This is a genomic window from Thalassotalea euphylliae (assembly GCF_003390335.1).
Taxonomy (GTDB): domain Bacteria; phylum Pseudomonadota; class Gammaproteobacteria; order Enterobacterales; family Alteromonadaceae; genus Thalassotalea_F; species Thalassotalea_F euphylliae_B.
This window is the reverse complement of record NZ_QUOU01000001.1, coordinates 4,728,198-4,773,423: the sequence shown is the minus strand read 5'-3', so window position 1 is coordinate 4,773,423 and position 45,226 is coordinate 4,728,198. Positions and strand designations below refer to the sequence as shown.

The 45,226-nt window shown below is 44.9% G+C and carries 45 protein-coding genes (1 of these 45 running past the window's edge); 35 read left to right on the top strand and 10 right to left on the bottom strand.

What is annotated here, in order from left to right:
- Positions 1-435 (bottom strand): DnaA N-terminal domain-containing protein (locus DXX93_RS20690; RefSeq protein ID WP_258872739.1); only part of this gene is annotated, 435 nt, incomplete at its 3' end.
- A 480-nt stretch (positions 436-915) separates the two neighbouring features.
- Between DXX93_RS20690 and rpmH the strand changes: the two genes are divergently transcribed.
- From rpmH to mnmE, 5 genes are all read left to right on the top strand, one after another.
- Positions 916-1,050 carry a 50S ribosomal protein L34 gene (gene rpmH / locus DXX93_RS20685; protein WP_116002236.1) on the top strand — a complete coding sequence of 45 codons (135 nt, stop codon included), beginning with the start codon at positions 916-918 and terminating at the stop codon, positions 1,048-1,050.
- A 73-nt stretch (positions 1,051-1,123) separates the two neighbouring features.
- A complete protein-coding gene (gene rnpA / locus DXX93_RS20680; protein WP_116010081.1) occupies positions 1,124-1,480 on the top strand; it encodes a ribonuclease P protein component in 357 nt (118 codons plus the stop codon).
- Positions 1,447-1,695, top strand: a complete 249-nt coding sequence (gene yidD / locus DXX93_RS20675; protein WP_116002235.1) for a membrane protein insertion efficiency factor YidD — start codon at positions 1,447-1,449, stop codon at positions 1,693-1,695. Before rnpA ends, yidD begins: the two co-directional genes overlap by 34 nt.
- A 6-nt stretch (positions 1,696-1,701) precedes the next feature.
- Positions 1,702-3,339: a membrane protein insertase YidC gene (gene yidC, locus DXX93_RS20670; RefSeq protein ID WP_116009772.1), complete on the top strand. Its 1,638-nt coding sequence runs from the start codon at positions 1,702-1,704 to the stop codon at positions 3,337-3,339.
- A 149-nt stretch (positions 3,340-3,488) separates the two neighbouring features.
- A complete protein-coding gene (gene mnmE / locus DXX93_RS20665; RefSeq protein WP_116009771.1) occupies positions 3,489-4,868 on the top strand; it encodes a tRNA uridine-5-carboxymethylaminomethyl(34) synthesis GTPase MnmE in 1,380 nt (459 codons plus the stop codon).
- Between the two features lie 115 nt (positions 4,869-4,983).
- On the opposite strand, the gene DXX93_RS20660 is transcribed toward mnmE, so the two are convergent.
- Together DXX93_RS20660 and DXX93_RS20655 are read right to left on the bottom strand one after the other, a co-directional pair.
- Positions 4,984-5,424, bottom strand: a complete 441-nt coding sequence (locus DXX93_RS20660; RefSeq protein ID WP_116009770.1) for a hypothetical protein — start codon at positions 5,422-5,424, stop codon at positions 4,984-4,986.
- On the bottom strand, positions 5,421-8,393 hold the full coding sequence (locus tag DXX93_RS20655) for an Ig-like domain-containing protein (RefSeq protein ID WP_181902292.1): 2,973 nt from the start codon (positions 8,391-8,393) through the stop codon (positions 5,421-5,423). The genes DXX93_RS20660 and DXX93_RS20655 overlap by 4 nt, the downstream gene beginning before the upstream one ends.
- Before the next feature lie 136 nt (positions 8,394-8,529).
- On the opposite strand from DXX93_RS20655, the gene mioC reads away from it, so the two are divergent.
- From mioC to glmU, 18 genes are all read left to right on the top strand, one after another.
- Complete coding sequence (gene mioC, locus DXX93_RS20650) at positions 8,530-8,976, top strand: FMN-binding protein MioC (RefSeq protein WP_116009768.1); 447 nt, start codon at positions 8,530-8,532, stop codon at positions 8,974-8,976.
- Between the two features lie 416 nt (positions 8,977-9,392).
- Positions 9,393-11,282, top strand: a complete 1,890-nt coding sequence (mnmG, locus tag DXX93_RS20645; protein ID WP_116009767.1) for a tRNA uridine-5-carboxymethylaminomethyl(34) synthesis enzyme MnmG — start codon at positions 9,393-9,395, stop codon at positions 11,280-11,282.
- A gap of 67 nt (positions 11,283-11,349) precedes the next feature.
- The gene (rsmG, locus tag DXX93_RS20640; RefSeq protein WP_116009766.1) at positions 11,350-11,976 is read left to right on the top strand and encodes a 16S rRNA (guanine(527)-N(7))-methyltransferase RsmG; all 627 of its coding nucleotides are present in this window, start codon (positions 11,350-11,352) and stop codon (positions 11,974-11,976) included.
- A 14-nt stretch (positions 11,977-11,990) separates the two neighbouring features.
- Complete coding sequence (locus tag DXX93_RS20635) at positions 11,991-12,791, top strand: ParA family protein (protein ID WP_116009765.1); 801 nt, start codon at positions 11,991-11,993, stop codon at positions 12,789-12,791.
- 37 nt (positions 12,792-12,828) lie between these two features.
- Complete coding sequence (locus tag DXX93_RS20630) at positions 12,829-13,719, top strand: ParB/RepB/Spo0J family partition protein (protein ID WP_116009764.1); 891 nt, start codon at positions 12,829-12,831, stop codon at positions 13,717-13,719.
- 480 nt (positions 13,720-14,199) lie between these two features.
- Positions 14,200-14,583: an ATP synthase subunit I gene (locus DXX93_RS20625; RefSeq protein WP_258872737.1), complete on the top strand. Its 384-nt coding sequence runs from the start codon at positions 14,200-14,202 to the stop codon at positions 14,581-14,583.
- Positions 14,584-14,599: 16 nt separating this feature from the next.
- A complete protein-coding gene (gene atpB, locus DXX93_RS20620) occupies positions 14,600-15,415 on the top strand; it encodes a F0F1 ATP synthase subunit A (protein ID WP_116009763.1) in 816 nt (271 codons plus the stop codon).
- 108 nt (positions 15,416-15,523) lie between these two features.
- The gene (gene atpE / locus DXX93_RS20615; protein WP_074496250.1) at positions 15,524-15,760 is read left to right on the top strand and encodes a F0F1 ATP synthase subunit C; all 237 of its coding nucleotides are present in this window, start codon (positions 15,524-15,526) and stop codon (positions 15,758-15,760) included.
- Between the two features lie 49 nt (positions 15,761-15,809).
- On the top strand, positions 15,810-16,280 hold the full coding sequence (atpF, locus tag DXX93_RS20610) for a F0F1 ATP synthase subunit B (protein WP_116009762.1): 471 nt from the start codon (positions 15,810-15,812) through the stop codon (positions 16,278-16,280).
- A gap of 12 nt (positions 16,281-16,292) precedes the next feature.
- Positions 16,293-16,826, top strand: coding sequence for a F0F1 ATP synthase subunit delta (gene atpH, locus DXX93_RS20605; protein WP_116009761.1), 534 nt, complete (start codon positions 16,293-16,295; stop codon positions 16,824-16,826).
- Between the two features lie 13 nt (positions 16,827-16,839).
- A complete protein-coding gene (gene atpA / locus DXX93_RS20600; protein WP_116002221.1) occupies positions 16,840-18,381 on the top strand; it encodes a F0F1 ATP synthase subunit alpha in 1,542 nt (513 codons plus the stop codon).
- A gap of 28 nt (positions 18,382-18,409) precedes the next feature.
- Positions 18,410-19,270 (top strand): F0F1 ATP synthase subunit gamma, encoded by an 861-nt coding sequence (atpG, locus tag DXX93_RS20595; RefSeq protein WP_116009760.1) that lies wholly within the window; start codon positions 18,410-18,412, stop codon positions 19,268-19,270.
- Positions 19,271-19,328: 58 nt separating this feature from the next.
- Complete coding sequence (atpD, locus tag DXX93_RS20590; protein WP_116009759.1) at positions 19,329-20,714, top strand: F0F1 ATP synthase subunit beta; 1,386 nt, start codon at positions 19,329-19,331, stop codon at positions 20,712-20,714.
- Between the two features lie 55 nt (positions 20,715-20,769).
- Positions 20,770-21,192 (top strand): F0F1 ATP synthase subunit epsilon, encoded by a 423-nt coding sequence (locus DXX93_RS20585; RefSeq protein ID WP_116009758.1) that lies wholly within the window; start codon positions 20,770-20,772, stop codon positions 21,190-21,192.
- 200 nt (positions 21,193-21,392) lie between these two features.
- Positions 21,393-22,013, top strand: coding sequence for a chemotaxis protein (locus DXX93_RS20580; RefSeq protein ID WP_116009757.1), 621 nt, complete (start codon positions 21,393-21,395; stop codon positions 22,011-22,013).
- Positions 22,000-22,743 (top strand): MBL fold metallo-hydrolase, encoded by a 744-nt coding sequence (locus tag DXX93_RS20575; RefSeq protein ID WP_116009756.1) that lies wholly within the window; start codon positions 22,000-22,002, stop codon positions 22,741-22,743. Before DXX93_RS20580 ends, DXX93_RS20575 begins: the two co-directional genes overlap by 14 nt.
- 148 nt (positions 22,744-22,891) lie before the next feature.
- Positions 22,892-23,473: a hypothetical protein gene (locus tag DXX93_RS20570; RefSeq protein ID WP_147302738.1), complete on the top strand. Its 582-nt coding sequence runs from the start codon at positions 22,892-22,894 to the stop codon at positions 23,471-23,473.
- A 131-nt stretch (positions 23,474-23,604) separates the two neighbouring features.
- Positions 23,605-24,978 (top strand): bifunctional UDP-N-acetylglucosamine diphosphorylase/glucosamine-1-phosphate N-acetyltransferase GlmU, encoded by a 1,374-nt coding sequence (gene glmU / locus DXX93_RS20565; protein ID WP_116009754.1) that lies wholly within the window; start codon positions 23,605-23,607, stop codon positions 24,976-24,978.
- A 79-nt stretch (positions 24,979-25,057) separates the two neighbouring features.
- On the opposite strand, the gene DXX93_RS20560 is transcribed toward glmU, so the two are convergent.
- Entirely contained in the window at positions 25,058-26,383 is a 1,326-nt protein-coding gene (locus DXX93_RS20560) for an alpha/beta hydrolase family protein (RefSeq protein WP_258872736.1), read from the bottom strand.
- Between the two features lie 154 nt (positions 26,384-26,537).
- Positions 26,538-27,692, bottom strand: a complete 1,155-nt coding sequence (locus DXX93_RS20555; protein WP_116009752.1) for a murein transglycosylase domain-containing protein — start codon at positions 27,690-27,692, stop codon at positions 26,538-26,540.
- 220 nt (positions 27,693-27,912) lie between these two features.
- Here DXX93_RS20555 and DXX93_RS20550 point away from each other — a divergent pair, with 220 nt between their 5' ends.
- Both DXX93_RS20550 and glmS read left to right on the top strand, forming a co-directional pair.
- The gene (locus DXX93_RS20550) at positions 27,913-28,680 is read left to right on the top strand and encodes a DeoR/GlpR family DNA-binding transcription regulator (RefSeq protein WP_116009751.1); all 768 of its coding nucleotides are present in this window, start codon (positions 27,913-27,915) and stop codon (positions 28,678-28,680) included.
- A gap of 11 nt (positions 28,681-28,691) precedes the next feature.
- The gene (glmS, locus tag DXX93_RS20545) at positions 28,692-30,524 is read left to right on the top strand and encodes a glutamine--fructose-6-phosphate transaminase (isomerizing) (RefSeq protein WP_116009750.1); all 1,833 of its coding nucleotides are present in this window, start codon (positions 28,692-28,694) and stop codon (positions 30,522-30,524) included.
- Positions 30,525-31,484: 960 nt separating this feature from the next.
- On the opposite strand, the gene DXX93_RS20530 is transcribed toward glmS, so the two are convergent.
- Entirely contained in the window at positions 31,485-32,321 is an 837-nt protein-coding gene (locus DXX93_RS20530) for an HAD family hydrolase (RefSeq protein WP_181902291.1), read from the bottom strand.
- A 15-nt stretch (positions 32,322-32,336) separates the two neighbouring features.
- On the bottom strand, positions 32,337-32,657 hold the full coding sequence (locus DXX93_RS20525) for a DUF6482 family protein (RefSeq protein WP_116009746.1): 321 nt from the start codon (positions 32,655-32,657) through the stop codon (positions 32,337-32,339).
- Between the two features lie 171 nt (positions 32,658-32,828).
- Between DXX93_RS20525 and DXX93_RS20520 the strand changes: the two genes are divergently transcribed.
- The 3 genes from DXX93_RS20520 to pgi all read left to right on the top strand — a co-directional run bounded on the left by DXX93_RS20520 (position 32,829) and on the right by pgi (position 35,531).
- Positions 32,829-33,248 (top strand): flavodoxin family protein, encoded by a 420-nt coding sequence (locus DXX93_RS20520; protein ID WP_116009745.1) that lies wholly within the window; start codon positions 32,829-32,831, stop codon positions 33,246-33,248.
- 270 nt (positions 33,249-33,518) lie between these two features.
- Positions 33,519-33,656: a hypothetical protein gene (locus DXX93_RS20860; protein ID WP_181902290.1), complete on the top strand. Its 138-nt coding sequence runs from the start codon at positions 33,519-33,521 to the stop codon at positions 33,654-33,656.
- A 243-nt stretch (positions 33,657-33,899) separates the two neighbouring features.
- Positions 33,900-35,531: a glucose-6-phosphate isomerase gene (gene pgi / locus DXX93_RS20515; protein WP_116009744.1), complete on the top strand. Its 1,632-nt coding sequence runs from the start codon at positions 33,900-33,902 to the stop codon at positions 35,529-35,531.
- Positions 35,532-35,588: 57 nt separating this feature from the next.
- On the opposite strand, the gene DXX93_RS20730 is transcribed toward pgi, so the two are convergent.
- On the bottom strand, positions 35,589-35,930 hold the full coding sequence (locus DXX93_RS20730; RefSeq protein WP_147302737.1) for a hypothetical protein: 342 nt from the start codon (positions 35,928-35,930) through the stop codon (positions 35,589-35,591).
- A complete protein-coding gene (locus tag DXX93_RS20510; RefSeq protein WP_116009743.1) occupies positions 35,917-36,813 on the bottom strand; it encodes an EamA family transporter in 897 nt (298 codons plus the stop codon). The genes DXX93_RS20730 and DXX93_RS20510 overlap by 14 nt, the downstream gene beginning before the upstream one ends.
- A gap of 260 nt (positions 36,814-37,073) precedes the next feature.
- Here DXX93_RS20510 and DXX93_RS20505 point away from each other — a divergent pair, with 260 nt between their 5' ends.
- From DXX93_RS20505 to DXX93_RS20490, 4 genes are all read left to right on the top strand, one after another.
- Positions 37,074-37,823, top strand: coding sequence for a SapC family protein (locus DXX93_RS20505; RefSeq protein WP_116009742.1), 750 nt, complete (start codon positions 37,074-37,076; stop codon positions 37,821-37,823).
- Between the two features lie 209 nt (positions 37,824-38,032).
- Positions 38,033-39,667, top strand: a complete 1,635-nt coding sequence (locus DXX93_RS20500) for a hypothetical protein (RefSeq protein WP_116009741.1) — start codon at positions 38,033-38,035, stop codon at positions 39,665-39,667.
- 94 nt (positions 39,668-39,761) lie between these two features.
- On the top strand, positions 39,762-40,361 hold the full coding sequence (locus tag DXX93_RS20495) for a YjaG family protein (protein ID WP_116010079.1): 600 nt from the start codon (positions 39,762-39,764) through the stop codon (positions 40,359-40,361).
- 59 nt (positions 40,362-40,420) lie between these two features.
- Positions 40,421-41,164, top strand: a complete 744-nt coding sequence (locus tag DXX93_RS20490; protein ID WP_181902289.1) for a CPBP family intramembrane glutamic endopeptidase — start codon at positions 40,421-40,423, stop codon at positions 41,162-41,164.
- Between the two features lie 53 nt (positions 41,165-41,217).
- Here the strand turns inward: DXX93_RS20490 and rsmD are convergent, their stop codons facing one another.
- Entirely contained in the window at positions 41,218-41,817 is a 600-nt protein-coding gene (gene rsmD, locus DXX93_RS20485; protein WP_116009739.1) for a 16S rRNA (guanine(966)-N(2))-methyltransferase RsmD, read from the bottom strand.
- A 250-nt stretch (positions 41,818-42,067) separates the two neighbouring features.
- On the opposite strand from rsmD, the gene ftsY reads away from it, so the two are divergent.
- The 3 genes from ftsY to ftsX all read left to right on the top strand — a co-directional run.
- Complete coding sequence (gene ftsY, locus DXX93_RS20480; RefSeq protein ID WP_116009738.1) at positions 42,068-43,576, top strand: signal recognition particle-docking protein FtsY; 1,509 nt, start codon at positions 42,068-42,070, stop codon at positions 43,574-43,576.
- A gap of 129 nt (positions 43,577-43,705) precedes the next feature.
- Positions 43,706-44,422: a cell division ATP-binding protein FtsE gene (gene ftsE, locus DXX93_RS20475; protein ID WP_116009737.1), complete on the top strand. Its 717-nt coding sequence runs from the start codon at positions 43,706-43,708 to the stop codon at positions 44,420-44,422.
- Positions 44,415-45,226 carry the 5' portion of a permease-like cell division protein FtsX gene (gene ftsX, locus DXX93_RS20470; RefSeq protein WP_116009736.1) on the top strand. It continues 163 nt past the right edge of the window, so the window shows 812 of its 975 coding nt (coding positions 1-812); its start codon is at positions 44,415-44,417; its stop codon lies off the right edge, out of view. Before ftsE ends, ftsX begins: the two co-directional genes overlap by 8 nt.

The following is a 45,226-nucleotide window of genomic DNA, read 5'->3' as shown; positions in this document are numbered from 1 at the left end:
TTGTGATGCGGCCGCGCGTGCTAGTTGGTTTGATTTACCTTCAACAAAATTATCAAACGTGTACTTATTCCGAACATTGGTGGTTTTAGGTAAGTTAGTTTCAGGCTCTTTTGCTGGCGTTTCAGCTAAGCCATTGCCGTTATTGAGATCTACTTTACTCGCTTGCGTACTGACTGGTGCCTGTTGAACTGGCTTAGTGCCGACATCAAAGCGCAATAATGGTGGGTTACTGGTTTCAGCCAAAGACACGATCGTTGTGATCCGCTCAACGTATTTATCACGCACCCAATCAAGCACGAAGCGATTTGGCGCGTACAAAGTCATAATATTATCTTCAACGACACATTGCAGTGGGCGGATCCACATGCTGAATTGTTGAGCGGGTAATTCTTCCTGCAATACTGAAAGGCAACGCTGCCAAAGCGAATGATCCAACGGAGGCTCCTGGAAATACTTCCTTCTACGATCTTGCGAGGGTAAGACGATCTTATCTGCGCTTGAGAGGGATAGGAAACTAAAATTATTATACGAATTGATCAATTATCCCTACAGTTATCCACAGATGCAACTGGAAAACCGTTAAAAATACAGTTGAAAAAACACGACAAAAATAAGCTGTTGTTAAATAAAGATTATATTTTTTATTAGAATAATTTAATTGATCCGTATTGCAGCTAATAATATTTTTTTATGAGCTAAAAATTAGCGAATTTTTCGCAATTAACACAATTGCATGTGATTAAATTGTGGATAGATGTCAGATCCAAACGATCCTGCGATTGATCGCTATTTATTAAATCTGACTAATATATTGACAATTGTTCGTACACTATTTAAAATTCGGCCTCTTTTTTAGACCTGTGTGCTCACAACGGCTGTTTTGCCAGGGCAACAACAACCGAACGGAAAAGCGTAATGAAAAGAACATTTCAACCTTCTGTATTAAAGCGTAAGCGCAACCACGGCTTCCGTGCACGTATGGCTACTAAAAACGGTCGTGCCGTTTTAGCACGTCGTCGTGCAAAAGGTCGTGCTAAGTTAAGCGCTTAATTTCGTAAGAAACTACATCTTGCGAAATTATAGGTAACCGCAGTACTTCAGTGACATAACTTCAATGAACGATATGGTTACTTATGAATTTAGCCGGGAGTCAAGAATATTGACTCCCGGACAATTCCAACAAGTCTTCTCAAAATCTTCTCGTTTTGGCTCTAGCCATTTCACTATCTTAATCACCAAAAACACGTTAGACAAACCACGTCTAGGTTTTGCTGTCGCGAAAAAACGCGTCAAATTAGCTGTTCAACGTAATCGCATAAAGCGCCTGACACGCGAAAGCTTTCGATTAGCACAACACAATTTACCCAATATCGATATTGTGGTCATGGTGAAATCTGGTATTGATAATCTCGATAACGCCACCATTAATAAACAATTGGTAAAGACATGGCGAAAAATCATTCAGCGCCACAAGCCTTAGCCATCGGCTTAATAAAACTCTACCAAAAGTTTATCAGCCCTTTACTGGGTAATAATTGTCGCTTTCAACCCACCTGCTCTAGTTACGCCATTGAAGCAATTAATCGCTTCGGAGCAGTAAAAGGGAGTTGGTTAGCGCTTAAACGTATACTAAAATGCCACCCACTCAATGCGGGTGGAGAAGATCCCGTACCACCAACCAACAAAGAGAAATAACATATTATGGAATCCCTACGCAGTATGCTTTTTATTGGCTTATTGGTAGTCACCTATATGCTCTATCAGCAGTGGCAGCTTGACTATGCCCCTGCACCAGTGCAACAACCGACTGCTAGCCAAACAAGCGAAGATACGCCTGCTTCCGATGATTTTGTTCCGGCTTCCTCTGAAAATATTAAAGAGATTGCCGCACCAACCGCTGCCAATAGCCGTTTAATTGAAATCACCACAGATGTCTTAAAGTTGAAAATCAATACCCAAGGTGGTGACATTGTTGAAGCAACCTTACTTGCTTATGAAACTGAGCAAGGTAGTGGTGTTCCATTTACCATTATGCAGAATGGCCAAATGAAGTACATTGCGCAAAGTGGCTTAACGGGTGCCAACGGTATTGATCGCACAGTTCCGGGTCGCCCTATTTACCAAGTTGCACAGTCGAACTTCACCATGGTTGACGGCCAGCCACTAACCGTGGCGTTAAATTATGTTAGCGACACAGGGTTAGCGGTGACTAAAACTTATACGTTTACGCCTAACAGCTACAAAGTAAACGTTGATTACCAAATTCAAAACAACATGGCAACGCCAGCAAGCGTACAAATGTATGGTCAACTCAAGCAGTCTAGCTATGTCGATAGTTCATCAGGCTTAATTCCAACATACCGCGGCGCAGCCTACTCAACGACCGAAGAGCGTTACGAGAAATACGACTTTGAAGACATTGCCGATGCCAACCTAAACAAAACCACGCAAGGTGGCTGGGTTGCAATGCTACAGCATTACTTCGTGTCAGCTTGGGTACCTGCACAAGATGCCGCTAATCAGCTTTACACAAGCTACAGCAGCGCAGGTGATGCCGTCATTGGCTTTAAAGCACCTACGCTAAATATTGATGCCAATACCACAGCAACCACAGGTGCGGTTTTCTACGTTGGTCCAAAAGACCAAGACGCGTTAGAGCAAATCGCCGATGCTTTAGACTTAACCGTTGATTACGGTTTCTTATTTATGATCAGCCAACCGCTATTCTGGTTACTACAGCAAATTCAAGCACTAGTGAGCAACTGGGGCATCGCGATCATTATCATCACGATTATCGTAAAAGGTGCTATGTACCCGCTTACGAAAGCGCAATACACCTCAATGGCGAAAATGCGTGAGTTGCAACCGAAAATGGCGCAACTCAAAGAGCGCTTTGGTGATGACCGTCAGAAGATGTCACAAGCGATGATGGAGCTATACCGCAAGGAAAAAGTAAACCCAGCCGGTGGTTGTTTACCGATCCTTATTCAAATGCCAATTCTCCTAGCACTTTACTGGGTATTCCTGGAAAGTGTTGAGCTTCGTCACGCAGAGTTTGGCTTATGGTTAACTGACTTATCATCAAAAGACCCTTACTTTGTACTGCCAGTTCTGATGGGGATCAGTATGTTCATCATGCAGAAGATGACGCCAATGACAGTACAAGATCCAATGCAGCAAAAAATGATGCAATACATGCCGCTGATCTTTACGATTTTCTTCTTCTGGTTCCCATCTGGCCTAGTACTTTACTGGTTTATCAGTAACGTGATTTCAATCATTCAAATGAAGATTATTTTCGCGGGGCTAGACAAGCAAAAGGCGCAAGCGAAAGCATAAGCCTAATCGCGATAACTGAAATACACTCAGTTTTAGTTAAGCGAACTGAGTAATGTGAAAAGGTGGCACTAGCCACCTTTTTTGTTTATCCCTCACCAAGTTATAATAGTTTGGTATTTATCCAACATTAATCACTACAGAGCACCATTATGTCGGCAACTTTATCTAGCAACACAGAAACCATCGCAGCCCAAGCGACCGCCCCCGGTCGAGGTGGTGTCGGCATCATTCGTGTCTCAGGTCCTAAAGCAAGCGAAGTTGCCGAGCAACTACTAGGGAAATGCCCTAAGGTGCGATACGCCGATTACTTAAATTTTAATGATTTAAATGGCAACACCTTAGACCAAGGGATTGCCCTGTTTTTCAAAGGCCCTAATTCATTTACCGGCGAAGATGTGCTTGAGCTGCAAGGACACGGTGGCCCCGTAATTCTCGACATGCTGCTCAAAGAGATACTGCAAATCAATGGCGTGCGTATGGCCAAGCCAGGTGAATTTAGTGAACAAGCGTTCTTAAACGACAAGCTCGATTTAACCCAAGCCGAAGCCATTGCCGACTTAATTAACTCAAATTCAGAGCAAGCTGCGCGCAGTGCTCTACACTCACTGCAAGGTGACTTTTCCAAACTCGTTCATCAGCTTGTCGAAGACGTTATTCACCTGCGCATGTACGTTGAAGCGGCGATAGACTTTCCCGAAGAAGAAATTGATTTTCTCGCCGACGAAAAAGTCCTTAATAGCCTCAAAGGCATAATCACTCGTGTTGAAGAGGTGCAGCAGCAAGCGAAACAAGGCAGTATTATTCGCGAAGGGATGCGAGTAGTCATCGCAGGACGCCCTAACGCGGGTAAATCAAGTTTACTTAATGCCCTGAGCGGTAAAGAAACCGCGATTGTTACCGATATTGAGGGGACGACTCGTGATGTTTTATCTGAGCAAATTCATATCGACGGCATGCCACTGCATATCATTGATACCGCTGGCCTGCGTGAAAGCCCTGACAAAGTCGAACAAATCGGTATTGAACGCGCGTGGGCGGAAATCGCCAAGGCTGATCGCGTTATCCTAATGGTGGACTCTGCCACCAGTGAACAAGAGAACCCCCGTGACTTTTGGCCTGAGTTTTTTGAACAGCTACCCGAAAAAATGGGCGTCACCATTGTTCGTAACAAAGCAGATTTAAGTGGCGCAACAACTGGCCTGAGTGGTGATATTGAGCACCCGAGCATTACCATTTCAGCGAAAAGCGGTGACGGTATTAACGATCTTAAAGAGCACCTAAAAACCATCATGGGTTATCAAGGCAGCACCGAAGGTGGCTTTATGGCAAGACGCCGCCATTTGGTGGCGTTGGCAGTCGCGCACAATCACCTGCAAACGGGGTTAGATCAATTAGAGTCCTATGTCGCCGGTGAGATATTGGCTGAAGAGTTACGTATTTGTCAGCAAGCGCTGAATGAAATTACCGGTGAATTTACCAGTGATGATCTACTGGGTAAGATCTTCTCGTCTTTCTGTATTGGTAAATAATTCATTACTCAAACTGCGCCATAATTAACATTTAAATCTTGCTTGCTCTTCATCACAGTCGAGCAAGCACTATTATTACCGCGAATACTTAAAGCTCGCTTAGTGAGCGAAACTTTTACGCTCCATCGTGATGATGATTCAAACAGGCCTCTAGCATCAGCAGGTTATACTCAGCCATATATTGTTTAACTTGTTGACGGTTGCCTGAGTTATCCCCTTGCAGCTTCACATCCCCCATATTTGGTAAGAAATTAGCGCCGCAAAGCGCTTTATACTCGTGATAACGGGATTGATCCGTCCCTGGAAATTGCGGCATTCGCGTCGATGTCGACAGCAAGCGAAAGTCTTGATTAACAATCGCACTAGCGACTGCATCGTTAGCGGTTGTGCCTTGGTAGCGGGCATCAAGCTTTTCTGCTTCTTGCTTTGACGCAGGTGCTAATGTGGGATCAACAATTGATTCTGAAGTTGAACTTGCAGCCTCACTCGCCTGATCACTTTTTTGGCAAGCCACAAGAGAAAATGCTAAAAGTGCTATTATCGAATAAACTTTCACTTGCGCTCTCCTCGCTGATAAAAGCCAACGACACGGAAACTACCAGCAACGAACAACAAGACCATTAACCAATAAAGGCTACCACCACCAGAGCCGCCAGAGTTATTGGGTTCGGGCTCGACTGGTGCAGGTGTTGGCGGTTGAGGGGCAGCATTCACGGTGATATTCAATAGCCCTGTGGCCGATAACCCAGCGCTATCGCTTACGGTATAACCAATGCTTTCTTGGCCACTAAAGGTGGCCGCAGGTGTATAGCTGATCTGATTATTGGAAATGCTAGCTTGGCCATTACCTGAATAGTCAATGCTAGTCAGGGTTAAGGTATCACCTGCATCAGGATCTGAATCGTTCGCCACCACATCAATTAACTGGTTACCAGCTCCTTGCGTTAACGTGATTGAGTCATTGTTAGTTGCCGGCGGATTATTCACAGCAATTTCACTAACCGTAATGATCAAATTGGCGGTATCGGTTGCACCGCTGTTATCACTAACCGTATAGCTAATCGTCTCTTCACCGGTAAAACTGGTTGCTGGCGTATAACTGATCTGGTTATTTACAATACTCGCTTGACCATCACCCGTATAAACCAATCGTGATAACGTCAAGCTATCTTGAGCATCAACATCTGCATCATTGCTAAGTACATTAATTTGTTGCGTATTTGCGCCTTGTGCTAGCGTAAGCTCATCATCAGTTGCTACTGGTGCATCATTAACGGCTGCGACAGCCACTTGAGTGCTAAACACAGGAGTTTGCTCGCTACCTGCAACAGCACGTACTTCAATAGACAAACTGCCGTTAAAGTTGGTATCAGGAATGACAGTCGAACCGTCAACAGAGTAGTTATCACCCTCTGAAATTACCAAGCTATCAGCAACTTGCCCTTGAATCGTAAAATTAGCCACAGAGAGTGTTAATTGCTGATCTTCATCAACCGACAACGAGCCATTCACACCAGTAATTTCAAATGGTAGCGCTTGTGAATTATTGACGCTAAACCGCCCTGCGTTTACGGCAAAAAATGCATTGTCAGCACAGGCGACTTTAAGCCTTGCATTGTTGCTGCTCACGGCGGGTAAATTCACGGTAAAACTCCCGTTATTAGGAGCATTGTTAGCAAGCTCTACGGTAAAACTATTGCCACCATCTACCGATAAACTAATGTTTACCGCCGAGCAGCTAATCGGCGTTTGATTGGTATTGGCAACTTCCCATTGCACAATTTGCTCGGCACTCGTCCAGCTGTCATTAAAAGACGGCTCCGTCACCGCAAACGCTTGTCCGGTATCAACAACATTAACCACAGTATTATCAAAAGCCACGCCCCCTTTGTTATCACGTACGATCAAACGAAAATTCAAATCGCGATTGGTCGTCGCAAATGTCTCGCCAAGTGTTAAATTGCCAGTCAACACATCGCTAAGTCTGGGAAACGTGCGGCTCGGTTCAGTTTGCGGTGCGAAAACTCGAAACAGCGGGCGCTGCCCGTCATCAACCTGTTCGCTTGGCCCATTACTGCCAGGGCCCAAGTCAAACTGTTGCCAATCATAAGTTAGTTCATCACCATCTTCATCAGATGCCGTGCCCGTTAAAGTAAATGGTGTATTCGCGGGAATGGTGACATCACGACCCGCGTTGGCCACAGGCGTTCTGTTGACCTGCGCAGTGTTAACACCACAACTGGGGAACCTAGCCAAGTGCGCCGCCACTTGATCCATAGAATGGCCGTGGAAGAAAGGATCTGCGCGAGACTGCAGGTTTTGACTGCCACAGATCCCCGCATAGGCCATGATAGTAGAGCCACTGCCCACTTCGTAGCTGCTGTTTGCTGCACGGTTGCCACCACCGCAAGATTGAGTTAAGCCATTAAACGTATGACTGGCACCAAATTGATGACCGAGTTCATGAGCAACCAAATCGACGTAAAACGAGTCTCCCGTCGGTCGAAAAGACCCGGTTGCCCCGCCGCCTTTAATGCTATTAATACAGGTAGCGCCAAGAAATGCCAAGCCACCACCATCGGTGCCTAGCACATGACCAATATCATAATTACTAGTGCCGATGATGTTAGAAATCACCCGTGTTGCTTCATCGCTGTCGTTATCAAGTTCATTAAGAAAAGGATCGCTGGCGGCATTAGTAAAAATAAGCTGATCATTATTAGCGACTAAGATCATCCTAACCGCCAGTTCTTGCTCATAGATCATATTGATACGGTTGACGAGTGTCGCTAGCTCCGCCATGACATTACTGACACTCCCTTGAAAAAATGACGTGTATTCACCTGTTGTGGTAATTGCCAATCGATACTCTTTAAGTTGCACAGGCGTGCGAGCTGCTTTTGCTGGACTTTCTGCTCGCGCTTGTTTGAGCTGTTCATAAAACGCTGTGCTCAGTTTTGGTTGATGGCGGGTAAGCGTAGTACCAGTTGAAGATAATGCATCTCGTTGGAAATAACTGGTATAAATTCTTTTACTATCAAGATACTTAGGATCGAGATAAACCAGCTGCCCTTGATAATAAAACATGCCACGAAAGCCCACAGACGTTAATTCAAATTTGCCCGTACTTTCCGGCTGATCAATCGCAAAACCATCATATGTGGTGATATCTGAAAACTTTTCAGCTAACTGGCTTTCCATTACCCGGCTTTTGGTCAACACAAAATCAACCAGCTCCCCGTTAGGTAAGGGCACGCTGATCGCAAATGCTCGCTGACTGTGCGGGTCATCCAGTGCATGAATATCACTGGCAAGCTGTTCAATATTCAGTTGAGTTAAGTACTCGCGCGATGCCAAACTTCGCATATTACTGGCCAAGTGATTATCGGCTTCCTCGTTGAGTGACTTGCTGGCAATGGCAGGCCAATTAACGGAGATACGTGCTACTTGAGACAAGGTATTGCTGTAACTGTGCACCGAAACAACAAACAGAAACCAAGAAGCCAAGGATATTTTTTTTATCATGCGAACCGCCTGCATAATGTCATGGGTAAATTAATGTTAGTCGCAAATTGTCATGCGCTTTGAACAATAGACCTGTTGGACGGCAAAAAAGTGCTAAGATGCGACTAATTTTTTAACAACAACTAAGCACGCAAACATGTCATCTTTCCAAATCATTATTGGCAGCATGCTTGGCGGCACAGAATATGTCGCCGAAGCTTGCCAAGAAACGCTTGAGGCACTTGGCCACCAAGTAACACTACATTACACGCCTGAATTTTCCGCGATCGCGCAAAAAGATCAAACGTGGTTGATCTGCACCTCCACTCATGGTGCAGGAGATTACCCAGATAACATTCAAGCTTTTGTTAACGACCTAGCCCAATGTGAACAGGATCTCATCCACACCAAGTATGCGGTGATCGGTATCGGTGATACTAACTATGACACCTTCTGTTTTGCCGCTAAAAACATAGATAAGTTATTAAATTCAATATCTTGCAACAAGGTTCTTGACGTCAAAACCATCGACATTACAGCTGTTGACGATCCAGAACTCGCTGCCCAAGAGTGGCTTGAAATAAACAAAGATCGCTTATCCTGATCTTATTAAGCTGTTATCCACATTTAGATCTAGGGAAAACATCAAATGTGGATAAAAAGCGTATAACCCCGTTAATTTCCCTTTATTATTCAGTTAACAAAATAAATAAGAATGTGAGTTGTGGATAAACAGCCTTGTTGATCATAGCTTTTACCGCACTAGATCAAACTTTGATCACAAGATCATGATCAATTAAAGATCATGATTTATAACTGGTTTTCTTGCTTATCCACAAAAAACCGCAAGCCTAATAAGAAATAATAATAAGATCTTTATATAGATCTAAATATTTATCTCGTGATCCATCCCTTCATTTTACGCCGATCTTTTTACAAAAATGATCATTCCCCTGAGTTCAAAAACAATGCTAAAATACGCCTCTTTTTTCCCGTGTAAATTGTTAGGTGAAATTGTTCATGTGGTATCAAGATACATTTGATGTAATCGTTGTTGGTGGCGGTCATGCTGGCACAGAAGCTTGTTTAGCTGCGGCTAGAATGGGCTGTAAAACCCTATTGTTAACGCACAATATTGATACCCTGGGACAAATGTCTTGTAACCCTGCGATCGGTGGGATCGGCAAAGGTCACCTAGTGAAAGAGATCGATGCCTTAGGCGGTTTGATGGCAACAGCGATCGATCACGCTGCGATCCAGTTTCGCACCTTAAACGCAAGTAAAGGGCCAGCGGTAAGAGCAACTCGTGCTCAAGCGGATCGCGCGTTATATCGCTCATTTGTACGCCATACATTGGAAAACCAACCGAACCTAACGATCTTCCAACAACCTTGTGATGACTTGATCTTAGAAAACGATCGAGTCGTCGGGGTGTCCACGCAAATGGGATTAAAGTTCAAAGGTCATGCTGTGGTATTAACCGTAGGTACTTTCCTTGCGGGCCAAATCCACATTGGCTTGAACAATTATCAAGGTGGTCGCGCAGGCGATCCCGCTTCAGTTAACTTGGCGAAAAGTTTACGTGATATGCCATTTCGAATGGATCGCTTAAAAACTGGTACGCCACCGCGCTTGGATGCCAGAACACTCGACTTTTCTGTGATGCAAGAGCAGCCTGGTGATACACCAAGACCGATTTTCTCATTTATGGGATCCCATGATGATCACCCACAGCAGATCTCGTGTTATATCACCCATACCAATGAAAAAACCCACGACATTATTCGCGCTGGTTTAGATCGTTCGCCAATGTATACGGGGGTGATTGAAGGGGTTGGTCCGCGTTACTGCCCATCGATTGAAGATAAGATCACCCGTTTTGCTGATAAAGATACGCATCAGATCTTTGTTGAGCCGGAAGGTTTAACAACACATGAAGTTTACCCTAACGGGATTTCAACCAGCTTGCCATTTGATGTCCAAATGAACTTAGTGCGCTCAATTAAAGGCTTTGAAAACGCCCATATTACGCGCCCGGGTTATGCGATTGAGTACGACTTCTTCGATCCACGCGATCTGAAACAAACCTTAGAAAGCAAATTTGTCAATAACTTATACTTTGCTGGCCAGATCAACGGCACAACCGGTTATGAAGAAGCTGGGGCGCAAGGTTTAGTGGCAGCAACGAATGCGGCACTGCGCGTGCAGGGCAAAGAGGAATGGATCTTAGGTCGCGATCAAGCTTATATGGGCGTATTAATTGACGATCTGGCAACACTCGGTACCAAAGAGCCATACCGCATGTTTACCTCGCGCGCGGAATACCGTTTATTACTGCGTGAAGACAATGCCGATATTCGCTTAACGGAAAAAGGCCGTGAACTTGGTTTAGTGGATGATGCACGTTGGGCGCGCTTTAACGAGAAAATGGACAATATCGAACAAGAGCGTCAACGCTTAAAGTCGGTGTGGGTGCAAAAAGATCATCCTGCAGCTGAGCAGTTAAATCCGCAGTTAAAGAATCCGATCAGCAAAGAAGCGACACTCGAAGATATTTTACGTCGCCCTGAAACTAACTATGCTGATGTGATGGCGATTGAAGCGTTTGGTCCAGCCATTGCAGATCAACAAGCGGCAGAGCAAGTTGAAATTCAAATTAAGTATCAAGGTTACATTGATCGCCAAATGGATGAAATTGAAAAGAAAAAGCGTCACGAAAATACTTCGATCCCAGCGGATTTTGATTACAGCCAGATTTCAGGGCTATCTAACGAAGTGGTCGCTAAACTTTCCGATGCGCGCCCTGAAACCTTGGGTAAGGCATCGCGTATTTCGGGCATTACCCCTGCGGCGATTTCGCTATTGCTGGTATACTTGAAAAAACACGGTTTATTACGTAAAACCGCGTAACATAACGAGGCGATAAGTTGAGACACTTGTCGCCTATCTTGCCTAACAACAGCACAGATAAAATTAGATGTTAGCAGACAAATTACGCGCGCTGGTCGCGCAAACCGATATTTCCTTAACCGATCTTCAATTTACACAATTAATTCAATACGTCGAATTACTTGACAAGTGGAATAAAACTTACAACCTAACGTCCGTTCGCAACCCAGAAGAAATGTTGGTAAAGCATATTCTTGATAGTTTAGTGGTTGGCAAACTGCTCACAGGTAAACGTTTTATTGATGTGGGTACGGGGCCTGGCTTACCTGGCATTCCACTTGCCATATTGTATCCTGAGCGGAATTTTGTATTATTAGATAGCTTAGGAAAACGTATTACGTTTTTACGCCAAGTTGTCTACCAATTGCAATTAACCAATGTTGAGCCTGTGCAATCACGGGTTGAAGCACATACTCCCACGCAAGCATTTGATGGAGTGTTGAGCCGCGCATTTTCTTCATTGCAAGACATGGTGTCTTGGTGTCATCACTTGATCGAAAGTGAAACTGGCCGCTTTTACGCGCTAAAAGGACAATACCCAGAAGATGAGCTGGATGCTCTACCTGAGAATGTCGCGTTAGTGGCAAGTCATGAATTACATGTTCCTGAATTAACCGGTGAACGACACTTAATCGAATTGAAAAAGAATAACTAGACTTCGAGGCACTTGTGGGCAGAATTATTGCGGTAGCAAATCAAAAAGGTGGCGTGGGCAAAACCACGACATCCGTCAATTTAGCTGCTTCGTTAGCAGCAACGAAACGAAAAGTATTGCTGATCGATCTCGATCCTCAAGGCAATGCCACTATGGGTAGTGGTATTGATAAATACGAAGACCTGATCACTAGCTATGAATTATTGGTTGAACAAAAGCCGTTTGACGAAGTGGTCTATCGTGAAACATCTGGCTTGTATGATCTGATCGCAGGTAATGCGGATGTGACCGCCGCAGAGATCAAATTAATGGAAGTCTTTGCGCGTGAGCTTAGACTGCGCAATGCGTTGGCGCCAGTGAAAGATGAATACGACTTCATTATTATTGATTGTCCGCCATCACTTAACATGCTAACGGTCAATGCCATGGCCGCGGCCGATTCGGTATTAGTGCCGATGCAGTGTGAATATTATGCGCTTGAAGGGCTAACGGCGTTGATGGAAACTATCTCTCAGCTAACGTCAGTGGTGAACAGCGAATTAAAGATTGAGGGAATCCTACGAACCATGTACGATCCGCGCAATCGCTTAGCCAATGACGTGTCCGAGCAATTAAAGCGTCATTTCGGTGATAAAGTCTACCGTACTGTCATCCCTCGAAATGTTCGCCTTGCTGAAGCGCCAAGCTTCGGTGCACCTGTGATGTATTACGATAAATCATCGACAGGGGCAAAAGCCTACTTAGCGCTAGCGGGTGAAATACTGCGACGCGAAGAGCTTGCTAAGCACCCCAAAACAGAAGAAGTCACAGACTAGTACGCATACGTAAAATAAGAATATTTGAAGGATTGATATGAGCCCTGCAAAACGTCGCGGTTTAGGCCGAGGTTTAGATGCTTTGTTAACGCAAGCCCCTAAGGCTGAAGACAATGTCGACAACGACAGTCAAGACGTTGCGGCAGCGCCAGAAAAAGGCGAATTGCGCAAACTACCGATTGAGCAACTGCAGCCGGGCAAATATCAACCGCGTAAAGATATGTCACCGGATGCCTTAGAAGAGCTATCGAGCTCAATCAAGGCACAAGGTATTATCCAGCCTATCGTTGTGCGCAGTATTGGCGACCATCAATACGAAATCATTGCCGGTGAGCGCCGTTGGCGTGCGGCACAATTAGCAGAACTTGCAGAAGTCCCGTGTTTAGTGAAAGACGTTGCTGATGAAGCGGCTGTGGCTATTGCGTTGATTGAAAACATTCAACGTGAAGATCTTAATGCCATGGAAGAAGCGATTGCCTTAGAGCGCTTATTGACTGAGTTTGAATTAACGCACCAAGAAGTCGCGGAAGCTGTGGGTAAATCGCGTACTACTGTCACTAACTTACTGCGTTTAAACAACCTGAATGATGAAGTAAAAACCTTACTTGAGCACGGTGATATTGAAATGGGCCACGCTCGCGCCTTATTGGCACTGGAAGGTGATGTGCAAAATACCACTGCGCGCACGGTTGTGGCAAAAGAGCTGACGGTGCGTGAAACGGAAGCTTTAATTAAGAAAGTGCAAGAGCCACCAATCGAAAAAGCACCAAAGCAGCCTGATCCCAACACAGTGTCGTTGGAACAACAGCTGGCAGAGCGTCTAGGATCGCAAGTCTCTATTAGCCACAACAAAAAAGGCAAAGGCAAGTTGGTGATTTCTTATACCAATCTGGAAGAACTTGACGGCATTCTGGCGAAAATTCACTAATTTACTTTGATAAATGAGCTTGCCTGTTAGGCTAGCGTGTAAATCGTCTTGCTTGCAACCGGTAAGACGATAGTTAGTTTTCACTTAGGCGTTATCTTTATCTATCGCTTCACCTAAACCTTTTATACCTTTGCCTAGCTATTCACGGCTGACTAATGCGGTAATTACCCTACTAACCGTATGGAATTAACGCCCTTAAAACCTTAGTGTTAACTATAAAAGTTATTGATAGCTATAGCTTTTGTTTTTTCACGGTGCACTTGATATGCGAGTAGCACAATTTGAACTCTTGAGTATCAATTTCCTCAATGTTACACATTTTTCACATATTCGCTTTTTTCGTACAAAATACCAGCGTTCGCAGCCCTATTTGGTTGCAATAAAAACGTAATTAAGTATACTTGCGAGGATTTTTTGAGTTGAAATTTTCTCACTCAAAAAGTGTAGGTTTTACGAAGGTTTTCGTTAGGGGTAAACAGTGTGAATCAGTTGGTTAAGCCGGGCCGAAAATTATCGCGGCAACAATTGATTTGTGCAACGACGCTAACCTTAGTTGCTGCCGTAATGATTTATTTCAATTGGGGGTTAAGTCATGCCCTGTCAGCCTTAGCTGGTGGTTGTATTGGCATAATCCCTAATTTTGTATTTGCGCTCTACGCCTTTAGGTATGCGGGAGCTAGCGCCAATCGCAAAGTAATGGATGCATTCTTTCGCGGCGCAAAAATAAAATTGGGTTTAACCGCGATTCTGTTTGCACTAGCCTTCAAGTTTTTAGTGATTATACCGGTACCCTTTTTTGGCGCATTTTGTTTAGCAGTGTTTAGCTCACTGTTAACGCCCATGTTTTTAAAATTTAAACTTTAACCATTAGGACAAAAATATGGCTTCCAGTGCTGAAATTACCAGCCAAGAATATATTAGCCACCATTTAACTAATGCGAAAATGTGTATGACCGATGACGGTATTGGCTTCAACTACAGTTGTGCCGATGCAGGTTTCTGGACACTTCACATTGATACATTAGGTTGGTCGGTATTCTTAGGTTTGGTGTTCTTATACATCTTCCGTTCTGTTGCGAAAAAAGCTGAGGCTGGCGTGCCAGGTAAGCTGCAATGTGCAGTTGAGATGATCGTTGAATTCGTTGAAGACAGCGTAAAAAGCTCGTTTCACGGTAAAAACCCGGTAATTGCCCCATTAGCATTAACAATATTCGTTTGGGTATTATTAATGAACGCGATGGACTGGGTGCCAGTCGATTTAATTCCAACCGTTGCCGGCTTAATTGGTGTTGATTACATCAAGTCAGTACCGACAACTGATATCAATATGACCTTAGCCTTAGCATTAGGCGTATTCTGGCTAATTCTTTACTACTCAGTGAAAGTGAAAGGTATTGGGGGTTTTATCAAAGAGTTGAGTGTTCAACCTTTCGGCCACTGGACACTTTACCCGGTCAACTTTGTACTTGAAGTGGTGACCTTACTGGCGCGTCCGCTGTCATTAGCCTTGCGTTTATTCGGTAACTTATATGCAGGTGAATTGATCTTTATCTTGATCGCCACTATGGGGGTCTGGCAAATCTTTGGTCCGCATTTCTTATGGGCGGCGTTCCACTTATTAGTTATCCCATTACAAGCATTTATATTTATGACGCTAACCATCGTTTACTTGAGTTTAGCGCACGAAGATCACTAGTCTCTTGGTGATTAAAGGAAACGGCTAAGCCAGCCAAGAGACTGCGGGTAGGACGCCCCAAAACAATTTTTTTAATTTTAATTTTTACTTAAATAATCGGAGATAAAAATGGAAAACTTAGGTTTACTATATGTAGCAGCTGCGTTACTTATCGGCTTAGGTGCATTAGGTACAGCGATCGGTTTTGGTCTTTTAGGTGGTAAATTCCTAGAGTCTGCTGCTCGTCAACCTGAACTAGCACCACAGTTACAAGTTAAAATGTTCATCGTTGCTGGTCTAATCGATGCGATTGCAATCATTGGTGTTGCAATGGGTCTATACATCCTATTCGTTAAAATTGGCTAATTAACCTAATTCAGTCTTTTAACAACGAAATAAAATAGGAGGTACACAAATGAACGTTAATGTCACTTTTATCAGTGAAATGATCGCATTTGTCGTATTCGTTCTTTTCTGCATGAAATTCGTATGGCCACCACTGATTGGTGCTATCGAAGCTCGTCAGAAAACTATTGCAGACGGCTTAGCCGCTTCTGACCGTGCAGCGAAAGATCTTGCTCTAGCGCAAGAGAAAGCGACGGCTCAACTTAAAGAAGCGAAAGCGCAAGCTGCTGAAATCATTGAAGCTGCGAAAAAACGCGAAGCGCAAATGATTGATGAAGCAGCGGAAAAAGCACAAGCAGAGCGCGAAAAAATTATCGCGTCTGGTCATGCAGAAATTGAGTCTGAGCGCAATCGTGCAACAGAAGAGCTACGTCAGCAAGTGTCTGCGTTAGCTGTTGCCGGTGCCGAGAAAATTCTCGAGCGTTCAATTGATGCCGCTGCTCACAGCGACATCTTAGATAAATTAGTCGCTGAACTTTAAGGGGTATAGAGCATGTCTGAATTGACAACTATCGCTCGCCCTTACGCTAAAGCAGCGTTCGAATTTGCTGTTGAAGCTAAAGTGGTTGAAAGCTGGTTAGAAATGCTAGTGTTTGCTGCCGAAGTTTCGAAAAATGACACCATCACTGGCTACCTTTCTGGTAACGCGTCAGTCGAACAAGCGAAGGAAATTTTCCTTGGCGTTTGTGGTGAACAGCTAAATGAACAAGGCCAAAACCTAATCAAGGTAATGGCGGAGAACGAACGTCTGTTGGTGCTACCTCAAGTTGCTGAACAATTCGCTGCCCTAAAGGCAGAGTTTGATAAAGAAGTAACTGTCGATGTGTCGTCTGCTGTTGAATTATCAGCTGACCAACAATCAAACATTAGCGCCGCGCTTGAAAAGCGTTTGGCTCGTAAAGTGAAGCTTAATTGTGTTGTTGACGCAACTATCGTGTCTGGCTTGATCATCAAGGCCGACGACATGGTAATTGACGGGTCTATTCGAGGTAAATTAGACCGTTTAGCAACAACAATGCAATCTTAACGGGGAACAGAGCATGCAACTGAATTCCACTGAAATCGCCGAACTGATCAAAAAACGTATTGAACAGTTTGACGTAGTTAGTGAAGCTCGTAACGAAGGTACTATCGTTTCTGTAACTGACGGTATCATTCGCATCCACGGTCTTGCTGATGTAATGCAAGGTGAGATGATCGAACTTCCTGGCAACCGCTACGCAATCGCGCTTAACCTTGAGCGTGATTCAGTAGGTGCGGTTGTGATGGGTCCTTACGCAGACCTAGCAGAAGGCGTAAAAGTTAAAGGTACTGGCCGTATTTTGGAAGTACCAGTAGGTCGTGGTCTTTTAGGCCGCGTAGTTAACACTCTAGGTGAGCCGATTGACGGTAAAGGTCCAATCGACAACGATGGTTTCGCACCAATCGAAGTAGTCGCACCAGGTGTTATCGATCGTAAGTCTGTTGATGAGCCAGTACAAACGGGTATCAAATCAATTGACTCAATGATTCCAATCGGTCGTGGTCAACGTGAGCTTATCATCGGTGACCGTCAGGTAGGTAAATCAGCGATCGCACTAGATGCAATCATTAACCAGAAGAACACGGGTATTAAGTCAATCTACGTAGCTGTTGGTCAAAAAGCATCAACCGTTGCTAACGTAGTACGTGCCTTAGAAGAGCACGGCGCATTAGAAAACACTATCGTAGTTGTTGCCTCTGCGTCAGAAGCTGCTGCACTTCAGTACTTAGCACCATACTCTGGTTGTACTATGGGTGAATACTTCCGTGACCGCGGTGAAGATGCGTTGATCGTCTATGATGATTTGTCTAAGCAAGCTGTTGCTTACCGTCAAATTTCATTGCTACTTCGTCGTCCACCAGGTCGTGAAGCTTACCCAGGTGACGTTTTCTACTTGCACTCACGTCTACTAGAGCGTGCAGCGCGTGTAAACGAAGCTTATGTTGAGCGTTTCACTAACGGTGAAGTTAAGGGCCAAACCGGTTCATTAACTGCACTACCAATTATCGAAACACAAGCGGGTGACGTTTCTGCTTTCGTACCAACCAACGTAATCTCAATTACCGATGGTCAGATCTTCCTAGAGTCGAACTTATTCAACTCAGGTATTCGTCCAGCGGTTAACGCAGGTATCTCGGTATCTCGTGTTGGTGGTGCTGCACAAACTAAGATCATCAAGAAGCTTGGTGGTGGTATCCGTTTAGCATTAGCTCAATACGCAGAATTAGCAGCCTTTGCTCAATTCGCTTCTGATCTTGACGATGCAACTCGTGCCCAATTAGAGCACGGTCAGCGCGTTACTGAATTGATGAAGCAAAAGCAATTCAGCCCGCTATCTGTTGCTGAGACAGCTGTATCACTATTTGCTGCTGAAAAAGGCTACTTAAACGATGTTGCAATCAACAAAGTGGTAGATTTTGAAGCTGCATTGTTGTCTTACGTCAACAACGAGCAAGCTGAGTTGATGGCTACTATCAACGAGAAAGGCGACTATAACAAAGATATTGAAGCAGGTTTGGTTAAAGCACTTGATACATTCAAGTCTACGCAAACTTGGTAATAGTTAACTTTTTCGGAGAGAAATAGTCATGTCCGGCGCTAAAGAGATAAAATCGAAGATTGGAAGCGTACAAAATACGCAGAAGATCACCAGCGCAATGGAAATGGTTGCAGCCAGTAAAATGCGTAAAGCGCAAGATGCTATGGCTGCCTCTCGTCCATACGCTGAAAATATGCGAAATGTGATCGGTCACATCGCGCGAGGTAACTTAGAATACCGCCATCCATATATGGAAGAGCGTGAAGTTAAGCGCGTAGGCTATATCGTTGTCTCCACTGACCGTGGTCTTTGTGGCGGCTTGAACATTAATTTATTCAAGCAAGTACTTGCTGATGCTGGTAAATGGCAATCAGAAGGCGCTGAAGTTGAATTTGCAGTTGTTGGCTCAAAAGCCACGGCGTTCTTCAACAACATGGGCGCTAAAGTATCGGCACAAATTTCTGGTCTAGGTGATCGTCCTTCAGTTACTGACCTAGTGGGTTCAGTACGCGTAATGTTGGACGCATACGACAATGGCGAAATTGACAAGCTGTTCGTGGTTTACAACAAGTTTGTAAACACCATGACGCAGCAGCCGACAATCGATCAACTTTTACCTTTGCCTAAGTCAGATGATGACGAAATTAAACACCGTTGGGATTACGTTTACGAGCCAGACGCTCAAGTATTACTTGATCAGCTATTAGTTCGTTACACGGAATCGCAAGTGTACCAAGGTGTGGTTGAGAACCTAGCATGTGAGCAAGCTGCTCGTATGGTTGCGATGAAAGCCGCAACTGACAATGCTGGTGACTTAATCGGTGAACTTCAATTGGTATACAACAAGGCACGTCAAGCAAGTATCACCCAAGAATTGAGTGAGATTTGTGCCGGTGCGGCCGCGGTTTAATTAAGCAAAGGTTCTTTTATTTAAAAAGTAAATAAGAGCAAAGATTAGAGGATTAAACATGAGTACAGGTAAAGTCGTCCAAATCATTGGCGCAGTTGTGGATGTAGAATTCCCACAAGATGCTGTACCTCAGGTATATGACGCGTTAACAGTAACTGAAGGTGACCTTTCAGGCTTAGTACTAGAAGTACAACAGCAATTAGGCGGTGGCGTAGTACGTGCAATCGCTATGGGTTCATCTGACGGTTTGCGTCGTGGTCTGAACGTAGAAAACACAGGTAATAACATCCAAGTTCCAGTAGGTACTGCAACTTTGGGTCGTATTATGAACGTATTGGGTGAGCCAATTGATGAAGCTGGCCCAATCGGTGAAGAAGAAAGATGGTCTATCCACCGTGAAGCGCCTTCATACGAAGAGCAAGCAGCGGCTAACGAATTGTTAGAGACTGGTATTAAAGTAATCGACTTAGTATGTCCATTCGCTAAGGGTGGTAAAGTTGGTTTATTCGGTGGTGCTGGTGTTGGTAAAACCGTCAACATGATGGAACTTATCCGTAACATCGCGATCGAGCACAGTGGTTACTCAGTATTCGCTGGTGTTGGTGAGCGTACTCGTGAGGGTAACGATTTCTACCATGAAATGAACGATTCAAACGTACTTGATAAAGTATCGCTTGTCTACGGTCAAATGAATGAGCCACCGGGTAACCGTCTTCGTGTTGCGATGACCGGTCTTACCATGGCTGAGAAATTCCGTGACGAAGGTCGTGACGTATTATTCTTCGTTGATAACATCTACCGTTACACACTAGCGGGTACAGAGGTATCAGCACTTCTAGGTCGTATGCCATCAGCGGTAGGTTACCAACCGACACTTGCTGAGGAAATGGGTGTACTGCAAGAGCGTATTACGTCAACTAAGCAAGGTTCAATCACTTCAATCCAAGCGGTATACGTACCTGCGGATGACTTGACTGACCCTAGCCCAGCAACAACGTTCGCTCACTTAGATGCAACAGTTGTACTTTCTCGTGACATCGCTGCCCAAGGTATCTACCCAGCTATCGATCCACTTGACTCTTCATCGCGTCAATTAGATCCATTAGTAGTAGGTAACGAGCACTACGAAATTGCACGTGGCGTTCAAACCACACTACAGCGTTACAAAGAACTTAAAGATATCATCGCAATCTTAGGTATGGACGAGCTTTCTGAAGAAGATAAGCAAACCGTTGACCGTGCTCGTAAGATCCAGCGTTTCTTATCTCAACCGTTCTTCGTTGCTGAGGTATTCACGGGTTCTCCAGGTAAGTACGTATCGCTTAAAGACACAATTGCTGGCTTTAAAGGTATTCTTGCTGGCGAATATGATGAATTACCAGAGCAAGCGTTCTACATGGTTGGTTCAATCGAAGAAGCTGTAGAGAAAGCTAAATCAATGTAAGGTGTTTAGCCGCTAGCTCTTGAGGCAAAGCGGCTAATCGTTAGGAGGTCAAACAATGGCAGCAATGACTGTAAATTTGAATGTAGTAAGTGCCGAAGAAGCGTTATTTTCTGGTCGCATTGAATCATTACAAATCACTGGTAGTGAAGGTGAATTAGGTATTATGCCTGGTCACGCACCTTTACTGACCTCACTAAAACCTGGCATGGCTCGCATCGTGAAACAACACGGTGAAGAAGAAGTGATTTACCTTTCAGGCGGTATGCTAGAGGTTCAACCGAGTAGCGTTACTGTTTTGGCTGACGTGGCAACACGTGCTGATGACTTAGATGAACAAGCAGCTGAAGCTGCAAAACGCGCTGCTGAAGAGCATTTAAATGCAAGCAGTGGTGATGTGAACTACGCAGAAGCAGCTTCTGAGCTAGCGCGCGCAGTAGCACAACTTCGCGTTATTCAAGCGGCCAAGAAAAAGCTATAAATAGCACTAAGTTTTAGTGAACAAAAACGACTTATTACTCTGTAATAGGTCGTTTTTTTTTCTGTAAAAATTGATCTACTACAAGGCGAATTCTCGCGCTTTGTTCTAAAATTTTTAAAAATGCCATTCTTTACATTCACCAATAATAAACTGTTGGAGCTGGTGTTGGGTGTGCTCAAATCTATTAATATTCTGCGTTCATGTCCTCTAAACAGATTAATTACTTTGTCACTACTGCGCTGATAGCTGCAAAGCTCGACAATGCGAATAAGATAGCAAAACAACTATTGCTCACCGCCAGTAATGCGCGAGCTGTTGCATTGCGGGCTGGTGATAGTGCCGCTGGTTTTAAGCCTCTGACTGATTTTATCGATCAACTGGCACGCGTCACGATAGCCTCTTCTAAGCAAATAAATGTGCTCGCTACTCAGCTCAGCCGAGTGTCAGCTAACAAGATGCGCACGGATAACGCTATTTGCCACTTTGAGCGCGCAGATCGCATTGCTACGGATTATGCCTATGTTGAGAGTTTATCTCCTGCTTATGGACGTATTAAGCGCTCAGAACTGGCGTTAAATAACAAATATGTGGGTGAAATATTTCGACTTAATGACGCACTAGATGAGCTTGCGAGAGAACTTCGCACTGCGGTTATCTTAGCAACCTTATCACGTGTTGAAGCGTCGCAAGCAGCATTGTTATATCAAGAATCCTTAAATGGCGTTGCCGACAATGTGGAGTTGTCTGCTCAACAGATAAAAACCTTAATTGAAGAAGCTAAAAAGTTAGCTCAAGAGTTACACCAAGATGCAAACGTATAAAATTTTCGAAAGTAAACACCATCAGTGGCTGGTTTTTGGTCGCGATCCAGAAAAGCCCAATAAAATTATTGATACTAATCAGTATATGGTGGTTACAAAGAATAATGCATTACTGATGGACCCTGGGGGGATCGAGTTGTTCTCGGTGATGTTAGCTGCAATCGTTAAACATGTACCGATTGAAAAAATTACTCATTTATTTGCTTCGCATCAGGATCCTGACATCATTTCATCGCTGGGTTTGTGGGATCAAGCGTTGCCTGATGCAACGCTGCATTCTCCTTGGTTGTGGGAAGGTTTTATCCGCCACTTTGGCATGGACCATATTGAATATAGCCCGATTCCTGATGAAGGCTACCCATTGCGTATTGATGACGCCAACTTAACGTTTATTCCTGCACATTATCTTCATTCCTCAGGTAACTTTAATGTTTACGATGAGGAAGCAAAAATTTTAATGTCTGGTGATATTGGTGCAGCCATTGAAGGCGCTGACGCACCGCTGTATGTTGAAAACTTTGACGAGCATTGCCAGAAAATGACTATGTTCCATCAACGTTGGATGCCATCTAATCGCGCCAAAAACGACTGGGTTGAACGAGTTAGTAAACTTGAAATTGATATGATGTGCCCACAACATGGGCGAATTTTTAAGGGAGACGACGTTAAACGTTTTCTTGATTGGTTCTATAAACTGGAAGTAGGAACAGCACTCGCCAACAAGACTTAACACTGTGTAATATGGCCTTCTTTATTTGAAGCGATTCAATTTAAGCATCGCTTTTTTGTGTTTAAAATTAAACAAAACAAAACAAAGCAAATTGATAGCTGTTTTCTATAATTAACTGCATCTCATCACTTAGCGAGCGAGCAAGGGAATGATGTCGATTAAAACACTAGCAGTTGGCACTGTGCTGATTATCGCTACTTTAACAAGTGATAAAGTCGGTGCTGACGAAATCAAAGAAGCTATCGATAGCGCATTAAATCATTACCAGAAAGGTGAGTATAAAGACGCTATTTCACAGCTTCAGTACGCCACCTCGCTTTTACAGCAGCAAAAAGCCGATAACATCGTTAACATCTTTCCTGAACCTCTTTCCGGCTGGCAAGCAGACCAAGCCGAATCGCAGATTGCTGGTGCTATGATGATGGGCGGTGGCATTTCCGCGAACCGCAGGTATACCAAAGATAATCAGTCAGTCGAGATAGAACTTATGGTGGATTCGCCAATGCTGCAAACCATGTTGGCGATGTTTAACAACCCCGCCATGATCACCATGAGTGGTAAACGCTTAACGAAAATTAATGGTAACAATGCCATGTATGAGCAAAATGGCAATAACATCGAACTTATCTTTGTGGTCAACAATAACGCCTTGTTTACGCTGCGTGGCCGTAACACTTCGAAGCAAGAAGTCGAAGCTTATGCCAAGGCGATAAAAACCGATCAGTTATGATTATTCGTTGGGTGCTCAAGGAATAATACCGCTATCACATTTACTTAACAGTTTATCGCTACCACTTGGAGTAAAACTCAGTACAATAGCGCTAGTCTTATTTAGTTCGCTTTAACATTAATGGATTAATCATGTCTCTTTCTGTTGTAATTTTAGCGGCGGGTAAAGGTACCCGTATGCGCTCTTCTCTACCCAAAGTGTTACACCCCGTTGCTCATAAGCCTATGGTGGGTCATGTTATCGACGCTGCTCGTCGCGTGAATGCCGAAAATATCTATCTGGTTTATGGCTTTGGTGGCGATGTTTTAAAAGCGCAAATTTCTGGTGATGATCTGACCTTTGTTGAACAAAAAGAGCAGTTAGGTACAGGTCATGCGGTCGATATGGCATCGCCTTTCCTCAATGATAATGAAGATGTGTTAGTGCTGTACGGTGATGTGCCGCTAACTAAGGTGTCCACCTTACAAAATCTTATTGCCGCTAAGCCCGTGGAAGGCATGGCTTTGCTGACCGTAAAACTTTCAGATCCTACTGGTTATGGCCGCATTATTCGGGACGGCGAGTCTGGCGTTGGTGAAGTTATAGGTATCGTCGAGCAAAAAGATGCCAGCCCAGAACAATTGACCATTAACGAATGTAATACGGGTATTTTATTGGCTAACGGCGGTGACTTAAAACGTTGGCTGAGCAACCTTTCCAATGACAACGCGCAAGGCGAATACTACCTGACCGATATTATTGCGATGGCACACGGTGAAGGCAAACGAATTGCCACTGCTCACCCAGAAACTGAAATTGAAGTGGAAGGCGCAAACAATCGCGTGCAGTTGGCGGCGCTTGAACGCGCTTATCAGCAACGAAAAGCCGAGCAACTAATGATTGCTGGCGCCAGCTTGCGTGACCCTGCTCGTATTGATGTACGCGGCGAGCTATTGGTGGGGCAAGAAGTTAAAATCGATATTAACTGCATCTTTGAAGGCCAGGTAGAGCTTGCTGACGACGTAACGATCGGTGCTAACTGTATTTTAAAGAACTGTAAAATTGGTAAAGGGGCGGAAATAAAGCCAAATACCATCATCGAAGATGCCATCATTGGTGAGTTTGCCTCTGCTGGCCCATTTGCTCGCATTCGTCCGGGCTCTGAGCTAAAACGCGATGCCCATGTTGGCAACTTTGTTGAAATGAAAAAATCAGTATTGGGTGAAGGTTCAAAAGCAGGTCACTTAACGTATTTAGGGGATGCCGAGGTTGGCAGTAAAGCCAATATTGGTGCCGGCACAATTACCTGTAACTACGATGGCGTAAATAAATCGAAAACCATTATTGGTGATGGTGCTTTTATTGGCTCAAATGCCTCGTTAGTTGCGCCTGTTAGTGTTGGTGAGATGGCTACGACAGCGGCAGGCTCCGTTATCGTCAAAGATGTAGATGCCAATGAGCTGGGTGTTGCTCGCGGTAAGCAGCGCAATATCAAAGGCTGGCAACGACCCACTAAAAAAGACTAGTGCAACGCCTAGTTTAAAAGGCGCAGGCGAACGTTAACAAAGGGAGCTAGATAGCTCCCTTTGTCGTTTAATGGCAGGATTACTGTGCGGGTTGTGCACGATAAAACTCAATACCTGTTGCCCAGCGGTGTGGCATACCTAGCCAAGCCTCAGTGTAGTTTTCTCTATCGAGTTTCTTTTGTGTTGATGACTTGGTAGTGGGTAAGTACTCACATTTTAATGTCTTTAAATAACAGTCTAAAAACGCTAAAACAAAGTGACGATTAAAACGGTTAAGTTGCTCACTGCTCCAGCTAGGCTCAAAGTAATGACCTAAATCAATATCATTTTGATACGCCACTTTAGGGGCTGGGTGCGGTGCGATATTGTGTCTGGCATTCTGGTAGACCAACAAATAGTTATCTTGAGGGCTCGTTTGCTGATAAAGCTTTTGTACGCCGTGCTCAAAACCGGAAATATCATCCTGATCGCCAGCAACGTAAAGGCTTGGTATTGCCAGTTTACCTAAAGCTTCAACATTGTGTAGGTTTAGCTCTTGGCCCCAAGGCGCAAACGCGACCATAGCTTGCCAGCTGGTATCTGCTTTTTCTTCACCGGCATTACAAAAACTAAAGGCTGGTGCTAAGGCTTCGGCTTGTTGCTCATTAAACCCCAATGCCTTTAGACTCGCGGATTTAACGTCATAACAGCCACCCACCGTATTGATCGCGCCATAGCCGCCCATTGAATAACCGATAACACCTGCCTTATTAAAATCAACTAATCTGCTAAGCGCACTTGATTGCTGGCGGTAGTGATTGAGAACAAATTGCTGATCGCGGCTTCGATGGATCAAAGTCGAAACAAAGCCAGCGGTTGGCGCGTTGACTATATCGATTTCCTCTGTCGTCGAATCCGTATGATCAATACTGGCGACAACATAGCCATAGCTGGCCAAATGCTCTGCCAGATAAAACATTATGGTGCGATCGCCGGTGTAGCCGTGCGATATCACGACAAATGGGAACTGACCTTGCGCGACAGGAGCGGCGCCTCGGTAGGCTGTGCCTTGTAACTCAAAAGCTTTATGGGAGCGTGTAACGGCTTTATAGCTTGCTAATGTGCCAGCGGTACTTGGTTTGCCAGTGTCTGCTGGATACCACAACTCGACCGTTAACGGTCGTTCATAAGTGCCCTGAAAGTCGCGGTGATCAAATGCGCTGCGGTTGATAAGCTGCTCGGTGACGACACCTACTTTATAGTTACCTGCTGTGGCGAGCTCAGGCATAACACTGGGCTGGTCGGTGAAAAGCTGCTCTGGCTTGACTGAGCTTAAAAGTTCGCTTTGGGCAGCACTGGCCATGGGGCTAAATGATGTGCTCAGCAAAGTGATGCATGTCGTTAGAATGAGTTTTTTTAGTTTCATTTTTATTTTTCTGCTTGTAGGCGTGAGCGTTGTTTTGGTATTTATATTATTAATACTATTTAACTACGCGATAATTACCTACCCAGATTGATGAAATTTTGACAACGCATCGAATTTGGCGAATCACCACTGATTATTTTGGTATTTGCTTTGCCTATTGATATTTCGACTCTCGACTCGTTACTTTCTTTAAATAGTTACGCGACTCTGCCCTTGGGTGCTTGTTGGTCAGTGCCCAGTAAACTGACTTGCTCTCTAATTGATTAATGCGCGTAAACGCGGTATTGCGATTACTGTGAAAGGTTTTTAACACGTTGCCAGTGCCGCCGTTGTAGGCAGAAATCATGGCGTAGTGTTTACTTTGGCGGTTAGCGACTTTTTGCAGGTATCTGTCGTCTAGAATCGATAAATAAGCGGTACCAATGTCAATATTTTGCGCCGGATCAAACAACACTTGCTTACTCGGTTGACCGGGCTTGCGTTTAATTTTCTGATAGACATCCCGCCCTGCCGTCGCAGGAACCACTTGCATTAACCCGTAGGCATTAGCATGGCTAACCGCGAATGGGTTAAAGCTACTTTCGGTTTCAATAATGGCGTAAATTAGCGAAGGGGCAATTTGATACTTTCTCGATGCGGCAATGACGTGCTCGCTGTATTGGTGTTTACGCAATTTCTGGTGATCGGTAACCAAAGTAAAATTCACTTGGTGTAATGGCTTTTTGCCCAACCGCCCTTTCACCAGTTTTTGTGACACTAAATAGTCTGCAAAGCGTCCTGCCCGCCATTGATAACGAATGGGTTTGCGGTCGGTATCGATCACCTGACGATACAAAAATGGTGTTTCGCCAAGTGTTGGCGCATCGCTGGAAAAAATGTCTGTATTGGCTGGGTCGGCAGGCGTCAGCAAGGTCGTCACAATGGCTTGTTTAAGCATTTGTAACGGCTGCTTGGTGGCGATGGTTTCAACGGTGATTGAGCCTTTGGTAAAGTCGATGATCGCCCGCGCTTGATAGTCATTACTGTACTTTACGTATTTGCGGGTGCTCGGCAGTTCACTATTGCCTTTGCCCCACTGTTTTTCGACAAACTGCTCAAGTTCCGCTAGCGCTTGTTTGATTCTGGCAACATCGTATTTTATGGCCTGTCGACTTTGCTCTGCCTGTTTAGCGATAGCACCAATATTTTCAGGATTGCGCTTTATTTGCTTAACCAGCTTTTCAACATGAGCTGGCGACGATAAATTGGGTGTCGATTGGCAACTGGTCAGTATAAGTATTGAAAATAGGCTAAGAATAAGTCGACGCATACAAAATAAATCGCGAGGCTGAGGTATCAAGCCCCCTTTTACCTTGGCTTCGCGCTAAAAGCTACTAAAAAAGCAAAAACGATGCTCTGCGATGATCATGTGGCGGTAGTGCTTTTGATGTAAACCTTGTCTTTATTTGACAAGGTTTTGTTTGTTACTATAATTCTTTCGAAACGAAACTTTTTGTTTAGCATTGTGCTAACTTTAGTGTCTAAAACTTATGTCTAAGAGAAATACACAGCAACGCCGTCATATCATTATCAATGAGCTTAATAGTCACGGTGAGGTCAGCGTTGATATGTTAGCTAAACGATTTGAAACCTCGGAAGTTACGATTCGAAAGGATTTAGCTGCGCTAGAAAAAAGTGGCTTATTGCTGCGCCGCTATGGTGGTGCAATTGCACTACCGAAAGAAATTGTCGAACCAAACAATGCACATCTCTCAGCGCAAAAATCACAAATAGGTAAAGCTGCTGCCCAGCTGATCAAAGACCATTATCGCATCGTGATTGATAGTGGCCGAACAACATCGACAGTCGTCAATCATTTGAGCGACAAAAAAGGCTTAGTGGTGATGACCAACTCACTGAATGTCGCAGCTAAGCTAAACGAATTGGAGAACGAGCCGACATTATTGATGACCGGTGGCACTTGGGATCCCACCTCGGAATCATTCCAAGGGCAAGTGGCAGAGCAAGTGTTGAAGTCTTACGATTTTGATCAGCTTTTTATCGGTGCTGATGGCATTGATATCGAACGCGGTACGACCACGTTTAACGAATTAGTGGGTTTAAGTAAAACCATGGCATCGGTTGCACGTGAAGTGATTGTTATGGTGGAATCAGAAAAAATAGGCCGCCGCATTCCGAACTTGGAATTGGACTGGCCGCAAGTCAATACATTGATTACTGACAAGGGCTTGTCGGTTGAGATGAAACAAGCATTAACAGCAAAAGGCGTAAAGGTAATTTGCGCCAGCAACGAGTAAGGATATTAACTATGTGTGGCATTGTAGGTGCAGTAGCACAACGAGATGTAGCAGAAATTTTAGTGGAAGGTCTAAAGCGCCTTGAATATCGCGGTTATGACTCCGCAGGCGTCGCGGTCGTTGATGGCAATAATAACCTGCAACGCGTTCGCCGTTTAGGCAAAGTACAAGCTTTAGCGGATGCGATCAATGAAACACCGTTAACTGGTGGTACGGGTATCGCGCATACGCGCTGGGCAACGCATGGCGCACCCAGTGAGAATAATGCCCACCCGCATGTCTCGTCAGACACCATTGCCGTGGTGCACAACGGTATTATTGAAAACCATCAAGAACTGCGCACCGAATTACAAGCAAAAGGCTACGAGTTTGTCACTGAAACGGACACTGAGGTTATCGCCCACTTAGTACACCATGAACTCAAATCTGCCAGTAGCTTACTTTCAGCAGTGCAAACCGCAGTTAAGCAGCTGGACGGCGCTTATGGCACAGTAATTTTGGATACCCGCGATGTAGAGCGCGTTGTGGTGGCTCGCTCAGGCAGTCCATTGGTGATTGGTTATGGCTTAGGTGAGAACTTTATTGCTTCTGACATGATGGCCTTACTGCCAGTAACACGCAAATTTGCCTTCCTTGAAGAAGGCGATGTTGCGGAAGTGACACGTTTTGAAGTGAATGTTTTCGATCTTGATGGCAAGCCCGTCATTCGCGAAGCCAAAGAATCCGAAGTTAGCCATGACGCTGGCGACAAAGGCGAATACCGCCACTACATGCTCAAAGAAATTTACGAACAGCCAACCGCCATTCGCAACTCACTGGAAGGTCGTTTATTGGGTGGGCAGCTTAATATCGACACCTTTGGCGCTGGCGCAGATGAAATCTTCCGCGATATTGAACACGTGCAAATTATTGCCTGTGGCACCAGTTATCACTCTGGCATGGTGGCGCGTTATTGGCTAGAAGCGCATGCGGGCGTGTCGTGTAACGTCGAGATTGCCAGTGAATTCCGCTACCGCAAATCGCATGTGCCGAAAAATGCCTTGTTAGTGACTATTTCGCAGTCGGGTGAGACCGCTGATACGCTGGCGGCACTTCGTTTAGCGAAGGAGCTAGGTTATCGCGCGAGCTTGACGATTTGTAATGTGCAGGGGTCAAGTTTGGTACGTGAGTCTGATCTGGCGTTTATGACCAAAGCGGGCGCAGAAATTGGCGTCGCCTCAACGAAAGCGTTTACCACCCAACTGGTTGGCTTAATGATGATGACACTCGCACTGGGCAAACATCACGGCATGAGTGAAGCCGATCAGCAAGCCATGGCACAAGCTTTGACTACCTTGCCGACTAAGATTGAAGAAACCTTTGCCTTAGCCGATGAAATTGAAGACTTAGCGGAAGATTTTGCCGATAAAAATCACTCATTGTTCCTTGGCCGTGGCGATCAGTACCCTATCGCGATGGAAGGCGCATTAAAGTTAAAAGAAATTTCTTATATTCACGCCGAAGCTTATGCCGCCGGTGAGTTAAAACATGGCCCATTAGCGCTCATTGATGCAGAAATGCCGGTAATTGTGGTCGCACCTAAGAATGATTTAATTGAGAAGTTAAAATCCAATGTTGAAGAGGTGCGCGCGCGTGGTGGCCTAATGTATGTGTTTGCCGACAGCGCCGCTAAGTTTGACAGCGATGATACGATGAAAGTGATTAACGTACCGCATTGTGACGACTTAATCGCACCAATCGTTTACACTTTGCCGCTACAGTTGCTTTCTTACTATGTGGCGATTATTAAAGGTACAGATGTTGACCAACCGCGTAACTTGGCTAAATCAGTGACGGTGGAATAATCTAGTCAGTGCTACAGGGGCTTTTGTAACTTAGGAATATAGTTTCATCCCAAGTATTAAAGTATCATCTTAAGTAATATAGTTTCATACTCTAACAAGATCAAAAAGCCGACGTGTGTCGGCTTCTTAACTTCTTCTCAAAGGTAGTCGAGTAGCATTTGTCTATTCTTGAGTTGAAAATTGTAATGCCTGTTTTTATCCTTGCTTGATTCTTTGTCGGTTTTGTCGATGAGCCACTGACAGCATAGCAGCCAGATTAATGCTCCTCTCTCAGTCAGAAGAACTTCATCTTGATTGTCTGCCATTCCATAGTCACGTCTCACAGACGCTTTTAAATCATCATTTAAGTTTGGGTGCAGTTCTAATAAGAGTGGAAGCATCGTGTTCCACTTTACGTCATGAGCTAACAGTTCATAAGGTTGTGCGTCTTTTTCAGCAACAACATCAAGGTCAATATTACAAGCTCAAAAGTTGAACCGCTCAAGTGGAATTCATCCAGGTCATTTTGTTCTGTCATACGGTCGGGAAACCAGAAACTGGATATTAGCACAGCAAGCGTTAAAGTTTCTTGAGCGTGGTGATGCACAAGCCACTTTTAAAGTACATTACAGAGAGGCTCTAGATAAATATCAGTTTGGTGAAGATGAGTTTGAATTACTTCAAAGGTTAATGTGAGTATGCACTTACAGCTAAGTATTGGTGCACAGAGCGTCGGTGGGCGACAATGAAAATGAAACTTTATTACTTGTTATGAGCACAAATTTAAACCACTTTCTAAATCCATTATGAAACTCTATTTTCTCAGCCTCAAACTTCCAAACCAAAACACAGGGCCTACAGCAGCGCTCAGTATGAAACTATATTACGGGGTGACAGCTTTTTTACGCAGCCCCTAATACGATTGAATGTGAATAACAGCGATGAGCCTTTACGCTCGTCGCTTTTTGCTATTTGGGCGGCTTAAACAGTAAGTTCAAATCGTTCACGTAAAAACTGAGCAACGCCATCATCGTCGTGATGACCAATTACCGCTGTGGAAACGGCTTTGATTTTTGGTACGGCATTTTCGGGGGCATAGCATTCGTCAGCAATGTCGAACATGCTGGTATCGTTATCGCCATCGCCAAAGCAAATCACACTGTCTGCGCCCAATTGATGTTTCAAATTGAGTACCGCAGCGCCTTTGTTGGCAGCAGAATGGTGCACGTCTATCCAGCGGTATTCCTCGGTTAATGCTTTGCCGGAATAAGCAATTAAGTCTGCTTCGTTTTTTATCTTCTGATTTACCTCATGAATTTCGACACTTGGGCCAAGCATACTGATATTGGTAACGTGTAAATTACCACGGCATGCTGCCATTGGTAGTAGGCTAACCTTTTCCGCTTTACTCAAGCGCTGCAACAGGTTTTTTTCCGCTTTGTTTTTCATGGTGCCGTGAAAAATGTATCGTTGTGCCTGCTCATCCAGTGCGCTGACAAAGGGGGTTGATTGTGGTGAAGACATTGTTTCAACCGCCGCTAAGCCTTCTTCAACATTTAGGCAATGATTAAAACTAAAGCGTTTTTCGTTGGGACACCAAGTGAGTACCCCATTGGTATAGATGTGTGGTAGTGGGAACTGATGGGCTTTGAGCACGGGAGCCGCCGATAAATGACTGCGCCCGGTAGCGATCGTGTATCGAATACCGCTTTTGTCGAGTGCTCGCAGTGTGGCTAGCGTGTAGGCTGAGAGTTGCGATTGTTTGTTTAGTAAGGTTTGGTCAAGATCAAAAACGACTAATGGGTTAGTGGCACTCAAAATATTCACACCTCTTTAATGTAAGTGTTTTAGCACGGCATACGGATTTTGTCTGAGCGGTACCTCAAGGCGATTGTTGCCTTGCTTGGTCGGCTGCCCAACCATTTCATCATAAGCGCTTTCATGCCTGAGTACGATTTCTTTTATCTCTAGTTTTTCAAAGTGCTCACGCATTTTGGTGAGGTTTCTGGTGGTGAGCGTTTTGTCCGCTGATAGCCATACCATGTGCTCGGTATCATCAATAACCACGAGGGCTTGGTAGAGCGCTTGTTCAAGCGAGTTAATGATGAGTTTATCAATGCGTTTTGATCGTAAATCTTTGTATAACAATTTCATAAGTTCACCCAATGAGCTTCTATACCGCTAGCTCTGAACATACGGCGTTTAATTGTCTTTTGATCAAGTTCATTAGGTTAACGAACGGTTAATAGTGTCTTGATCTCAACCTTGGTTGAGGTTTTACGCTGATGATTCTATTAAGTTTAATATTGAAATTGAGGAAGTGATATGCGCATCGCAATCGTATTGGGAACGAGTCGACCAACTGGCAACACAGCACAATTGATCAATCACTTTGTTGCTAGCACGAATAATCCCGTATCGGTCTACTCATTGAGCGATTATCAGGTGTTACCTTACGACTATCATTTTGCTAATCAAGATGATGACTTCCCCGCATTAATTAGCGAAGTGATAGCTGCACACGAGATCATCGTTTTAGCAACGCCTATCTATTGGTATGCACCAAGTGCACAAATGAAAGCTTTTATGGATCGCTTAACGGATTTACTCGAAATCAACAAAACGCTGGGAAGGCAACTTAAAGGTGAATATACCCATGCTACTTCAAGATGCTTGATTTCAGCGCTGTCACAGGGACTCAATATCAAGGCGCAGCTTGCCGGAATGGTTACTCCCTTTCAATAAGCTGCAACGCAGAGAGTGAGTTCCTGTGAAGCGCCCTTTCTACCTTAAATAAAGTGGGTTGGTTTAAAAGCGATTTATGCTGCGTTATTGATTTTGACAAGGGAACGACCATTCTCTGTAATCAATGTCTTGCCTAAACCGCTTTTAATTCCAACTGAAACAAGCACTTTGAATTAGCATGGGTATATAGGCGTTATCGCAACGGGGGTTGCCAGTGAAGCGCCGACATGTTTCGAACAAATATTTCGCCTGACCTTCGATTATTTACACATGAAATATATTGGTTTGTTGTATTGCACTTTCCCACCAGAAAATGCGCCTGGTCATGTGATGAATGAGGCGCTAGCTAATGCCGTTGAAACTTCGCCTTTAACTGCATTTATTGGCGAGATAGCCAAGGTAAAATAAGGGCGCTAGTTGGTGTCTTGCACTAAACGTAAAGCGATTCTGGAACCTTTTAGCTATCGCTCCACGGGTTGTAATTCGCTAATATTTTCATCTCCCTGTCAACAACAGTCGATACCTTATGCCTAGTTAGTGTGTTGGTTTCTGTGATGTGTGAACAGATAAAAGATTAACCTTTGCGTTAACTTTACGTAAAATTAAGCAACAACAGGCGCAAATTTAAGAATAATTAATAGGAAATATCATATGCTCACTTCCTCTGCTGAATGGAAAAACCTTCAACAGCATTATCAAGAGATCGAAGCCATTCACATGAAGTCACTGTTTGCGCAAGACAGTGAGCGTTTTAGCAAATATTCGATGACGGCCGCAGGGTTAACCTTAGATTTTTCCAAAAACCATATCACGGAAAAGTCAGTAGCGTTATTGGTTGCCTTAGCCGAGGCAGCACAGGTCGAGCAACAACGTGAACGCATGTTTGCTGGCAGTGAAATTAATGTGACTGAACATCGCGCTGTGTTGCATACGGCACTGCGTAATTTCTCAGGCCAGCCAGTGTATGTCGATGGCAAAGACGTCATGCCAGAAATTGAGCAAACACGTGCGCAAATGAAGCGTTTTGTTGAGGCAGTGTCAACCGGTGAGAAAAAAGGGTATAGCGGCAAAGCCTTTACTGACGTTATCAGTATCGGTATCGGCGGCTCCTTCCTCGGCCCTAAAATTATGTCGGAAGCGCTAAAACCTTATCGCCAAAAGCACATCAATGTGCATTTTGTTGCTAATGTTGATGGTTGCCATTTGCAGGATGTTTTAACGGGGCTAAACCCAGAAACAACGCTTATTATTACCTCGTCAAAAACCCTAACCACGCAAGAAACACTGCGCAACACCCAATCGGCCAAGGAGTGGTTCTTACAAACGGCGACGCAAGCCGACGTGGAATATAACTTTGCCTGTGTGTCGACTAACATCACAGCGGCACAAGAGTTTGGCATTAATCCTGACAATATTTTCCCAATGTGGGATTGGGTTGGTGGCCGTTACTCAGTGTGGTCAGCAATAGGTCTGCCACTGGCGTTAGCGATTGGTTATGACAATTACCACGCGTTTTTAACTGGCGCATACGAGTTAGATCAACACTTTCAGCAAGCACCGCTGGCGCACAATATGCCAGTAATTATGGCCTTACTGGGGATTTGGTATCGCAATTTCCACGGTGCGCAATCTCAAGTGTTACTGCCTTACTACCACTACTTACGAGGTTTACCAGCGTATATTCAGCAGCTTGATATGGAAAGTAATGGTAAGTCAGTGACTTTGGGCAACGAAGAAGCTGATTATGATACTGGCCCAATTATTTGGGGAAGCGAAGGTACCAATGGTCAGCATTCATTCCACCAGTTAATTCACCAGAGTAAAACCCATATTCCGGTCGACTTTATGATGCCGCTTCACCCTGCCAATGAAGTGGCCAATCATCATGATATGCTGGCGGCCAACTGTTTTGGCCAGAGCCAAGCGTTAATGGAAGGACAAAGTGAAGCGCAGGTGATTGCTGCAATGCAAAAGGCGAAATGTAGCACCGAAGAAATTAAAAACCTTTCTAGTCATAAAGTGATGAAAGGTAACAAGCCTAGCAATACCTTGTTGTTCGACCGCTTAGATCCCAAAACACTCGGCAGTTTAATTGCTTTGTACGAGCAAAAAGTATTTGTCCAAGGGGTGATTTGGCAAATTAACTCATTCGATCAATGGGGGGTTGAATTAGGCAAGGCGCTTGGTAATCAGGTATTAAGCAAGCTTACTAACGCCGAGGCAGCGCTAACGATGGATGGCTCTACCAACGGTTTAGTTTCTTTATACCGGGCGCGCAAATAGCACTTCACTACTTTGTCACCCGGTTTAGTTTTTGGCGCGGGTCTTTAAGGTTGTTAGTTAAGGCTTATACCTTTGGTAAGCTGGATGAAATTCAAGGTAATCACACCAAATGCTAAAACTTTTCGCGGTGAAGCGTTTGTCAGTTGCTCGATACCACCGGGAGGCGCCTCTTGGTGGTAAAACAAACCTGATACTGCGCCCATCTATCGCTACGTAACACGCCAACTCTCGGGTGGTTTCATTAGTGACTTTAACGCGCACAAAACCGTCGGCATTGTACCCGTATTCCGTCGCTATCCGTGGTATGGCATAGGCATAAGTACTCACCGCCAATAAGGCTAGTGCAATAAAGCCGTTAGCCATCCTTCTTAACAAAGTGTTGAAATCAACTAGGCTCATTTACTCGCTGCTCTTGGTGTTTGTGTGCATGCTGAACTTTAGTTAACCAATACGCGGACATTAAAATTAAGCCAGTGCCTGCAAGCAAGCGCACCATATCGGCTCGCTCGCCAAATAACGTTAATGCGAATATCACGGCAAACGGAATATATGCGTTGTTCATGATGGCAAGTGTTGGGGCGTCGACTTGTTTAGCCCCATAATTCCACAGCGCAAACCCCACACCAGAGGCGATAATGCCAAGATAAAGTAATACCAGCCATTGGCGAGGAGTGATGGCTGGCACGTCGACATAACTTTGTTCAAACAGGACTATCACCATCATAAATATCGCCGCCCCTGTGTACATGACCGCCATATTGCTGGTGTGAAGGGGTTTTTCTCTTTGACTCAGATGGTGCTCGCTCAAGTGTTTATAGCCGACCTGTCCTATCGCAAACGCTAGGTTAGCGCTCTGTAAAATCACAAAGCCTGTTAACCAATTCGCACTTTCCGGGGCTTTAAATACAATAATGCCCGCGCCAACAACCGAGAGTGCAATAGGCGCTAAGGGCTGCAGGCTGATACGGCGCGATAGTAAACCATCGATAAAAAACACATAAAATGGCGTAAAGATCGTAAATACTGCAACTAAGTATCCCGGTAAATATTGATACGAGGTGATATAGGCCCAATACATCACGCCAAATTGCAAGGCGCCTAAGACGAGTAGTTGAAGGTTAAATTTATTGTCTGCCTTAAAGCGCATAAACGGTAAAAAGACCAAAGCACAAATTAATAGCCTGAGTGCCGCCACGACACTCGGCGCAATACCCGTTAACTCTCCTTTGATCAGGCCAAACGAAAGTGCCCATAACACAGAAACAAAAATGAGTGCTTTCACAATGCAATAGCGAATATTGAGTGGTTGAATTGGTCAGATAGTAGCATAAGCATGGCGGGTTTTTGGTGAGTTTTGCACAACTAAAATCTAACCTGCAAAAAAATTTAAAATTTTGGCTTGAAACCGAATCAATTCGCTACCATGTCTGTTGTAACAAAATGTAGCGGTGCCAGCTGGTCTAGCTGCCCTGCCCAATAAGATAATAATCACATTGATGCCATTGCGGTATTGAGTTGTATTTTGAAGAGAGATGTATTGTTATGGCAAACCTAGTTCCGATTAAAAAAGAGCAACACCAAAACCTTAAAATTGCTGCACAGCGCAGCTTAAAGCATATTGCGGGCTTACACATAGTGCCAATTACCGCACCAGAGTACTCAAAAGGTGCGATGAGCTTCCCTGTCTTTATCGTCAAAGACCCTGACACCAATCGCTACCGCTCTGTTGCCATGCTTGGCCTAGAAACGGGTGAAAACTTGTTTATGAAGGGCGACGATTGGACGGGCCTATACGCGCCACAAAGTGTTGGTATGGTGCCATTTGCACTAGGTTTAGATCCTGAAAAAGAGAAAACACTCACCGCTTGTGTTGATATGGACAGCGAATACGTTGGCGAAGACAAAGATCTTGCGCTATACGACGATAAGGGCGAAGAAACTGAATTGATGAAAAACGTTCAAGACACCCTTGGCCGTTTGTACGAAAGTGAAGTGATGACTGAGCGTTTCATTAAAGAAATGCAAGACGCAGAATTACTTGAAGAAGTAGAGTTGGTGATCACGTTTGCTAACGGCGAGAAAAAGAAAATCGTTGGTATTCATACGATTAAAGAGCCTAAGTTACGTGAATTGTCAGACGAGCAAGTGCTTGATTTCCACAAACGCGGCCTATTTATTCCAATTCACTCAATGTTAGCTTCTATTGGTCAATTAAACCGCCTAGCGCAGTTACGCAACGAACAAAAAGAATTGAAAGTTGCTGGCGTTCAAGTGGTGCCATTAGAGAAATAAAGTTCTCACCAACTATTGTTATAGTTAACAATGAATTAGGGGCTAATGGCCCCTTTTTTATGTCCTCGTTTCAAGGCTTGAAACTGATCAACCAATAACGGTTAACAAGTAGCCAATGCTATGTTAGGTTAAACAATACTGCCAGTGAGGCTGCGCCTACGACACGCTCGCTCGGCACTATTGGTTATGTGGTAAATAACGAGGATTGTATGGCAGATAACAATAAACTTACCAAGGAGCAGGAGGAACAAATACAAAGCCTTGCCAGTGAAGTCTATATTCAAGTTGAAGAGCGCATGGCCAGTATTTTGTCATCGCTAAAGCCACAAGCTATTTCAGACACAGAGGTCGTGGAACACAAGCTTTATCAAGAAGCGTTAGCAAAGCAGCAGCAGCTGGAAAATGAGCTAGCCAGTGCCAACAACAGCGCCCAAATCGAACGCGCCAATTTACAAAAATCCCTTGACGAATTGACCGCTAAACTGGCGGCGAGTGAGTCTGAAATTACCCATATTGGCGAGTTAAATAGTGCGAAGCTCACAGATACCGAACAGGTACTGAAAGAAAAAATCACGGCACTTGCCGAGCAAAATGAACAAGTGGCGGCGCTTAGTGCGGCTCAAGCAACCAATAGCGAGCAAATTACTGAATTAACAAAACAGCTTGACGATATCAAACAAGAAAACCAAGTGTTAGTGGCCAAAGAGCAAAACTTGCTCAAGTCAGACAAAGCCAAAACCGCGACACTAGAGGTTCAAAATCAACAAATCTCAGATCTTAATACCAAGTTAAATGAAGTGAGCAGCGCCCTAGAACACGCGCAATCGCAATTTGGCCAACAAAACGAAAATATGCAGTCAACGCTGGCGAGTGAACAGGCGAAAAATGAGCAGCTAGGTAAGGATGTGTTAACGTTAACCCAACAGTTGGACGAGGCAAACGTGCAGTTGGCGCAAGGCCAAGGTGAACAGCAAGCTCAGCTTGAGCAAGCGCAGCAGCAAAGCAAGTCGCTGGTACAGCAAGTCGCTGACACAAGTGATGCCAAGCAGCAACTGGAAGCACAAGTTAAGCAGTTAAATGAGCAGCTTGCGCAGCGTGAAAATGCACACGAAAAGCAACTTGCCGAAATAAAGCAACAGCAAGATACTTTAACAATAAAATTGACTAGCGCAGAGGACACAGTTCAGCAGCAAGCTGCGCAAATATCAGCGGCCAGCACAGCTCACCAACAAGCGATGGCGGAATCGGTACAGCAACACCAAGTACAAGTTGAACAATACCAAGCCGCAGAGCGAAACTATCAGCAACAACTGGAGCAGCTCACAGCGAAAGTGGCTGAGGCCGAGCAATCGCAAAATCAGTATCAACAGCAAACTACCACAATGAAAGAGCAAGTGGCGACGTTAACTGAGCAGCTGACGATTGCGCAAAAACAGCATGAAGGTGATGATGCCATTATCAGTGAACTCACTGAGAAATTAGCGGCTGGAGAGTCGCAGCTTACAGGGCAAATTGCGGCACTTACAGAACAAGTTAACGCGCTAGAAAAAGCCTTATCAAAAGCGCAGCAAAGCTGTGAAGAGCATGAGCACAGGGTTAACAAGTTGAACGCAGACATAGAGCAAGCGGTGGCGAATGAACAAAAAGCGCAAGCCAAACTTGTCAGTGCCAAAGAAAAGTTTGAACAAGACAACAATAACACGCGCGAAACGATCAAGTATTTACGCGATGAAAACTTCGAGTTAAGCACTAAGCACGAGCAAGAGTTAACCGAATTGGAAGACAAGCTGCGAGAATATCGCCTGCGCTTTGAATACGCGCAGCAGCAGCTTCGACAAAACTGAATGATAACCGCTCACAAAAAAGCGCTGATTTTACAAGCGATCAGCGCGTTATCTTTGTATACTCTCGGCACCCCTAGCAACTGAGATGATCTTCATGGCAATTCGCCTACCTCTAGCCAAATTATCGTTATGGCAACAAACCGCATTTTGTTGTGCGTTACTCGAACGCATGCTGCCTAACTACGCAATGTTCTCGCAAGCAGCTGAGTTTGGCGATGTTAACGTGTTGCGCAATCAACTTGACCTTGTTTGGCAACGCCTTGATAGCAAGCAAAAAGTAAAATTGAACTATGAAGCTCAGCTAGAAAAACTCGAAGCACAAATTCCAGACCCCGAAGCTTTTGACTTTTTTGGCGTTTTTCCCGCGCTCGATGTTTGTATGGCACTGATGTCTTTACTTCAAGCACTGCAAAGTAAAGATGCCCAAGAGTTTGCCAACGTGTCGCGTCTGTCTCACAACAGTGTCAGCTATTATGTTGAGCTACTACTGGTGGAAGAAGCCGAGCAAGTCGATGAAGAGCAAGAGATTACCAACCACGCGATAAACCAGCACCCCTTGATGGCATGGGAGCGCGCAACCCAAAATGAACTGTTCGATTTCCTCAAAGACGCCCCGGAAAGCAAAGCCAGTTGCCAGCAAGCTAAAGCTATGGTGTTGGAAGAAGGCCTATCAAATCTCGGTATTGAAATCTGAGTGCGACTCTCACTAAAGCGAGTATGACGTTCATCAAAAATGGTAAGCAGGAGTCTTTCGTGAAGGAACCACAACCACTCACGACAAATATCAACACTGGTGGCCTTGATACGTCGCCACCGTCTATTATCGCGACCTTATTCTGGGCATTATTTTTATACATAGTGCCGAGCTTGGTCGCAAGTTTTGGGTTTGGCATATACGCAGGAGCATCGGGGATTAGCGACACGCAAGGTTGGCTCATCAAAGTTGAAACCTTGCTCGCGATGACGTTCGCAGTGTATTTGTTTGTTATGCCTTGCGTGTATGCGCTAGCACGGCATAGCGATAGTCATAAATCGGCGCTGAACTTTCTGCAATTAAACAAGCCGACGGTTAAATTGCTGTGGTTTGTGGTTATCGTGAGCGCCGTATTTTGGCTGCTCATGACGATTGCCACGTATCTGCTTGCGCTTGAGGAAGAGCCGTTTATGCAGTTACTTAAAAACTCTTCTTTACCTGTGTGGTTCGTCGTGCTCAATACCTGTATTTTAGCGCCGATTACCGAAGAGCTGGTCTTTCGTGGTTGGCTGTTTAAGCGCTTTGCACTTACTAGGCTCGGACAAACCGGCGCAATTGCCATAACCAGTTTGTTATTTGCGGCTATCCACATTCAATACAGCATGGCTGGCATTGTGTTCGTCTTTTTATTGGGGCTTTACTTCACCTGGATACGGGTAAAATATCAAAGTACCACTTTAGCCATTCTTGCGCATGCGGTCTGCAATAGCATTACCATGGTTGCCTTGTATTTTTACTACTAGCGATGTTACTACTGGGCTGCTTTATTACAGGCAATGGGTTTGTCAGTTGCAGATCAGGTTAGCTGATACAAACGATACGCCACTTGGCCTGCGGTTTTCTCTTTGATGAGCTGCCAATTAGCCGGCACTTGAGGTGCTGGCGATTCAGTTTCCGTTTCAACGTAAACTAACGCGTGCTCAGCTAACCAGCCTTGGGTCAGTAAATCTATCGTTTGTTGAGCAAGTTGTTGACGAAAAGGCGGGTCGACAAACACCACATCAAATGCCGTCTTTGAGGTGGCCAAATAGCTGAGCGTGTTGGTGTTTATGACATCGATATTATCGGCTTTTAACAGTTGTTGGTTCGCTTTTAGCTGCTGGGCCGCTGCTTCGTTAAGCTCAAGCATAGTGACACTTTCCGCGTGACGGGAAACCGCTTCAAAGCCCAAACTGCCGGCACCTGCGAAACAGTCTAAACACTTGCTACCTTGAATATCTGTCATCAACCAATTAAATAAGGTCTCTTTGACGCGATCTGTTGTGGGTCGCAAACCATCAGCAGACAAAACGGGCAATTTTCGACCTCGGTGCTGGCCCGCAATCAAGCGAATTGAGCTTTGGGCTTTGGTAGTGATAGAGGCATTGGGGCGTTTGCGAGCGCGCGCTTTATTCATTTGGTATTACTCGTCGTGCAGATCTTATTGATCTCAAGTCAATTAAAGTCAAGCCTCTGGTTTTTCGAGGCGCTATTCGGTGGTAATATAGCGGCCAATTTTATCTGGTATCCATTGGCATAGCTACCCGGATACTAAACGTGTTGAGTGAACACAGGTGTTGGCTTGGCGCTGGGCTGCTTTTGCAGCCGCGTAATGGCGAAACAAAATGGCTCAATTGAGCGAATTCAAGTAACAGATAGTAAATATTATGGCAAAGAAAAAAGGCTTATTTTCTCGCTTTGGTCGAGGCAAGCAGCAAACTCCTGAGCAAGAAGTCGCCTCAGAAAGCAAGACGGGTAATACGGACACCGAGCAGAAAAAACAAGGCTTTTGGTCGAAGTTAGGCTTTGGTAAAGAAGCGGCATCTGTTGAGGTTCAACCAGAAGCTCACACCCAAGAAGCTCACACCCAAGAAGCTCACGCACAAGAAGCTCACGCACAAGAAGCGCAAATTGAGCCGTCAACCGAGCAGCAAGCAGCGTCACACCATTCCATACAACACGCACCCGTTCAAGTTGAGACTGAGCACCTTGGTGATGAAGGTGAGAAAGGCGAGGAAGAAGCCCTGCTAACAACTCAACCAGAAGAAGCGATACCGTTTCAGCCTGCCGTTGAAAATCAGGCTGAAACGGTCGAAGAAAAAGTGGTTGAAGTCGTTGAGACTGCCACTGAAAATGTCTTGCCAGAGCCAGAGCCAGAGCCAGAGCCAGAGCCAGAGCCAGAGCCAGAGCCAGAGCCAGAGCCAGAGCCAGAGCCAGAGCCAGAGCCAGAGCCAGAGCCAGAGCAGAAAAAACAAGGCTTCTTTGCGCGTTTAAAGCAAAGCCTAACGAAAACTCGCCAGAATCTAGGTGGCGGCATTTTCGATTTATTCCGCGGCAAGAAAATTGATGATGAGTTATTCGAAGAATTAGAAACCCATTTGTTGCTTGCCGATGTTGGTGTCGACACCACCATGAAAATTATCGACTCGCTTACCGAGGCGGCATCGCGCAAACAGCTAAAAGATGCCGAAGCGCTTTACGATTTGTTAAAAATTGAGCTGAAAAACCTCGTTGATCCCGTGGTTGAGCCACTGGAAATTCCTAAAAGCGACACCCCTTTCGTTATTTTAATGGTGGGTGTGAACGGTGTTGGTAAAACCACGACAATCGGTAAACTCACCAAGCAACTGCAAGCGCAGGGTAAGTCAGTCATGTTAGCTGCGGGTGACACTTTCCGCGCCGCTGCGGTTGAGCAGTTGCAAGTATGGGGTGAGCGCAATGATATTCCGGTTATCGCTCAACATACTGGCGCAGACAGTGCTTCGGTTATCTTTGATGCGCTAAATGCCGCTAAAGCACGTGGTGCAGATGTGTTGATTGCTGATACGGCTGGCCGCCTTCAAAACAAAGGCCACTTAATGGAAGAGTTGAAGAAAGTGGTACGTGTCATGAAGAAAATCGACGAAAACGCGCCACATGAAGTGATGTTAACCATAGATGCCGGTACTGGCCAGAATGCGCTAAGCCAAGCACAGCTATTTGATGAGGCGGTTAACCTATCTGGTATCACATTGACTAAGCTCGACGGCACCGCAAAAGGCGGGGTGGTCTTTGCGATTGCAGATAAACACCAGATCCCTATTCGTTATATTGGCGTTGGTGAAGGTATTGACGATTTGCGTCCGTTTAACAGTGATGACTTTATCGAAGCACTGTTTGCTAAAGAGGGCGAATAAGTACCAACCTACTGCTAAGCCTTGCTTTTAAATGTAGAGATGATAACAATAAAGCAGCACTCACGAGTTGGCCACGAGAAATACGGTGGCCAACGTTGTCTCAAATTCGCTGCAAAAAAATAACAATAAATGATCCGCTTTGACCAAGTAAATAAAACATACCCCGGCGGCTTTCTGGCGCTAAAACAGGTAAGCTTTCAAATCGCTTCTGGTGAGATGGCATTCCTAACGGGTCATTCTGGTGCCGGAAAAAGTACCCTACTCAAGCTGATCAGCCTGATGGAAAAACCCAGCTCAGGTACTATTCATATTAACAACCAAGATCTTGCCGGCGTTAGCTATCGCCAAGTGCCGTATATGCGTCGCCAGATCGGCATGATTTTTCAAAATCACAACCTGTTGATGGATCGCACTGTATTTGACAACGTTGCCCTGCCGCTTATTATCGAAGGCTATAGCCAAAAAGAGATCCGTAAACGGGTTGATGCCGCGCTTGACAAGGTGCACCTTGGTAATAAGCAAAAAAGCTTTCCCAACATGCTCTCTGGCGGTGAACAGCAACGTGTGGGTATTGCCCGGGCAATTGTGAATAAGCCCCCTATTTTGCTGGCTGATGAGCCGACCGGCAATTTAGATCCCAAGCTTTCATTGGAAATTATCAAGCTTTTTGAAGAGTTTAACTCGGTTGGCGTGTCAGTGTTAATTGCGACCCACGACCTTGGTCTAATCGCCAGAATGCGCTATCGCACCTTAACGCTACGAGCGGGCAATATGATTAACGATGGCTTAGTCGACGGGTTGCAGCCTGATGATAGTCACTTAGGTGGAGCGATCGATCATGCCTAACAGCTTTCAACCGCAACAACAGGCCAAAGTCAGTGTAACACAGCGAATGATCGCCTTTCCGCTGCGACACTTACAACAAGCCATTGGTAGTTTAGGTGACTTGTGGCGAACACCATTTACCACTTTGATGACCTTGTTAGTGTTAGGGATTAGCTTAACCTTGCCGGCAACATTGCACCTGTTTGTGAAAAACGCCAATACGGTGGTTGCTCAGTGGGATTCTGCCTCAGAAATTACCCTGTTTTTAAAACTTAGTGTTGACGACAAAGCTGCGCAAAACTTCGCAAGTCGTGTTGAGTTATACCCTGAAGTTGCCAATGTTGAATATATCTCCGCCGAGCAAGCGTTAGCAGATTTCAAGGCCAACTCTGGCTATGGTGATGCGCTTGCTTACTTAAACACGAACCCCCTTCCTGCAACCTTATTGGTGGCACCGACACAAAGAGCCAGCCAAGCCCATGCGGTGCGCGATTTACTGGCTAAACTTGAGCAGCAACGGGAAGTAGATCAAGGTAAGTTAGATTTAGAATGGCTGACGCGCTTAGAAGCGATGGCAAAGCTTATTGAAGATGTCGTGTTGGGGGTTGCGTTACTACTGTGTTTGTCTGTGGTGTTAATCATTGGTAATACCATACGTTTGGCAATCCTCAATCAAAAAGATGCTATCGCGGTAATGAAACTGGTCGGGGCAACTGATAGCTTTATTCAGCGGCCCTTTATGTATGCCGGCATGTGGTATGGCATTGCAGGCGGCTTTATTGCCAATCTTACTATTTTTATATTGGCACATTACCTTTCGGGGGC

Excerpts from the sequence above, each read along its gene's own strand:
- atpE (WP_074496250.1), top strand. The coding sequence starts at position 15,524 with ATGGAAAACTTAGGTTTACTATATGTAGCAGCTGCGTTACTTATCGGC.
- DXX93_RS20520 (WP_116009745.1), top strand. The coding sequence starts at position 32,829 with ATGCGCATCGCAATCGTATTGGGAACGAGTCGACCAACTGGCAACACA.
- glmU (WP_116009754.1), top strand. The coding sequence starts at position 23,605 with ATGTCTCTTTCTGTTGTAATTTTAGCGGCGGGTAAAGGTACCCGTATG.
- yidC (WP_116009772.1), top strand. The coding sequence starts at position 1,702 with ATGGAATCCCTACGCAGTATGCTTTTTATTGGCTTATTGGTAGTCACC.
- DXX93_RS20555 (WP_116009752.1), bottom strand. The coding sequence starts at position 27,692 with ATGCGTCGACTTATTCTTAGCCTATTTTCAATACTTATACTGACCAGT.
- atpF (WP_116009762.1), top strand. The coding sequence starts at position 15,810 with ATGAACGTTAATGTCACTTTTATCAGTGAAATGATCGCATTTGTCGTA.
- mnmE (WP_116009771.1), top strand. The coding sequence starts at position 3,489 with ATGTCGGCAACTTTATCTAGCAACACAGAAACCATCGCAGCCCAAGCG.
- atpB (WP_116009763.1), top strand. The coding sequence starts at position 14,600 with ATGGCTTCCAGTGCTGAAATTACCAGCCAAGAATATATTAGCCACCAT.
- DXX93_RS20630 (WP_116009764.1), top strand. The coding sequence starts at position 12,829 with ATGAGCCCTGCAAAACGTCGCGGTTTAGGCCGAGGTTTAGATGCTTTG.
- rnpA (WP_116010081.1), top strand. The coding sequence starts at position 1,124 with ATGGTTACTTATGAATTTAGCCGGGAGTCAAGAATATTGACTCCCGGA.
- DXX93_RS20560 (WP_258872736.1), bottom strand. The coding sequence starts at position 26,383 with ATGAAACTAAAAAAACTCATTCTAACGACATGCATCACTTTGCTGAGC.
- atpH (WP_116009761.1), top strand. The coding sequence starts at position 16,293 with ATGTCTGAATTGACAACTATCGCTCGCCCTTACGCTAAAGCAGCGTTC.
- DXX93_RS20500 (WP_116009741.1), top strand. The coding sequence starts at position 38,033 with ATGGCAGATAACAATAAACTTACCAAGGAGCAGGAGGAACAAATACAA.
- rsmG (WP_116009766.1), top strand. The coding sequence starts at position 11,350 with ATGTTAGCAGACAAATTACGCGCGCTGGTCGCGCAAACCGATATTTCC.
- DXX93_RS20585 (WP_116009758.1), top strand. The coding sequence starts at position 20,770 with ATGGCAGCAATGACTGTAAATTTGAATGTAGTAAGTGCCGAAGAAGCG.
- glmS (WP_116009750.1), top strand. The coding sequence starts at position 28,692 with ATGTGTGGCATTGTAGGTGCAGTAGCACAACGAGATGTAGCAGAAATT.
- pgi (WP_116009744.1), top strand. The coding sequence starts at position 33,900 with ATGCTCACTTCCTCTGCTGAATGGAAAAACCTTCAACAGCATTATCAA.
- DXX93_RS20575 (WP_116009756.1), top strand. The coding sequence starts at position 22,000 with ATGCAAACGTATAAAATTTTCGAAAGTAAACACCATCAGTGGCTGGTT.
- DXX93_RS20580 (WP_116009757.1), top strand. The coding sequence starts at position 21,393 with ATGTCCTCTAAACAGATTAATTACTTTGTCACTACTGCGCTGATAGCT.
- rsmD (WP_116009739.1), bottom strand. The coding sequence starts at position 41,817 with ATGAATAAAGCGCGCGCTCGCAAACGCCCCAATGCCTCTATCACTACC.
- mnmG (WP_116009767.1), top strand. The coding sequence starts at position 9,393 with ATGTGGTATCAAGATACATTTGATGTAATCGTTGTTGGTGGCGGTCAT.
- atpG (WP_116009760.1), top strand. The coding sequence starts at position 18,410 with ATGTCCGGCGCTAAAGAGATAAAATCGAAGATTGGAAGCGTACAAAAT.
- ftsE (WP_116009737.1), top strand. The coding sequence starts at position 43,706 with ATGATCCGCTTTGACCAAGTAAATAAAACATACCCCGGCGGCTTTCTG.
- DXX93_RS20860 (WP_181902290.1), top strand. The coding sequence starts at position 33,519 with ATGAAATATATTGGTTTGTTGTATTGCACTTTCCCACCAGAAAATGCG.
- mioC (WP_116009768.1), top strand. The coding sequence starts at position 8,530 with ATGTCATCTTTCCAAATCATTATTGGCAGCATGCTTGGCGGCACAGAA.
- DXX93_RS20655 (WP_181902292.1), bottom strand. The coding sequence starts at position 8,393 with ATGATAAAAAAAATATCCTTGGCTTCTTGGTTTCTGTTTGTTGTTTCG.
- DXX93_RS20505 (WP_116009742.1), top strand. The coding sequence starts at position 37,074 with ATGGCAAACCTAGTTCCGATTAAAAAAGAGCAACACCAAAACCTTAAA.
- ftsY (WP_116009738.1), top strand. The coding sequence starts at position 42,068 with ATGGCAAAGAAAAAAGGCTTATTTTCTCGCTTTGGTCGAGGCAAGCAG.
- rpmH (WP_116002236.1), top strand. The coding sequence starts at position 916 with ATGAAAAGAACATTTCAACCTTCTGTATTAAAGCGTAAGCGCAACCAC.
- DXX93_RS20570 (WP_147302738.1), top strand. The coding sequence starts at position 22,892 with ATGATGTCGATTAAAACACTAGCAGTTGGCACTGTGCTGATTATCGCT.
- DXX93_RS20730 (WP_147302737.1), bottom strand. The coding sequence starts at position 35,930 with ATGAGCCTAGTTGATTTCAACACTTTGTTAAGAAGGATGGCTAACGGC.
- DXX93_RS20495 (WP_116010079.1), top strand. The coding sequence starts at position 39,762 with ATGGCAATTCGCCTACCTCTAGCCAAATTATCGTTATGGCAACAAACC.
- DXX93_RS20550 (WP_116009751.1), top strand. The coding sequence starts at position 27,913 with ATGTCTAAGAGAAATACACAGCAACGCCGTCATATCATTATCAATGAG.
- yidD (WP_116002235.1), top strand. The coding sequence starts at position 1,447 with ATGGCGAAAAATCATTCAGCGCCACAAGCCTTAGCCATCGGCTTAATA.
- atpD (WP_116009759.1), top strand. The coding sequence starts at position 19,329 with ATGAGTACAGGTAAAGTCGTCCAAATCATTGGCGCAGTTGTGGATGTA.
- atpA (WP_116002221.1), top strand. The coding sequence starts at position 16,840 with ATGCAACTGAATTCCACTGAAATCGCCGAACTGATCAAAAAACGTATT.
- DXX93_RS20525 (WP_116009746.1), bottom strand. The coding sequence starts at position 32,657 with ATGAAATTGTTATACAAAGATTTACGATCAAAACGCATTGATAAACTC.